This is a genomic window from Allochromatium humboldtianum (genome assembly GCF_013385175.1).
Lineage (GTDB): Bacteria > Pseudomonadota > Gammaproteobacteria > Chromatiales > Chromatiaceae > Thermochromatium > Thermochromatium humboldtianum.
In genome coordinates this window covers 1-43,973 of record NZ_JABZEO010000020.1, presented here as the reverse complement: position 1 = coordinate 43,973, position 43,973 = coordinate 1, and the positions used below count along the sequence as shown (strand labels likewise).

Below are 43,973 nucleotides of genomic sequence, written 5' to 3'. Positions count from 1 at the left end.
GCCATAGCGCGCCCAGACCGTGATCGGGGACAGCAGATGCACCACGTTCACCTGACCGGCCATGAAGGCCTCGACGAGCTGCGCCCAGGAGCGGAACAGACGCGGCGCCTCGGCGGTCAGCCCCTCGGCCTCGAACAGACCGCGCGCATGGGCGATCAGCAGCGGCGAGCTGTCGGTGATCGGCAGATAGCCGATGCGGACCGCGTCATCGGCGGGCGCGGCCCAGGCCGGCAGGGCGGTGGCAGCGGTGAGCAGGGCGGACAGGCGCAGGAACTCGCGCCGCAAGCGATCGAGGGTCGTGCTCATGGTGTCTCCGGTAAGGCGATGGGGTCGAACGAAAAACCGGACGCGGCGTGGCATGGCGATGCACTCGGATCGGAGGCGGCTGGAACCCGGTGCCGGGTCAGGGCATCAAGGATCTCGGCGCGCAGATCCAGGATGCCGCGAAGATGGCGTTCGCGCGGCGCCGGTCCGAGCGTCTCCAGCAACTCCCATTCGCCGACGAGGCCGGCGGATCGTCCGCCCATCAGCAGCACCCGATCCGACACCCGCAGCGCCTCGTCGAGATCATGGGTGACCAGCAGGGCCGCGCTCGCGTGCCGGTGGACCAGCTCGGTCAGCAGGGTCTGCATCGCCTCGCGGGTGATGGCGTCCAGGGCCGAAAAGGGTTCGTCGAGCAGGATCAGGGCCGGCCGGCGTCCCAGCGCGCGCGCCAGCGCCACACGCTGGGCCATGCCGCCGGACAGTTGATGGGGATAGCGTCGTGCATGTTCCGCGAGTCCGACATCCGCGAGGGCTTCCGCCACACGGGCGCGCCTTTCGACATGCGGGAGCCCCAGACTCCGAAATCCGAGACCGAAACCGGCATTGCCCTCGACCGACAGCCAGGGCAGCAGACAGGGATCCTGGAACACCACCGCGATCTCGCCCGGCGTGCGTCGGACCGGCGTGTCGCGAAAGCGTATCTCGCCGCACGAGGGCGCATTCAGTCCGGCCAGCAGACCGAGCAGCGAGGACTTGCCGCAGCCCGACTCGCCGACCAGGGCGACGATCTCGCGCGGACGCACGGCGAGATCCACGTCGGTGAAGACGGGCGGCGCGCCACGGCGGTAGCTCAGAGCGAGTCCTTGCGCGGCGAGGAGCGGTGTGGGCATGGTTTGAATCCAGGTGGCCATGATGAGGCGCCAGTCTGCGTACAAGCCACCGCAGGCCAAACCAATTTTTCCTGCTGAGCATTTCGCGAAAAACGCTGGTCACAAGACCGTCCGTTCAATCCCCATCGACAGGAGCCCCCATGCACCCCGACACACTCACCCGCTTTCGCCCGATCCGGTTCGCCGTTCTGATGTACGCCGCCCTGAGTTTCGGCGCCGCACAGGCCGCCGAGGAGGACGTCGTCATGTACAAGGATCCCAACTGCGGCTGCTGCGGCCAGTGGGCTGAGCATCTGCGCACCAACGGCTTCAGCGTGCAGGAGGTCGCAACCCGCGACATGGCGGCGATCAAGCGCGAGGCCGGGCTGCCGCCCGAGCTGGCCTCCTGCCACACCGCGAGGGTCGGCGGCTATGTCGTCGAGGGCCATGTCCCGGCCGCCGACATCCGGCGTCTGCTCGCCGAGCGTCCGTCGGTGGCTGGACTCTCGGCCCCCGGTATGCCGCTCGGCTCGCCGGGCATGGAAGGCCCCTATCCCGCCGAGTCCTATCGCGTGCTGAGTTTCGAGTCCGATGGACGCACAGCGGTGTTCGCCGAGCATTGAGATCCGAAAGACACAGCGTCAGACCACCGCCGCCTTGGGAAAGACCGCCTCCCTGATCCTGTCCGCGGTCAGTTCCGGTGCGCACTCGCGGATGAAGCTCAGGGCATAGTCGCGCAGATAGTGCCCGCGTCTCTGACCCAGCCGGGCGGTATTGGTCTCGAAACCGAACCCGCTTCAGCTGGATCCGATCTGAAGTCGCCGGACTCCAGCCAAGCACGCCGGGGACAACGGCCCGCTCCAGTCGAGACTGAAACGGGCCGTCCTCGGTGGAGAGACCGCTCAGGCAGCCTGTGAGAGTCCCCGCGCGGCCAACCAGGCATCGGCTCACTGGCGACCTATCAGGCCGGCGGGACGGGCAAACGGTCACGCTCGATCGCGGGACGGCGTACCCGCAGGCGCGGTCGGCGCGGGTCTATCAGCTGTAATTGGCGTTAGTGCCAAATCATCCGCAAAATCGAGTAACGCGCCCTTGTGCCAAATGGACTGCAAAGCAATGCCAAAGCGTTTGCCAAGCTACAGCGGCGCGGATCGAGTCGCGCGATCCGTCCGCACATTCTACGGCACACCTCAGAGTGATCGGCGGCGGGAAACGAGCCTAAACCATTGATTTTATGGAGCTGGCGGACGGATTCGAACCGACGACCTGCTGATTACAAATCAGCGAAAACCATCAAACCCGCCCTATCTGCCCGTCACCGCTCAGCTTAGAGCATCCGCACGTAAGCCCTTATCCTGCTTGTATTCTGCCCAGCATGTTATAGACTGTTACCAACAAAGGGTAACGGCTCATAACCCAAGATCCCGTTACCCTGACCGTTACCCGCCATGCTCAAGGGTAACGGCCAAGGACCACACCACACGGGTAACGGGCTATGCCATCGATCCAACTCACCGATGCCGCCGTCAAGCGGCTCAAGACACCTGCCGAGGGGCGCGTCGAGTATTGGGACACTCGGACACCCGGTTTCGGACTTCGGATCTCGTCTACCGGCGTTCGGTCATGGGTGATGATTCTGCGCATCCTCAAGGATGGCCGTTGGGTGCAACAGCGGTTGACCTTCGGTAAGTATCCGGGCGTAACGCTTGCTGAGGCACGCGCCAAGGCGATCGAGGCCAAAGGGCAGGCCGAGCGTGGCGAAGATCCGGGAGCCGAATCCCGCGCCGAGAAGCGCGCCATGATCGAGCGCACCCGTCACACCTTCGCCGCTGTGCGGGGCGAGTTTCTGACCAAGTACCGAGGCCGGGGTAATCGCCGACCCGCTAAGCGGACGCTCGCCGAAATCAAGCGCGTTCTGGAGTCGGATCTGTTCACCGACTGGAGCGACACGCCGCTATCCAAGATCACCCGCCGTGACGTGCTCGACGTGCTCGACGTGCTGCTGGCGCGCGGCTCTGAAGTCATGGCCAATCGGACGCTGGCCTATCTGTCGATGCTGTTCGGCTGGGCGCTGCATCGCGAGATCATCGAGTCCGATCCAACCGAGAGCATCAAGAAACCGGGCGTCGAGCAGTCGCGAGAGCGCGTGCTAACGCTCGACGAAATGCGCGCCATTTGGCAGGCCACCGAGCCGACCGAGACCCGTAAGGGCGATCTGTTCGACAGCATCGTCAAGGTGCTGATGCTGACCGGGCAACGTCGCGAAGAAGTCGGCGCGATGCGCTGGAGCGAAGTCGATCTAGCGTCGGCGATGTGGACGCTGCCCGCCGAGCGCACCAAGAATCACCGCGAGCACTTGATACCGCTTTCGACACCCGTGGTCGAGATCCTGAAGGCACGGCAGGCCGAGCAAGCCGCGATGGGTATGGCCACGGAGTTCGTCTTTACGTCCTTTGGCCCGCGTCCCTTCGCTGGTTGGAGCAAGAGCAAGCGTGCTCTGGATGCCCGCGCCGACATTGCCTCCTGGACGCTCCATGACCTTCGCCGCACGTTGGCGACCCGCATGGCCGAGGATCTGCGCACCCTGCCGCATGTCATCGAGGCGACCATCAATCATGTCTCCGGCGTTCGCTCCGGCGTGGCTGGCATCTACAACCGCGCCCTGTACCTGGATGAGCGACGCGCCGCCCTGGATGCTTGGGCCGGGTATGTGCTGCAAGTCGTCGGCGTGGTCGAGACGGATAACGTGGTGAGGTTGGCGCGATGAGCGAAACCAATCAACGACTGCCGCCGATGTCATGGTGGAAGTGGACGCACGACACGCCCGAAACGAATCCGATATTTGTCCGCGCGATCATTGTTGGAGTCAACGGCGGGCGTGGTAGCCGAGAAGAAATCCGCGCCCTGGTCGATCAGGATTCATTGTCTGCCCGCCAGTTCTATGGGGAGATTGCTTTTAGAATCGGCAGTTTGAATGGATTAACCGTGGGGATGCGTGATTTTTTAGCCGAGTGCTTTGAAAGAATATCTCACGGCGAAGATTGCAGAGACGTTCTAGGACTACGCCGCTGCAAAGGCGATAAGCGGACTCCGCAAGAGCAAATATGGGCTTGTCACTGCGTTGTTGAAACGCTCTGTTTTGGCTATGGATTGTCTGAGAACCAAGCCTTTTGCCTGCTTGGAAGCTACTTCAATAAGAGCGAATCGACTTACAGGAAGTTAAAGGATCATCAATACGCATCCGTGGCAAGAACAATGCTTCAACAAGGCGATGTTATTGCCACAGGTCCGGGGCTAGAGGATCTTGTGAATTTGATTCCATATCTTTTTCCTAACCACGAGGGATAACGGGTCATACCATGCACAGCACCATCAATAACCGAAGGTGCTCAAGATGCAAGGCCACCTATACCAAGCCGCGACCGCGCCAAGCCCTGACGCTAGCGTGCCTGAGTCATTCACCAATGATGCGCTGGTGACTCAACCGCAGTTGAAGCGCATCACCGGCAACGTGTCGGACATGACGATTTGGCGCTGGCGTCGTGCCGGTCTACTGCCGGAGCCGACCAACATCCGGGGCCGTAACTACTGGCGAGCGCGTGATGTTCATGCCGTATTGAATCGGCTGATGGCTCAGGGAGCGATGGCCGCATGAACCGGACGCCGATCAACCGTCGCACTGTACGAAACGAGAAAGCAAAGAGAGGTATCGCCCAAAAGAGTAAACCCCACGGGCTAGCGTGGGGTTCGGACAAGCAGAAAATCACTCTACAGCGGCCCGAGCGGTGGCAACGCATACGGGCCTGAATCCGAGATCGACCAAAACCCTTGGAAACCGATCGGCGGACGCCTCAATGATACAGCCTCTCACGGTTGTCGTCACGGATGCGCTCGTCCTGCCGGTCGGTTCCTCAACCCCATCGAGGAATCGAAGCATGTTCGCCACTTTCCACGTTGACACCCATCCCGAGCTGAACCCTTACATTGGGTCCACCCTGCAAGAGACCACGCTCAACTGTGCGAGCGCCCTACGCTGGGTCTGCGCCATCGATGTCGAGCGCCTGTCTGACAAGGCCGCTGACGAACTCATCACCGGGTTCGATCATGTCTTTGTCGGTCGCGATGGCGAGAGCAAGGAGGGCGAGCAATGAGCACTTATCCCGAGTCCTTCCGCTGGTCTTATGCGCTTTCCAAGCAACTGGCATCCGCCCACACGCTCGCGTCGAGCTATGGCGATCTCGAATTGGATGACGAACTCCGCTTGGCTGTCGAGCGTGCTGTTCGTCCGATCCTCGAACGCCGGTTGAAGCAGGTCGAAAAGCAGGAGGCTGCACGATGAGCGAACGCCACAAGGACGTGGCGGCACTCGCCGCCACACAGACCCGCCGCGCCAAGCGTACCAAGGGCACCATCAACACCCGAACGGCCAAGGCCGCGTTCATCCGTTGGGCGCGTCGATCCGATACGCCCGCCTGGACTCACAAGGGCGCGGTCTGCTGGATCGGCGATGCGCTGCCGTCAGCACTGACCGGAGCAGCATCGTCCTATCACTTCTCATGGGCACCGATCCGTGATGACGGCGGATTCGTTCAGGATGCCCACGACACCGGCCCGGTAGACCGTCACATCCCGCCGTTTCGCCGCGCGCAGTTCTGGCGGTATCTGCCTCGTCACTGCATGGAGGCTAGAGCATGAACGCCGTGAACACTTGGCACAGCCTGCGCGACACCACGCCGCCCGCCGATGCGCTGGTCATGGTTGCTGCATCTTCGCCGGATGGATGGGCTTTCAACCTCGTGCGCTACGACAGCGAAACCAGCTGCTGGCTCGACCATTCAGCGGGCACTGAGGATGAAATCGACGGCATCGACGGCTATGAGTTTTGGCAGACCGTCGCGCCGCCTGTCGCCCGTCCGCGCTTGAGCCTCTTGCAGGGAGGGCACGCACGATGAACACCGCCATCAATGAAGCCATCCGCGCCAGCATCCAGTTTCAGGCACCGCCCGATTCTCAAGCCAATCACTGCCCGACCGACGCGGATATGGTTCGCGATCTGATGGCCCAAGGCATCATTCAAGGCGTCATCGCTGATGAAATTGGCCTTCATTCAGCACAAGTCGGACGCCTTCTCAAAAGCACCCGTCGCTCGAACTTCAAGGACAGCCAGAAGAGCGAGCGACTGCGCGCGTTCTATCAGGAGCGTTGCAGCAACGCGCCCACGCTGTTTGCGGTTGCTGTCGAGACCGAAGCCGAGCCGGTCACGGAGCCACTGGAGCCGGTTGAAGATCCGACGCCCACGTCGATTCAGTATGGACATGGCGAAGAGCAGCCGGAGCCGACCGAAGATCCGCCGATCGAGGTGCAGGGTGAGGGCGAGCCTGTCGTGGGCGAGCCTGTCGCCGAGCAGCCGGAGCCGGTAGCCGAACCTGCACCCGTGGCCATCGAGCAGAAGGCCGCGCCTGTGGTCGAGCAGCCGGAGCAGACTGAAGAGCCGACGATCGATGCTCAGGTTGAGGTTGATCCGGACGCCGAGGACGTTGCAGACATCGCGGACGTTGGCGAGCAGGAGGGCGAGACCCTGGACGAACCGGAGCCTGACATCTTCGCCAAGGCCGTCGATCCTGTCGCCGAGGATCTGAGGTGCGCGGTTGAGACCATCAACAAGGCCATTGAGCAACAGCCGTCTGACGCTGGAGCCGTCTTTGAGGACGAGGTTAAAGCCGCGTGGAACACCGTCTATGACGCCAACCATGCCGAGTACATGCGGTTAAAGGATGCCGCTAAGAAGGCCGGAGCCAGCAAGGTCGAGATCGAAAAGATTTGCGGCATCCGTAATAAACGTGTTTCGGGGAAGAAGAAAACCGAAAAAATATTTTCATCCAGCACTTCCAGCACTTCCAGCACTGACAAGGGTTCTAGCGACACTCAAAGCTACACTGAACTCTTTGAATCCAGCACTTCCAGCACTGAGCCGCTACCGCCCAAGCCGAAAGCCTTGGTGCGAGAGTCTGAGAAAGGCCCCCGCCTGGAGATTGCATCCGATGCGGCGCTGATCGTCTCTGGCGTGCTCAAAGGCCGCTTTGCCTACTGCACCACAGCGGAAACATGGCACGGCTTCACCGGCACCCATTGGGAACCGCTGCCGAGTCCGGCACCGCTGTACGAAGCACTCACCCGCTGGATGTTTCCAGCGACTCAAGATGTCGGCTTCACGCCGCGCTATCAGGATTCGATCCTGACCGTCATCCAGCGCGCCGGTATGCGCTCATTGCCCAAGGCACCGAACGCCATCCCGTTCGCCAATGGCTTGCTCGACATCGAGACCGGCACCTTGTCACCCATCACGCCGACGAACGCCGCGACTTGGGCGCTTCCCTACGAATATCAGCCTGGAGCCGACTGTCCGCGCGTCAAGGCGTGGCTGCTGCAAGCTGTTGGTGAAGATCGCGATGTGGTGGAACTGCTGCGCGCGTTCCTGGCGGCGCTGATTCGTGGCGGCGCTTACTTGCAGCGGTTCCTGCACCTGATCGGACCTGGAGGCACCGGCAAGAGCACGTTCCTACGGCTGATCGAGGCGCTGATCGGCACCCGAAACGCCGTCACGACAGACCTGAAGGAGTTGGAGCAAAACCGCTTCGAGTCGGCGGCGCTCTACGGCAAGCGCGCGGCACTCATCACGGACTCGGATCGCTACGGCGGGAGCGTGAACAAGCTCAAGGCCATCACCGGCCAAGATCCCGTGCGCCTGGAGCGTAAGCACGTCCAACAGTCCGGTTCCTTCATCTTCGAGGGCATGGTCTTTCTGGCTTCCAATGAGCCGTTGGCGACCACCGACTATACATCCGGCATCGAACGCCGCCGCGTCACCATCCATTTCGAGCGTCGCGTCTCGGAGCAGGAAAAGGCCGCTTGGAATGCAGCCGGAGGCGAAAAGGCCGTACTGCACGCCGAACTACCCGGCGTGGTGAACTGGCTGCTGAGTATGCCGGTTGTTGAAATGGAGCGGCGCATCCGTCACCCGCCCGAGCACACCATCAAGGCGAACATCGAGGCGATGTGCTCAGGCAACCCGTGCGCCGATTGGCTGACCGAATGCTGTGTGCCGGACTCGGACGCCTGGACTCAGGTCGGTGAGTGCGAAGAACGCCGTAGCCCGGACGATGGCGAGGTGTACTACCTGCACGCGGACACGCGGCTGTTCCCGTCCTACCTGATGTGGTGCAAGAAGAGCGGTCGAGTCCCGCTGTCACTGCGTCGCTTTCGTTCTGTGGTTCTGGATGCCATCAAGACCTTGGGCTTTGATGCGATGGACATTCGACGCGCGGAAGGACGCGGCATCAAGGGCGTTCGCTTGCGTCATTCAGGAGAAGAGCCGTTTTCCTGGCATTCCAGCACCCAATCCGACACTTCCGGCACTAAACCGACACCGACCAACACCGCGCCAAGCCGCGCCAATGTTGGAGGTGCAGGAAGTGATGCATCTTCAGACCATATTCCACCGGCACCTTCGCGCGCGAACATTCACGACGATTGCGCCGATTCGGAGTATTTCTGATGAACGCTTCAGACCTGCTGCACTCACTTTCGGCGGATGGCTTTTCCCTGCATATCGTGGATGGCGGTCGCCTGTCCGTCACACCTGCCGCGCGCCTGACCGATCAACTGCGGTTCCTGATTCGTCAGCACCGTGACGCCCTGCTGGATCTGCTGTCATCGCGCACACCGCCGCCGCTGACCGCCGTCGATCAGCACGCCATCACTGAGGCCGTCAGCGAGCGCGCCGCGATCATGGAGTTCGATGGCCAACTGCCGCGCGTCATCGCTGAGTCCGAAGCCTCAAGCCGGATGCGCGTCTATCAAGCTCTGATCGCGATGCCGGACGGTTCGGCTCCGAAGTGGCTGGTGTATCTGGCTCCAGGTTCAACGCTGGCCGAAGCCCGTCACGACTTGGCGTTGAAGTTCGGCACCGAGCGCGTGCTTGAGGTACTGGAGCATCAAGCCGACAGCGAACAGCGGGAGGTGGCGTAAATGGAAACCTGGAGAGCGATTGACCGCTTCGCCGAGGCCATCCGTGCGGCTGGACTCGGGGAGCCGGACATCATTGGCGATGGTCGCATCCATCGTTACTACGCCGACGGTCGCCGAGGCCAAGGGCCGGAGTGGTACAAGCTGCACCTGAACGGCCTACCGGCTGGCGCTTTTGGATCGTGGCGTCTCGGGATGACTGAAAGCTGGTGCGCCAAGAGCCGCGACGAAATGAACGTCATCGAGCGCGCGGACTTCTCCGCGATGCTCGCCAAGGCCCGCGCCGAACGCGACGCCGAGCAAGCCCGTCAGCATCAGGAATCGGCCAATCGCGCCGCCGCGATCTGGAATCAGGCGACACCGGCCCCGGACGCTCATCCGTACCTGCTGAAAAAGGGAGTCCGCGCACATGGAACGCGCGTGGATCGGTTCGGCAATCTCATCATTCCGGCGAGCGACGGCCAACGCCTGACCACCTTGCAGTTCATCGCGCCGGACGGCGGCAAGAAGTTTCTGTCTGGCGGTCGGATATCAGGGTCTTGGTTCGCCATTGGTGTCGAAGCGGCTGGCGCGATCCTCATCGCCGAGGGTTTCGCGACGGCGGCAACGCTGCATCAAGAGACCGGCAAGCCGTGCGTGGTCGCGTTCAATGCCAACAACCTATTGCCCGTGGCGCGTGCCGTTCGTCGGCTCAATCCGCGCGCGGATCTCATCGTCTGTGGTGACGAGGATCAATGGACACCCGGCAATCCTGGCCGAACGAAAGCGCGTGCGGCTGCACTGGATGTCGGCGCTAAGGTCTTGATGCCGGATTTCAGCGGGTTCGATCTGAGCAGCAAGCCTACGGACTGGAACGACTGGTATCGACTGCGCCCCGAGATCAAGGCGAGCAAGGAGGCCACGCGATGACCTGGACCACCACCGCACCCGATGCCGTGCGCTGCGCCGATTGTCGGCACTGGCGCGGCGGGCATGGCTGGTGTCGAGCAGCGGGCAAGGTCTCCAACAGCGCCCGCGCCGCACGTCGCTGTAAGCACTTCGCCCGCACTCCAACGGCCCTGGACTTCGCGCTTGAGGCCATCGAGCAGGCCGGACTGATTGATGCCGTCGAACTGATCGAGGTCGATCGGCACCGAGTCGCCGCCAGACTGCGGCCCGGACTCTCAGCCGAAATCGAGGCCCAGGTTCTCGACTTGATTGATTCGGCCATGAGCCGCGCGGCTCGGGAGGTGCGGGGATGAGCAGAAAGGCGAACCCCGTCATGGATTTCGATGAGACCGATACGCGCTTCATCACCGACGCGAATGTCATCGCGGCTGCTGTTGCGTTCGATGATGTCGGTCTGGCCATTCTGCTTGGCGATATGCCCGACATGATGACCTTCATCGGCACGCCCTGGCGGTTGTATGTGGTCGCGCGCGGCTCAGTCGCTATGCTCGATTGCCGCCGAGCGTTCATGTGGGTCGATTGGGTGCCGCACCTGACCGCCATCACCGGCAGTCCGTGGCGCGTGTGCTTTGATCGGCGTGTCTATCTGAGCGGATTCTTTACTGTGCAGCCACACGGAGCAGCCAAATGATTGAGACCATGACCACCGAACAGCGCCAAGCCGTTCAAGACCTGGCGATGTCGCCGACCATGAGCCGACTCGGTGCAATGGCTCAGTCCATGCCGCTCGACTGCACGAACCTGGATGACATCAAGGCCGGACTGAGCACGGCAAGCCTGGAGATCGTCCGCGCCCTGGATGCGGAGCGCGTCCACTTCGACCGACCCGAGGACGCCGCGATGCTCTATGGGCTGCTGGCCGTCTGCTTCGAGGTGGTCCTTGATGGGCAGTTCGGGGCCAATGCGCAGATGGTTCTGCGGGCGAACTGACAGATGCCAGACCGCCCGGACTCTCGCCGCATTGCAATGCTCGACTGCCGAGGGCCGCTTGCAGTGGCCCTGGAGCGACGCGCGCGGATTCGGGCGGCACTCACCCAGGCTAAGGCGCGCGGATTCGATACGCGCCGTCTGAAGGTCGATCTCGCCGCCATCAATGCCGAGATCCGACAGCTACAGGCCGACACCCTTTCTCCATCCGGCTCGGTATCTCCGAGCCATCCAACCCACTGAGGTAAATCCTGATGACCACCACTACCACCAAGCCGAAAGCCAAGACCACGGCACCCAAGACACCAACCGCCGCTGAGCGGCTGGAGCAGGCCACGCAGCACGCACGCGAGGCGAAGGCCGCGCTTGAAGCGGCATGGATCGCCGACAAGCCGACTGCCGATCTGCGCACAGCGCATCAAGCCGCACTCGACGCTATGGGTGAAGCCAAGGCCGCACTCGAAGCCGAACGCCGTGCCGAAGCTGAAGCGGCACGGCAAGCCGAACAACAGCGTATCGCGCCGATGGTCGAGCAGATGGTCGGCGAGGTTCTGGAGCCGCTGAAGGTCCGCATCGAGCAGGGATTCAGCATCGACGCGCCCGGACTGCCCGAGGTCTATACCGAGTGGGCGGTCAAGTCGATCCATGCCCGCGAACGGCTCGAAGTCATCGAGCAGGCGATGCAGGAGTCCAGCACCCGCGTGGCTGAACTGGACTCGCGCATCGAGAAGCTGAAAGCAGATCGCGTAGCCCTGATTGCTCGACGCGCCCAGGGCGATACCCGCGAGGATGACGCCGCTCAACTGGCGCTGATCGATGCCGACACTGAGGCGCTGGTGAGTCTGGCGCGAGAGGCACGCACTGAGGCCGAGCAGGTCGCGCGCGAACTGGAGAGCGCACGAAAAGCGGCTGAAACGGCATCCGCTGGATGGGAGAACGAACGCCGCCGCGCGATGGCTGAGTTCTTCGAACAGGCCGCGAGGCGGGTCGAGTCGCTACTCGGTGACTGTTTCACTGAGCAGCAAAAGGGGCGGCGCGGATCGCTGCACGCGCCGATGTTCTGGGATGATCGCGTCCGCGCTGTGGCGCGCATGAAGCCGCTTGATATGGGAGAGGCCGCATGAAGCGCACCACGCAGACAACCACACGCGCCGCTCAGGGTCTCAAAGCCGAGCGACAGGTCACGACACCGACACCAGAAGAGGCAAAGATCATGCTGGCGTCCGGTCTCGACCCGTCATCCGGTAGAGCGGTACGCGAGTTTCGGCGGCACTTTCGGCAGATGGCCCGCGAGGGCGGGACTTCGGGACTCTGATTTTTGCAGGAGGTATGCAGGCAATGGCGAAGTTCACACCCGGCACAAGTGGCAATCCGGCAGGCAAGAAACCGGGGACTGTCAGCAAGGCCACGCGTTTACGGCAGTCCATCGAGCAGCATGTGCCCGAGATTTTGGAGTCGCTGGTCACGTCCGCGAAATCAGGCGACACCGCCGCCGCCAAGTTGTTGCTGGATCGCGCCTTGCCTGCGCTGCGCCCGACCGATCAACCCGTCAGCTTGCCGATTGGCGGCGCTGATCTGGCACAGGACGGGCGTGTCGTCCTTGCTGCTGCTGGCGCTGGTGAACTGACACCCGAGACGGCGGCAAAGCTGCTGCAAGGTCTTGGGTCGCTGGCGCGCGTGGTCGAGACGGCGGAACTGGTAGAACGGCTCGAACGCCTGGAGGCGAAATATGCTGAATCGAATTGAGGCCCGCTTAGAGCGCCTGGAGAACAACGTCGGATCGCCGCGCGTGGTTGTCGTGATCGGCGATGACGCACCGCCTGCGCCTGATCCTGGTGTAACCATCGTCCGCGTTCGGTTCGTCAGTTCGAGGGATCGCGATGATTCGACAGCGCATTGAACGGCTCGAACAGCGCACCCAGGCCGCACCCGACGTGCTGATCCTGGTCGGCGAGCCGGACATCGAGCAGCGCGCCATGCTCGCCGAGGGCAAGGTTCGCGTCCTGATCCACTTGCCGCCGAATGGCCGAGGTCACAGTGACGATAAAAAGACGCATCACTGAACTGGAGCAGCGCGCCTCACCCGCGTTTCGGCTGCCGTCGCTGGCTGAATCGCTGCTGGCCGCGCGCAGTCGGCCAAGGGCACAGTCTACTGAGGCCGTGAGTCCGATCATTGCAGCGGCGCGCGCCCGCGTGGAGAGGTATCGCCATGAGCGCACGGCTTGAGCAGCGTCTAGCGGCCCTGGAGCGTCACCACCAACCAACCACCACATCACACGATGACTGGCTCAGAACGCTGAGTGTCGAGGATCTGCGTTTCCTGCGTGACATCGCGCACCGGCAGGGTGAGCAGCCGAAAGGCTCGGGACTGGTGGCAATGGATCAGGCCGAGCGCGCCCGCTGGCTGGCGCTTGAGCAGGACCACGCGCAGTTCGTGGCACGGCAGGAGGGCAGGGTATGAGCGTTCTACAGAAGCGCATCGAGGCGCTTGAACAGCGCACTGGCCACGCCGCCGACAGATTCGTCGAGCACCTGGACGCGGATGATCGCGCGTTCTATCTCGACTTCATGCGCCGTCTCGGGCGCTCGGGACTGCCGTTCGATGCGTTCATTCGCCAAGTGGAGCAGCCGGAGCTTGAACGGCTGCTGGCGCTGCATTTGGATGCGCTCGGGATGACGCGGGAGCAGGTAGAGAGTCTGCCGGACGGCGGATGACGTAATACGCGAATCTTGAGACGGTTTTGCTTGAGGGTCGGGATCGGATACCGGCCCTTTTTCGTTACTGTGACGGTGCAATCGTCGTTGCACTGCTGGCGCGGATGGGATGGTCATCAAGGCCATGCCCTGCAACCATGCGGCTCGCCTTGCCCGTCGCGAGTCGGGCACTGCTACTTGAAGAGCACTGCCCGTACATCCTCAGATTGAGGGTCTACCGCTCCCTGGCCGTTTCGATCATCGAAACACCGCCAACGGTGACTATTGACACGCTCGATTGCTTTGGCCGATTGGATAGCGATGGGCAATGGTGGCTATCGAGCCGAGAGACCGACCCGCCGACTGTGGCGGGTTTTTCATGCCTGTCGGCGAGGACCATCACAACCCGAAACAAGGCCAAACGCTGCCAAATTGTTACCCTGAGCGTTACCCTGAGAGCGACCGGGCAAAGAAAAAGGGCTTAGCCCGTGAGCTAAACCCTTGTCTTTATTGGAGCTGGCGGACGGATTCGAACCCCCGACCTGCTGATTACAAATCAGCTGCTCTACCAACTGAGCTACGCCAGCAAACGGCATTTCCAGCGCCTAACTATAGCGCGAAAATGCGGTTCTTCTCAACGTCCATTGCAATCCCCGGTGCAACCAGAAGCGATGTGCATGGACCGACCTTCAGGCGGCGTGCTGGGATGAATGCCTCATCTTACACTTTGCTGCAAGCATCGGCATGTGCAGGTCTCGATGAGACTGATTCAGCCCGGCTGGATCGGAAACCCGGTCAGTGGCCCGATACCGAGCCGGTCGCGGCTGAACAGCGGCGGCCCCTGCATATAGACCGCGACCAGACGGGCGAGCGATTCGAGCGCATCGAGATGGATGCGCTCGTAGCCATGCGAGGCGTCCACGCCGAAGGTGATGAGCGCGGTCCGCACGTCGTTGCCCGCCTCCAGCGCCGCCGCACTGTCGGAGCGGTAGTACTTGAAGACATCGCGCTGATGCGGGATGGCGAACTCCTGACAGAGCTGGATCAGACGATGGGTCAGGTGATAATCGAAGGGGCCGCTCTGGTCGGCCATGGCGATGGTCACGCCGAACTCGCTGGAGTTCTGACCGGGCGCCGAAGTGCCGTTGTCGATGGTGAGCATTTCGGCGACGTCCTGATGCAGCGCCGCCGAGGCCCCCGAGCCGACCTCCTCCGAGATGGTGAACAGCGGATGACAGTCGACCGGCAGTTCCAGCCCCTCGCGCCGCACCGCCTCGATCGCGGCCAGCAATACCGCCGCGCCGGCCTTGTCGTCGAGATGGCGTGAGTTGATGAACCCGGTGTCGGTGATCTCGGGCGTGGTGTCGATGGCCAGGAAATCGCCGACATGGACGCCGAGCCGCAGCAGATCTTCGAGCTTATGGACGCGGGCGTCGATGCGGAACTCGACATAGTCCCAGCCGCCCGGCTGGTTGTCGATCTCGGGCGCGAAGGTGTGCCCGGACGCCTTGAGCGGCAGGATGGTGCCGCGCCACTGTCCGGTGTCGGTGAAGAGCGTCGCCCGCGCGCCCTCGGCGAAGCGCGCGTTCCAGTGCCCGACCGGCACCAGTTGCAGCCGCCCGTTGTCCTTGAGTCCCTTGACCATGGCCCCGAGGGTGTCGATATGGGCGACGACGGCCCGATCCGGCTGCGAGACCTTGCCTTCGAGCGTGGCGCGGATGGCCCCGCGCCGGGTCAGCTCGAAGGGCACGCCGAGCTGCTCCAGACGCTGGCAGACCAGATGCACGACCCGGTCGGTATAGCCGGATGGGCTGGGCGTGAACAGCAGTTTGAGCAGGGTCTCGACCAGATACCCGGTATCGATGGTTGGCAGTTTCATACCAGTCCCTCCCGCATGGCCGTGCGTGGAAACAGCAGATCGACGAAGCGTTCCGCGGTCGGTTGCGGCTCGTGATTGGCCAGACCTGGACGCTCGTTGGCCTCGATGATGACATAGTCGCTCCCGCGCACGTCGGGCACCAGGAAATCCAGCCCCGTCACCGGAATGTCGAGCGCCCGCGCCGCCGCACAGGCGGCCTCGGCGAGCACCGGATTAAGATCGGCGGTGACGTCGTGGATGGTGCCGCCGGTGTGCAGGTTGGCGGTCTTGCGCACCTGGAGCACCTCGCCCTCGGGCAGGATGTCCTTCATCCCATAACCGGCCTGACGTACACAACGCTCGGTCTCGGCATCGAGCGGGATCGAACTCTCGCCGCCGGTCGCCGCGCGTCGGCGCCGACTGCGCGCCTGGATCAGATCACGGATGCAGTGATGTCCTGTACCGGCCACCTGGGCCGGACGGCGGATGGCAGCGGCCACGACCCTGAAGTCGATGACGACGATACGCAGATCCTCGCCCTCGACGAATTCTTCCAGGATCACCACCTCGCAGACCTTGCGCGCCGCCGCGATCGCCGTCTCCAGCGTCTCGGGGTCGCGCACGTCGACACTGATCCCCGCTCCCTGCTCGCCGCGCGCCGGCTTGACCACCACCCGCCCGAAACGCGACAGAAAGGCCTCGGCCTGATCGAGCGCCTGATAGCGGATCTGCTCCGGCACCCGCAGACCGGCGCGCTTGAGCACGCGCTGGGTGATGGCCTTGTCGTCACAGCGGCTCATGGCGATGGCGCTGGTCAGTTCGCTCAGACTCTCGCGGCAGAGGATGCGCCGCCCGCCGAGCGTGAGCGCGAAATAGCCTGCCTCGGCATCGATGACCTCGACCCCGATCCCGCGCCGGCGCGCCTCGTCGACGATGATGGTGGCATAGGGGTTGAGATCAGCCTCGGGCTGGCGGCCGATGAACAGCGGTTCGTTGAAGGCGTTCTTGTTCTTGAGCGCGAAGGCCGGGATGCGCTCGAAGCCGAGCTTGCGATAGAGCCGGATGGCGTTGCTGTTGTCGTGCATCACCGACAGGTCCAGAAAGGCCCGACCGCGCGCCTGATGGTATTCGACGACCTGACGCACCAGCGCCTCGCCGATGCCCGGATAGGGCGCCTGCGGATCGACGGCCAGCGCCCAGAGACTGGCGCCGTTCTCCGGGTCTTGGAAAGCGGCGGCGTGATCGACCCCATTGACCACCCCCAGCAGACTGCCGTCCTGGCTGTCCTCCGCAACCCAGTAGCTCAGCACCTTGGAGGTGCGCTGGTTCCAGACGAACGCCGCGCCCGGCGGCACCATGTGATGGGCGATATAGAGTTTCTGGATCGCTTCGGCGTCAGCGAGGCTGTTGAGCAGCCGGACATGGAAGCCCTTGGGCCGACGCGCGCAGGACTGATAGCGCTCGAACCAGAGCCGAAAGGTATGCGAGGGATCGAGAAACAGATCCTGCGGCGCGTAGGAGAGCACCACATGCGGATCGTTGAGATAGAGCGCCACGTCCCGCTTGCCCGGATGCTCTTCCTGTAAGGCCCGCGCCAGCGACTCGGGATCGGTGAAGGTCTGGCCGAACAGCAGCCGGCCCCAGCCACAGTCGACGGCCACGCCCGAGGGCGCGACCGAGAGATCGGCACGCGGACGCCGGTCCCAGTTCTTGAGCGACGGGGCACGACTGCGTTCGAGCCGATGGTTGAAGCGGTCTTTGAGACTCATTGAGGCACCCTATCCTGTCGGTGTCCGAGGGATCGGTGGACGGCTCGATCACAGGCCCTGCTGCTGCAACCAGAGTTCCAGAAGCGTGACCTGCCAGAGTTTGGAGCCGCGCAGGGGGGTGATGTGCGCTTCGGGTGCGGCGAGCAGGGTCTCGACATAGTCGGACTGGAACAGACCGCGGGCGCGCGCCGGAGCGGAATGCAGCAGATCGCGCATCATCTCCAGCACCGGACCGCGCGGATACTTGAGTGCCGGCACGGGGAAATAGCCCTTGGGTCGGTCGATGACCTCGCTCGGGATGATCCGCCGCCCGATCGCCTTGAGCACGCCCTTGCCGTCGTCGCACAGCTTGTGCGCGTCTGGCATCCGTGCGGCCAGCTCGACCAGCTCGTGATCGAGGAAGGGCACGCGCGCCTCCAGCCCCCAGGCCATGGTCATGTTGTCGACACGCTTGACCGGATCGTCGACCAGCATGATCTGCTGATCCAGACGCAGCGCCTTGTCGACCGGAGCCTCGGCGCCGGGCCGGGCGAAGTGCGCGGCGATGAAGGCGCGGCTGTGGTCCTCGCCGTGGAAACGCGGATCGACCGCGCGCCGGTATTCGTCCTGATCGCGGTCGCAGAAGGCGCGCGCATAGTCGGCGGCCGGATCCCGACTGCCGACCAGCGGCGGATACCAGTGATAGCCGGCGAACACCTCATCGGCGCCCTGCCCGCTCTGCACCACCTTGACGTGCTTGGAGACCTCGTGCGAGAGCAGATAGAAGCCGATGGCGTCATGGCTGACCATGGGTTCGGACATGGCGCGCACGCAGTTGGGCAGCTCGGGCAGCAGACGCGCCGCCGAGTCGACCTGGATCTTGTGGTGCGTGGTGCCATAGTGGCGAGCGATGATGTCCGAGTACTGGAACTCGTCGCCGACCTCGTCGCCGACCGTCTCGAACCCGACCGAGAAGGTGTTGAGCCCCTGTTGGCCCTGTTCGGCGAGCAGCCCCACGATCAGACTCGAATCCAGCCCGCCCGAGAGCAGCACCCCGACATCGACGTCGGCGACCAGACGGCGGGCGACCGCTGTGCGCAGACTCGCCAGAATCCGTTCCTGCCAGTCCTCGAAGCTCAGGCCGCGTTCTTCTGGGCGCGGCTCGAACACCGGCTCCCAATAGATCCGGTCGCGGTGGCGTCCGTCGGGTTCGATGACGCGGAGGGTCGCGGGCGGGAGCTTGCGCACCCCGGCGAGGATGGTATGGGGCGCCGGCACCACGGCATGGAAGTGCATATAGTGATGCAGGGCCACCGGGTCGATGTCGGTGTTGACGCCGCCGCCGGCGAGCAGGGCCGGCAGCGTCGAGGCAAAGCGCAGACCGCCGGCGACCTCGACGTAATAGAGCGGTTTGATGCCGAGCCGATCACGCGCCAGCGTCAGCCGGCCCGAATCGCGCTCGACGATGGCGAAGGCGAACATGCCCTGGAAGCGCTCGACACAGTCCGCGCCCCAGGCATGGAACGCCTTGAGCACCACCTCGGTGTCGCCGTGCGAGAAGAAGCGATAGCCCTTGGCGCTCAGTTCTTCGCGCAGGGCCTGATAGTTGTAGATGCAACCGTTGAAGGCGATCGACAGACCAAGTTCGCTGTCGACCATGGGTTGGGCGGCATGGGTGCTCAGATCGATGATGGACAGACGCCGGTGCGCCAGCGCCGCCCGTCCCTGCTGCCAGACGCCGTGCCCATCGGGGCCGCGCGGCTGCATCGAAGCGCTCATGGCGCTCAGGGCGTCGAGATCGACGGGGACATCATCGAAGCGGATTTCTCCGCAAAAACCACACATGGCACTCTCCTGAGTCTGTCGCGAAGACATCCACGGCCGCCGACGACCCGAGCAAGTGCAGTCTCGATTCACTCTGGACGCGGTGAGTACGGATCGGTCGCCGATGACCGATCCGTTCGTCCGCGGAGATGACCTTCGCGCTAATAAATCAGCGAATTGGTCAACATCCTACAGGAAAGCGCTCTTGGTTTCCAGGAAGGGGGGCACAGGAAGCGAACACAATTGGCTATCGAACCGCCACCCATGGCGATCTCAGGGCTCGTAGCCCAGCACAGGCGCCAGCCAGCGTTCGGCCTCGGCGAGCGTCATGCTTTTGCGCTGTGCATAGTCCTCGACCTGATCGCGCTGGATGCGCCCGACGCCGAAATAACGCGCCTCGGGATGGGCGAAATACCAGCCCGAGACGGCCGCCGTGGGCCACATGGCATAGTTCTCGGTGAGCGTGAGACCGATGCGCTGATCGGGCTCCAGCAGCGACCAGAGTGTTCCCTTTTCGGTGTGATCCGGGCAGGCGGCATAGCCGGGCGCCGGGCGGATGCCCTGATATTTCTCGGCGATGAGTTCATCGTTGCTCAACGTCTCGCCCGCCGCATAACCCCAGTAACGGGTGCGCACCAGTTGATGCAGCCGCTCGGCGAAAGACTCGGCGAGCCGGTCGGCGAGCGCCTTGAGCATGATGGCGCTGTAGTCGTCGTGATCGGCCTCGAAGCGCGCCAGATGTTCCTCGATCCCCACCCCGGCGGTGACGGCAAAGGCCCCGATCCAGTCGGGGCGCCCGCTCTCGGCCGGGGCGATGAAGTCGGAGAGACAGAAGTTGGCCTGATTGCGTCCGCCATCGCGTGGCATCTGCTGGCGCAGGTTGTGCAGGGTCGCCAGCGGCTGGGTGCGCGCCTCGTCGGTATAGAGCGCGATGTCATCGGCTCCAACCCCATTGGCCGGGAAGAAGCCCAGCACCGCACGCGCCTGGAGCCAGCGTTCGCTCACCAGCCGCTCCAGAAACGCCTGAGCATCGGCATAGAGCTTACGCGCCTCCTCGCCGATGACTTCATCGTCGAGAATGCCGGGGAAGTGCTTATGCGCCAGCTCCCAGGCGCGGAAGAAGGGCAGCCAGTCGATGGTTCGGACCAGATCGTCGAGCGGAAAATCATCGATCGTGGCAATCACCGTCTCGCCCGTACGTTCCAGTCTGAGCGACCAGGACGCCGTGTCGCTGAAACCTGCATCGAGCAGCGCCGGCTTCGGCGGCTCATAGCCCGCCCAGTCGAGCGCCAGCCGATTGGCGCGCGCCTCGGTGATCGATACCGACTTACGGGTCGCCGAGCGCCCCTCGCGCTCGACACGCAACCGCTCGTACTCCTCGGCGATGGCCGCCACATAGCCCGGACGCTGGGTCTCGCTCAGCAGACTGGAGACCACGCCCACGGCCCGCGAGGCATCCGGCACATAGATGACCGGCGCCTCACGCTGCGGAGCGATCTTGAGCGCGGTATGCAGCTTCGAGGTCGTGGCCCCGCCGATCAGCAGCGGAACCTCCAACCCCTGGCGCTGCATCTCCTTGGCCACATGCACCATTTCGTCCAGCGAAGGCGTGATCAGCCCTGAGAGTCCGATCACATCCGCGCCGACCTCGCGCGCGCGCTGGAGGATGGTTTCGGTCGGCACCATGACCCCAAGGTCGATGACTTCATAGCTGTTGCACTGTAAGACCACGGCGACGATGTTCTTGCCGATGTCGTGCACGTCGCCCTTGACCGTGGCGATGAGGAATTTGCCGTTATTGCTCGCCTCGGCGCCGCTCTCGGCCTTCTCGGCTTCGAGGAAAGGCTGGAGATAGGCCACCGCCTTCTTCATCACGCGCGCCGATTTCACCACCTGCGGCAGGAACATCTTGCCCTCGCCAAACAGGTCGCCGACGATGTTCATGCCGCGCATCAGCGGGCCTTCGATCACCTCCAGCGGACGCCCGAGTGCCTGACGCGCCGCCTCGGTGTCCTCGTCGATGAAGTCGGTGATGCCCTTGATCAGCGCATGTTCGATGCGCTTCTCGACCGGCCAGCCGCGCCATTCCAGATCGGCCTTGCTCTCGGTTGCGCCGCCGTCGCCCTTGTACTTCGGGGCCAGATCGAGCAGACGCTCGGTGCCGTCCGGACGCCGGTTGAGGATCACGTCCTCGACCGCCTTGCGCAACTCTTCCGGCAGATCGGCATAGATGGCGAGCTGGCCGGCGTTGACGATGCCCATGTCCATGCCGGCCTTGACCGCATGGTAGAGAAAGACCGCGTGGATGGCCTCGCGCACCGGGTCGTTGCCGCGGAAGGAGAAGGAGACGTTGGACACACCGCCCGAGACCTTGGCGTGCGGCAGGGTGCGCTTGATCTCGCGCGTGGCCTCGATGAAATCGACCGCGTAGTTGTCGTGTTCCTCGATGCCGGTGGCGACCGCGAAGATGTTGGGGTCGAAGATGATGTCCTCGGGCGGAAAGCCGACCTGCTCGGTCAGCAGCCGGTAGGCCCGGGTGCAGATCTCGATCTTGCGCGCCTGGGTGTCGGCCTGCCCGACCTCGTCGAAGGCCATGACGATGACCGCCGCGCCATAGCGTCGGCACAGTCGCGCCTGGGCGAGAAACTTCTCCTCGCCCTCCTTGATCGAGATCGAGTTGACGATCGGCTTGCCCTGGACGCATTTCAGCCCGGTCTCGATCACCTCCCACTTGGAGGAGTCGATCATCACCGGCACCCGGGCGATCTCGGGCTCGGCGGCGACCAGATTGAGGAAGCGCTTCATGGCCGCGACCGCATCCAGCAGCCCCTCGTCCATGTTGACGTCGATGACCTGCGCGCCGTTCTCGACCTGCTCCTGAGCGACGCTGAGCGCGGTGTCGTAGTCGCCCTCCTTGATCAGCCGTCGGAAGCGCGCCGAGCCTGTGACATTGGTGCGCTCGCCGACATTGACGAAAAGGGACTCGGCGCCGATGTTGCAGGGTTCCAGCCCCGCGAGCCGGCAGGCCGGGGCGATCTCGGGGCGGACGCGCGGCGCGATACCGGCGACGGCCTGGGCGATGGCGCGGATATGATCGGGCGTGGTGCCGCAGCAGCCGCCGACGATGTTGAGGAACCCTGAGCGCGCCCACTCGGCGATCTCTTCGGCCATCTCGTCGGGACCGAGATCATAGCCGCCGAGTTCGTTCGGCAGGCCGGCGTTGGGATGGGCCGAGACATGGGTCTCGCTGATGCGCGCCAGCTCCTCGACATACTGGCGCAGTTCGAAAGGACCGAGCGCGCAGTTCAGGCCGATGCTGATCGGCTCGGCATGACGCAGCGCGTTGTAGAACGCCTCGGTGGTCTGGCCGGTCAGCGTCCGGCCCGATTGATCGGTGATGGTGCCCGAGATCATGATGGGACGCTCGACGCCATCTTCGTCGAACACCTGCTTGACCGCAAAGATGGCGGCCTTGGCATTCAGGGTGTCGAAGATGGTCTCGATCAGGATCAGATCCGCGCCGCCTTCGATCAGACCGCGCGTGGACTCGGCATAGGCCGCGACCAGGGTATCGAAGTCGACGTTGCGCGCGCCCGGATCATTGACGTCGGGCGAAATGGAGGCGGTGCGGTTGGTCGGCCCGAGCACGCCGGCGACGAAACGCGGCTTCTCGGGCGTCGAGTATTCGTCGGCCGCCGCACGCGCCAGCCGGGCGGCGGCGACGTTGATCTCGTAGGCGAGGTCTTCCATGCCGTAATCGGCCATGGCGATGCGCGTGGCGTTGAAGCTGTTGGTCTCGACGATGTCGGCGCCGGCCTCCAGATAGGCGCGATGGATGCCGCCGATCACGTCCGGGCGCGTGAGCGCCAGCAGATCGTTGTTGCCCTTGAGGTCGCTCGGCCAGTCGGCGAAGCGCGCGCCGCGATAATCGGCCTCGGTCAGACCGTGGCGCTGGATCATGGTGCCCATGGCGCCGTCGAGAATGAGGATGGAACGCGCGAGGCGCTCGCGGATCAGAGCATTGGAATCAGTCATTGGAACTCACGGCTGGAAGAAGTCGAGCTCGAGGACGGCGCGGCGGCGAGCGGCGTGGATCCCAAGCAGCGTGGATCCCTGGCCAGGCGCTGAGAGAATTCGCGCCACGGGCGCATCTGAAAGCAGGAACGATACCATGAGCGCCAGTCTTTGTTCATGGCTTCGCGCCCGAAAGCAGCTCGTACACCAATCCGCCGGCGTTCAAGGCGTGCCCTCGCAACCGGGTCGCGCTATGCTAACGCCATCTTACAATCAAAAATGACGGTGCCCATCGAGGCTCGGGAAATCACAGCACCATGACCACCACCTCCAAGATCCTCGCCTTCACGTCGGTCTCGTTCAAGACCGGCGTCACCTCACTCGTCGTGCTCGGGTTGGTGGGGTGCGATGGACTCGCACGCTTCAACACCAAGAAGGACGCGCCGCCGACCGATCCCGTCGTTGCCGAGGAGTCGGCAGGAGCCGCCGCGTCTCCGGCGTCCGATCCGTTGGCCGCGACCGAGACGCCGCCGGAAAAAGACAAAAAGATGTCGAACCCGCTCTATGAGTGGAAGGGCGATGGACGCAAGGTCACGCGCATCGTCGTCAATACCAACGAACAGAAGGCGCGCTTCTATTCGGGCGACGAAGAGATCGGCTGGAGCACGGTCGCGACCGGACTTCCGAAGTATCCGACCCCGACCGGCCGTTTCCAGGTGACGGAGAAGGTCGAGAACAAGCGCTCGAATCTCTACGGCAAGGTCTATGGCAAGGGCGGTCGTGTCCTGCGCTCCAGCGTCAAGGTCGGACGCGATCCGATCCCGGATGGCGGACGCTTCGAGGGCGCGAAAATGCCCTTCTTCATGCGTCTGACCGACGACGGCGTGGGTCTGCACGCCGGACCGATCCCGAACCCCGGTCAGCCGGCCTCGCATGGCTGTATCCGGATGCCGAGCAAGATCGCGCCCGTGCTGTTCCGTCATGTGTCGAACGGCACACCCGTGACCATCGAGGGCAAGGGGCCGAATTACGGCGATTATGTCGCCAAACAGCGTGCCGAGGCGGCCCGTCGTGCCGAGGCGCGACGGATCGCCGAGGAGAAGCGCGCCGCCGAGGCCAAAAAAGCGCAGCAGGTCGCTCAGGCTACGTCAGAGCCCGAAGCCGCCGACGAGCCGAAGACCGAGTCAAACGCCAACGCCGAGAAGCCTGAGTCCCATGCCGTGGCGAAGGACGAGGCGGCGGCAGCGGCTCAGACACTCGACGCCACGAATGCGCGCGAGACGCGGATGCGCGAACCGACTCAATCCGATACACCCGCCCGTGATGCCGACACATCAGCGGCGTCCCCGGAGACCGCACCTGCGAAGCCGACCGAGCAGACGAGCACTCCTGCAACCGAAACGGCCAAGCCGGCGGCGCCGGACGCAACCGAGCAGCGGCCGTCGATCATCGAAGAGGCGGCACCGACCGCACCCGCGGCGTCTGATCCGGTACCCGCCAAGCCGGCGCCCGAGATCCAGGAGGCGCCTGCACCGGCTCCGAAGCCCGCCGAGCGCACGGCAGAGGCGAGTGCTTCCGCACCTCAGCCGGCGCCGGCTCCAGCGCCCAAGCCGGCTGAACCGACGCCGAGTCCAGCGCCGGCCGCCAGCCCTCCGCCTTCGGCGACACCAGCGGCCGCGCCAGCCGATAGCGCCGCCGAATGAACGACGAGTTCCCACTCGACCCCGGCCTCTGTCATCTGAACCACGCGGCTGTCGGCCCCTGGCCACAGCGCGCGGTGGCGGCGGTGACGCGCTTCGCCGAGGAGAACGCGCGTCTGGGATCGCTCGGCTATCCCGTCTGGCTCGCCGTCGAGCAGCGTCTGCGCGAGCGTCTGGCCTGGCTGATCGGCGCCGATCAGGCCGCCGACATCGCCCTGGCCAAGAACACGTCGGAAGCGCTGTCGGTCATCGCGCACGGCCTGCCCTGGACGCCGGGGGACAGCATCGTCGGCATCGCGCAGGAGTTCCCCTCCAACCGCGTGGTCTGGGAGTCGCTGGCCGATCAGGGCGTGACCTGGCGCGCATTGGATCTGGCCGGCTCCAGCGATCCCGAAGCCGATCTGATCGCGCTGTGCGACGACTCGACACGGATGATCGCCGTGAGCTGGGTGCAGTATGCCTCGGGTCTGCGGCTTGATCTGGAACGGCTTGGGGCCTGGTGCCGGGCCAATGACGTCCTGTTGTGCGTGGATGCCATCCAGGGTCTCGGCGCCCTGCCCTTCGATCTCGAGCGCTTTCAGGCCGATTTCGTCGTCGCCGATGGGCACAAGTGGATGCTCGGTCCCGAAGGGCTGGCGCTGTTCTATGTCCGGCCCGAGTTGCGCGAGCGTCTACGGCTCCGCCAGTTCGGCTGGCACATGGTCGAGCATTCGGGCGACTTCGACCGTACTGACTGGACACCGGCCAGGGACGCGCGCCGCTTCGAGTGCGGCAGTCCCAATCTGCTCGGGGCGCACGCGCTGGAGGCCAGTCTCTCGCTGCTGGCCGAGATCGGGATGGACGAGGTCTGGCGCCGGCTTCAGGCTCGCATTGAGCATCTCATCGCCCTGATCGATGCGCGCGGATTCGAGCTGCTCACGCCCCGCGATCCCGAACGACGCGCCGGAATCGTCACCTTCCGCGTGCCGGGCGAGTCGTCCGCGCAGCTCTATCAGGCACTCATGGCTCGGCGCGTGCTCTGCGCCCAGCGTGGCGGCGGCATTCGTTTCTCGCCTCACTTCCACACCGCATTTGAAACCCTGGATCGCGCCATGGCGATCCTCGATGAGATCCGGCGCGAGTCGACTAACGCGCCTTGAGCTGGCTCAGATCCTCATACAGTTCGAGCGGCTCGACCACGATGCCGGTGCCGTCCGGAGCCGGAAAGACCGACGCCAGACGCTCATCGCGCGCCATGCCCTTGAGCCAGCGCTCCATGAAGACCTCCAGCGCCAGCGGCTCGGGTCGACAGTCGGCCCAGTCTTCGTTGACCAGGGCCGCCGCCGACTCGGCGCTGGGCCAGAACGGAAAGCAGTCACGTCCATCCTCATCGCGAAACGCCACGAATCCGCCCGGCCCTTGGAGCGCCCAGACTCCATTGCGCGCGACTGCCTCGCGGGTGAAATAGGCATAACGCTCGTCGGCAGACAGCGCGAAAAGATCTAGACTGGTTGGGTTGGAAACCGGCGCATTCATGGATTGGCTCACTGGATCGCGGATTGCAGACGACTCGGGATGAATCTGGAGCGTTGACTCTAACAGCGCCGGCCCGTGCACAAAAGCCCTGGGCTCGACTCAGATCGCTCTGTGCACAGGCCCACGAGCGCTTGTCGACCGAACCGAAAGGGTCGCACAATAAGCGAGCTTCGGACGAGGCAAGAGAGGTTGGCGACATGAAATGGTATGGAATTCTCCTGGGCGCCATTCTCGGCACCCTGGTCGGAACCCTGATCGGCTATCTGATGGTTCCGGCGATGTTGAAATGAGCGAATTCGCTCGATTTTGGAGTGACCGCCGATGAGGCCACTGAGGTACCGTGTCCGACCAGGCAGTTGGGAGACGGCGGGAGCCACGGTCATGGAAGGCGGCGTCAATTTCTGTGTGCTGTCGCGCTATGCCGAGCGCATGCAGCTGTTGCTGTTCGAGTGCGAGGAGAGCCCGGACCCCTATGAGGTGATCCAGCTCGACCCGCGCGTCAACCGCACCTTCTTCTTCTGGCACATCTTCGTCGAGAATCTTCCCGAGGGCGCCTTCTACAACTGGCGTGCCGACGGACGGGCCGACCTGCGCCAGACCGGCAGCCGGCTCGACGTCGAAAAGGCGCTGCTCGACCCCTGGGCCACCACCATCAGCGACCGCCTCTGGGACCGCGCCGCCGCCTCGCGCCCCGGCGACAACGTCGAGACCGCCATCCGCGGCCAGGTATTGCGCGACGACTACGACTGGGAGGAGGACAAGCCGCTGTTCGTCCCGCTCAGCCAAGCCGTCATCTACGAGATGCACGTCGGCGGCTTCACCCGTCATCCCTCGTCCGGCGTGGCCCATCCAGGCACCTTCGCCGGCATCGTCGAGAAGATCCCCTATCTCAAGGAACTCGGCATCACCCATGTCGAGCTGATGCCGGTCATGGCCTTCGACGCCCAGGACGTGCCGCCCAAGACCGCCAGCCTCGGACTCGAAAACTACTGGGGCTACAGCACCCACAGCTTCTTCGCCCCGCATCCGGGCTTCGCCGTGAGCGCCAGCCATGCACGCGACGAGTTCCGCGACATGATCAAGGCGTTCCACAGGGCCGGGATCGGCGTGATCCTGGACGTGGTCTTCAACCACACCGCCGAGGGCGGCGCGGGCGGTCCGGTCATCAGCTTCAAGGCGTTCGGCAACGAGATCTTCTATCACCTCGACTTCGAGGACCGTAGCCTGTATCGCGACTACACCGGCTGCGGCAACACCATGAACTGCAATCACCCGCTGGTGACGCGGTTCCTGATCGACGCCCTGCTCTACTGGGTGCGCCGCATGCACGTCGACGGCTTCCGCTTCGATCTGGCCAGCGCGCTGGCGCGCGGCGAGGACGGCAACCCGCAGTACCATGCCCCGGTGCTGTGGGCGATCGAACTCGCGCCCTCGCTCAACCGCGCCCACATCATCGCTGAAGCCTGGGACGCGGCCGGACTCTATCAGGTCGGTGACTTCCCCGGTTATCGCTGGGCGGAATGGAACGGGCGTTATCGCGATGTCGTGCGCAGCTTCGTGCGCGGCGATCCGGGGCTGGTGTCCGAGGTCGCCACCCGGTTGGCCGGGTCGAGCGACATGTACGAGGGCCGCCACCGGCTGCCGATGAACTCGATCAACTTCGTCACCTGTCACGACGGCTTCACCCTGTGCGATCTGGTCAGCTACGACCACAAGCACAACGAGGCCAACGGCGAGGACAACCGCGACGGTCACGACCACAACCTGAGCTGGAACTGCGGCTGCGAGGGACCGACCGACGACGCCGAGATCCAACGTTTACGGCGCCGGCAGGCCCGCAACTTCATCAGTATCCTGATGCTGAGCCAGGGCGTGCCCATGCTGCTCTCGGGCGACGAGGTGTTTCGCACCAAACGCGGCAACAACAACACCTATTGTCAGAACAACGAGCTGTCCTGGTCCGACTGGAGGCTGGTCGACAGCAACCGCGACGTCCTGGAGTTCGTGTGTTCCATGATCGCACTGCGCCGACGTCATCCGGCGCTGATGCGCGACCGCTTTCTGACCGGCAAGCCCGAGCACGGTCAGACCCTGCCCGACATCACCTGGCACGGCACTCGGCTCGACAAACCCGACTGGGACGATCCGACGAGCCGCGTGCTGGCCTTCACCCTGGCCGGCAAGGTCGAAGACGAGCCGCCGCTGCATGTCATGTTCAACATGGACAGTGTCGCCCATGCCTTCGAGCTGCCGGTCATCGCCGGGCGCGGCTGGTGTCTCGCAGTCGACACTCAGCCCGAGGGCGGACTGGTGGTGCCGCCCGAGGCGCAGCACCCGCTGTCTCAGCCGGAACGGTTCACGGTCGGCGCGCATGGCGTGGTGGTGCTGGAGTCGCGCCCGGCATGAACCCGGCGACGACTGGGCGAACGACAACCAATGGAGGACACCCGAGATGCACATCGGCATGATCGGTCTGGGGCGCATGGGCGCCAACATGGTGCGACGCCTGCTACGCGCCGGACATCAATGCGTCGTCTACAATCGCAACCCGGCCAAGGCTCAGGCCCTGGTCGACGCGGGCGCGATCGCCATCAGCGATCTGGCTGAGTTCCGCGCCCGACTGGAGCCGCCGCGCCATGTCTGGCTGATGGTCCCGGCGGCGGCCGTGGGCGGCGTCATCGAGGATCTGATCCCGCACCTGGAACCGGGCGATGCCCTGATCGACGGCGGCAACTCGCACTATCGCGACGACCTGGTCCACGCCGAGCGGCTGCGCCCGCTGGGTCTGCATCTGGTCGACTGCGGCACCAGCGGCGGCGTCTGGGGACTCGAACGCGGCTACTGTCTGATGATCGGCGGCGAACCTGAAGTCGTCGAGCGCCTCGACCCGATCTTCGCCGCGCTCGCGCCCGGAGCCGGCGAGATCCCGCGCACCGCCGGGCGCTCAGGTCCGCCGAACCGCGCCGAACAGGGTTATCTGCACTGCGGACCCAATGGCGCCGGGCATTTCGTCAAGATGGTCCACAACGGCATCGAATATGCGCTCATGGGCGCCTATGCCGAGGGTTTCAACCTCCTGCGCCATGCCGGTATCGGACGCGAGGACCACGCCAGCGACGCCGAGACCGCCCCGCTCGCCCATCCCGAGCACTATCAGTACGATATCCCACTCGCCGATGTCGCCGAGGTCTGGCGACGCGGCAGCGTCATCGCCTCCTGGCTGCTCGACCTGACGGCCAATGCCCTGCACGAAGATCCCCGGCTCGATGCATTCGGCGGCCGGGTCTCGGACTCGGGCGAAGGCCGCTGGACGGCGCTGGCCGCGATCGAGACCGGCACCCCTGCCCCGCTGCTGACCACGGCGCTCTACGAACGCTTCGGCTCGCGCGGCGAGGGCGATTTCGCCAATCAACTCCTGTCGGCGATGCGCTATCAGTTCGGCGGGCACCACGAGAAACCCAAAGACTGAACGCACTGCAATGACCCCGATTTCGACGCCTGTCCCACTGATCCTCGCCTCGACCTCGCCTTACCGTCGCGCCCTGCTCGAACGGCTCGGTCTGCCCTTCTCCACCGCCGCGCCCGATGTCGACGAGCGCCCGCATCCCGGCGAGTCGCCCTCCGAACTGGTCCGACGGCTCGCCGAGGCCAAGGCGCGTGCCGTGGCCGAGAACCACCCGGACGCGCTCATCATCGGTTCGGATCAGGTCGCCTGTCTCGACGATGCCATCCTCGGCAAGCCCGGCGATCACCAAACAGCCATGGCGCAACTGGAGCGTGCCTCGGGCCGCTGTGCGCTGTTCCAGACCGGACTCTGCGTGCTCGATACGCGCAGCGGGCAGGCCCAGACCCTGGTCGAGCCGTTCCGGGTGCATTTCCGCGTGCTCAGCCGCGCGCGCATCCAGGGCTATCTCGAGCGCGAGCGTCCCTATGACTGCGCCGGCAGTTTCAAGTCCGAGGGGCTCGGGATCGCGCTCTTCGAACGCCTGGAAGGCGACGATCCCAACGCCCTCATCGGACTGCCCCTGATCCGGCTCATCCCGCTACTGGAAGCCGCCGGGCACTGCCCGCTCGGCTCCTGATCCCTTTTGATCGCGCGAACGAAAGGGTACCTTGCAAAACGCTTTTTCATGCGCAAGACTTAACGTCGAACTCGAAAGATCCCGCCTAGGGTCAAGAATTTTCAAGGGGAATTTTCAGCAATGCGACCACGCGCCCTGAACGCCAGGCTCGTTTGGGCCTTACCCATTTCCGCTGGCCTGCTGCTCATGGCCGGTTGCGCGAGCAACAATCTCGACTCTCAGCTCAGCGATACGGGGCGCCAGACGTCGCGCGACTATGGCGACGCGCGCACCTTTCCGGTGCCGGCGGAGATTCAGGACAACGTGGATTTCTGGCGCCATGTCTATGGCGTCTGGAGCCGGGGCGAGGTCGCTATCCATGACGACGAATATCTCGGCGTCATCTACGAGGTCACGCGGATTCCAGGACCGATTCAAGCCAGCTACAGCGCCTCCCAACGTGCCTGGTTGAAAGATCGCATGGATCACCACAGATCCCGGCTTGCCGGCCTGGAGCAGCGCGTGCGCGACAACCAGCCCCTGAGCGCCGACGACAAGGCGCTGCTGGATAAATTCAAGCGCGCCGGCGGCGTCGGGGCACTCTACGGCGCTTCGGAGCGCGTCCGCGCCCAGCGCGGCATCCGCGAGAAGTTCCGCCGCGGCGTGGAGATCAGCGGACGCTACGATCAGACCTTCCGCGAGATCATGCGTCAGTACGGCTTGCCCGAGGATCTCGCCTATCTGCCGCACGTCGAATCCTCCTTCCAATCCAACGCGCGCTCGAGCGCTGGCGCCAGCGGAATCTGGCAGTTCATGCCGGCGACCGGACGGCAATACATGACCGTCAATGGTCATATCGACGAACGGTACGATCCGATCATCGCGGCGGAAGGCGCCGCTCGCTATCTGTCCGAAGCCCATCGACGCCTGGGCAGTTGGCCGCTGGCGATCACCTCCTACAATCACGGACAGGGCGGCATCGCCAATGCCAAGTCGCAACACGGAGGCGACATCGGTCGTATCGTCAAGCACTACAAGGGATCGGCCTTCGGTTTCGCTTCGCGCAATTATTACGCCGAATTCATCGCCGCCCGCGAGGTCGCCAGCCACCCCGAGCGTTATTTCCCCGAAGGAATTCGTTACGAGGAGCCCTGGAAGTACGACAAGATCGTATTGCGCGACAGCATGCCCGCCGGCCATCTGGCACAGCACTACGGCACCTCCAAGCAGCAGCTCGCTGAAATGAACCTACATTGGCGTGACCCGGTGATCAAGGGCGATGGCCCTCTGCCGGCTGGAACCACGGTCTGGCTCCCAGCCGGGATGACACGCCGGATCGCCAGTCAGCCACCAGCCTACACTCGTCCGGCCGCCGTCGCGCGCGCCGAACCGGCCGTCCGGTCCGTCTCGTCGCCCGCCGCAACCCGTACCGCTGTGGCCAAGACGACCCCCAAGACCAAACCTGTGGCCGCATCCAAAGCCCCTGTCGTGGCCAAGTCTTCGACCAAGGCAAAACCGGCCAAGGCCCAGACCCGCTACCATGTCGTCAAGCCCCAGGAGACGCTCTATCGCGTCGCGGTCCAGAATGGAATCTCGGTCGAGGAATTGCGCAAACTCAACAAGATGCGCCCGGACGACAACAAGATCCTGCCCGGACAACGACTCATCGTCGGCATCTGAACGCCAAAGATCACCCGAGACGGCGCAACCGCATGGAGACGAAACCGACCTGCAGATCGGCCTGGATCTCGACGGGGATGCGATGGTCGTCGCTGAGCCAGAGGGTTGCGCTACGCATCTTGGTGTAGCTGGCCAACTCCAGGTCGTCCGAGACGCGGCGGATCTCGACCGCGAGCTTGATCGTCTTCCAGGTCTTCTCGAAGACCCGGCGTGACTCCTGGCCCGCCACGCGGAAGGACACCAGATACAGCCGATCCAGGGGTTGCACCAGGAGCGTGACGGTCCGGCGTTGGCTCAGATCGATCTGCTGAAGGAACAGGAGCGTGGACAGCACGTCGCGAATCTGTCCGAATTCATGGGTTCGCGTCTCGCGCTCGACGTCCCGCCCATCGCCTGACCTGAGCACGGACTCGACGCTCATCGAGCCGTTGCGATAGGTGGCCCGATAGGTCTGTCGCTCACCGCTCTCGGTCTTCACATGCTCGAAGCGGGATGGCTGGAGCGTCCGGCGTGAGATCTCGGCGCGCGTCGAACTCTCATAGGGCCAGAACACCCGCACCGGCCCCAGGCTACGCGCCCTGGCCCTGGCCTCGACCAGCCCCCCTTGCGCTCCAGGCTTCGGGTCGAAGGCGATCTGAAGGCTGCCGGCCCGCAGCCATTGGCTCCAACTGACCTCATAGCTCAGGTTCAGCGGTCGGATCTCGGCGTCCGGACGCCATACCAGTGGCGTGATGCGAGAAGACCAGTTCGCTGTGGCCGCCTCGGTCGTAGCGCCGTGGAACCACGCGAAAGCCGCCGAGATGCCGAGCACGACCAGGAGAGCAACGTATAATCGCGGTGTTTCGAGTGACATCTGGGGGGTCGGTGAATATGAATCGACGTGGAGTTGGGAGTATCGGCAAGGCTGTCGTCACCGCCTTCGATGTGATCGCACTCTCGATGGCGCTCTCATGGAATGCCGCCAATGCCCAAGACGCGGACATCTCGGACTCGGGTACTGTAGATCGCCCGGCTTCACGCTGGTATGACGATGGGCATGCCTATGTCACGGAGCGACTGCAACGGGCGGCCATCTGGTTCGACAGTTTCTTCGGCGATCCTCGCACCGAGATCCATAAAGATGCAAGCGCCAACCTGACGGTCGTGTTCGATGGCTTCTATTCCGGGGTCGAGGACGAGAGCGAAAACGGGGTCCGCTTTCGCGGCGGCGCGGATCTTCCCCGCTTCGACGAGCGGTTGCGTCTCACGCTCACCAGTGACGCCGATGCCGCCGTCACCGGACGCGAACTGGCGGGCACCGCTCGTGACGAGATCAAAAACACGGATCGAGCCGTTGGTCTCAACTATCTCTTTCGCGACCGACCCAACAGCCGGTTCTCGCTCGGCGGCGGTCTGGCCGGCGGCCTGTCACCCGAGATCCTGCTGGCCGCCCGTCATGTCTACACCCAGCCCTGGACGGCGAACACAGTGTCTCATGTCACCTCGACCCTCTATTGGAAGTCCGAAGATGGCGCGGGCGTGAGTACCCTGCTCGACTATGAATGGATGTCCGATCCGGACACCCTGTGGCGCTACAACCTGTTTGGAAACTACCGCGACGAGACCCGTGGGATCGAGTGGTCGAGCCAGGCCCAGTGGGCGCGCCGGCTGAACGACAAGACCGCGATCAGCGTGCGCGGCGGCGTGCGCGGCGAGACCGAGCCGAACGACCTCCTGATCGAAGGCTGGCTCAAGTTCGGCTACCGGCGCAATGTCTGGCGCTCGTGGCTGTTCTATGAGTTGGAACCTGGACTGTCCTGGCACGAGCGCGAGGAGTACGAGGTCGAGCCGACGGTCGCGCTACGGCTGGAGATCCAGTTCCGCCAACAGTGAACGATCGACCGACCACGAAAACGCTCTGTCGAACCTTGGGTTCGCGTCGCCCCCGGACACTCAGCGCGTCAGGCAATCGATCCGGTTCGCGATGGCGTCGAGCACTGGGCTGAGCTTGCGGCGCATGAGGGTGCCCTGGGTGGTCGGGTCTGACAGTAGCGGCCGGATCAGGGCATAGCCGACGCCGGACAGAAAGCGCATGGCCTGGAGTTCGACGCGACAGTCGGAACAGACGCGCATCAGTTCGAGTCCGCGTGGATCGGAGGACGGGAAGTCCTCGGCGTCTCGGCTCAGGTCTTCGAGTCCAAGATCGGGATCGCCCTCGGGACGGATGGGCGCGAGGGTCGCACGCAGACAGTCGAACACGGCGAGCAGGACGTCCTGATTGGGCGGCTTGTCGAGAATTCGTGCCACCGTCTTGAGATAGCCCTGACCGGCCGGTGTGTTGAGTCGTGTCAAGAGACAGGCGACCGGATCGGCGTCGGCGGCCAGTGACGTCAGCGATTCCGGGACCGGGCGTGCCGGCCCGACCTCCGGCCAGTCGTCGAACCCGGCACGCAGAAACCCTACCAACCACGCCGGCTTGCGCGCCGCGCGTATCCAGAGATCGGCTCGTCGCTCATCGTCGAGCAACCCAGTTTGCAGGATCAGCCGCACGCTTTCCATCATCGCCTCCGAGTCGGTCTCGAACGGGAGATACTGGAGCAGATACTCGGCCAGGACCGGCCCCATGCGCCCATCGCGCACGCGCGGATTGGCCAGCATCCGGCGCGCGTTGCCGGCGTCCTCCATCGCCCACCAGGCACGGTGCGCCAGTTCGTCGGTCAGTCCGGGCGAACCGACGGCGGCGACCACGGCTTCCGGTTCGCCGAGCAGCAGCAGTTGCGCCAGACTCTCGTCGCGCATCTGCCCCAGGCGCGTCCAGCGGCTGAGATAGACCGGATAGCCGCCGGGCGAACCCAGCACATGCCCGGAGATGAGTTCGCGCACCCGGCGCAGATAGCGCTCGGGAGCCGTGTCGGGATTGAGCTGGATGCTCGACTCGCCGCGCTCGGTCAGACCCTGGACTCGCATCCGGCCCTCGTCGATGCGGATGGCCAGCGGTCGACTGGCCAGCAGGACGTGGAGTCGCAGACTGTCCTCGTGACTGAGATCCATGATCCGGACGCCGACTCAGCCGTCGGTCGGCGGACGATAGGTCGGATCCTTGGGATTGAGGAAGATGAAGTGGAACTGCCCCGGCTCCAGCTCGACATAGTCCATGACCGTCTGATCGAGCAGCGGCACGTGTTCAGGCGCGATGACGACGTCCACGCCCTCGCTGGTCAGGCGGATGTCGTCCTCGGTGAGATCATCGAATCCCATCCGGTAGTCGATGCTGCCGTCGGGATTTTGGCCGGCGGCCAGACGCAGGCACATGCCCTCGGTACCGCCTTGCTTGGCCGCCTTGAGGACTTGCTCGGCGGCGGCGGGTGTCAGCTTGAACATCATCAGACCCCTCTCGAACCGCGTCCAGCGGACATGGCTCAAGGTTGAAATTGAACCGCAGGCCGCGCGCCGTCAGAGTCAGAGCGTGCGACGAATCTGAGCCAGAAACCGATCCGTCCAGCGGTTGCCGCCCACGGCGCGCAGATGGCTGTAACAGGCCAACAGATTACCCTGGACGATGCCGTCGTGCGAGCCGTCGATGCCGGCGCCCCGATGTACGGCATAGCCATAGCGCCAGTCGGGGTCCGGTTGCAGGATCGCCGAGTGATGGAACTCGTGGGCGGCGATCTCGGTCGGCTCCGATCCCAGACGCGGCCAGGGAAACGCCTCGGTTTCACTCAGACGCACATAACCGCGGCCCTGGGGCCGGTCGCGCATCTCGACATCGGCATCGAGGGCGCCGACCATGGAGCGCCGCTCGTCCTTCCAGCACAGCCGCGAACACAGATACATGAGGCCGCCGCACTCGGCATACAACGGGCGATCGTCGGCGACGAAATCGCGGATGGCCTGACGCATCAACCGATTGTCTTCCAGCTCAGCCATGCGGTATTCGGGAAAGCCGCCGCCGATGAAGAGCGCGTCGACGTCGGGCAGCGTGCTGTCGGAGATCGGGCTGAAAGGCACCAGTTCGGCTCCGCCGGCGGCGAGTGCGCGCAGGTCGTCGGGATAATAGAAGCCGAAGGCGGCGTCGCGGGCGATGCCGATGCGCACCAGATCGCCATCGCGTGCAGGTTGGATGACCCCGACTGGCTCAGGCTCTGGAGTCGGTGCGTGCTCGGCGATCTCCAACAGCCGATCCAGATCGACCTGATCGGCGATCCGGGCGCGGATGCGCTCGATCCAGACCTCGGCGTCTTCGGCCTCGTTGCTCGGCATCAGACCCAGATGACGCTCGTCGATGCCGATCTCGTCGGTGCGGCGCAGCAGGCCCAGGACCGGCAGATCGGTGTAGTGCTCGACGACCCGCACCAGATTCTCGCCATGCCGCCCGCCGCCGACCTTGTTCAGGATCACGCCCGCGATGTCGAGTTCCTGATCGAAGGCCTGATAGCCCTGGAGCAGCGGCGCAATCCCGCGCGCCAGACCATGACAGTTGACCACCAGCACCACGGGCGCGCCGATCAGCTTGGCCAGCTCGGCGTTGCTGTGCGCACCGTCGAGCCGCGTACTGTCGAACAGCCCGACATTGCCCTCGATCAGTCCCAGATCCGCCGTGCCCAGCTCGCGGGCGAAGGCCGAGCGGATCTCGGACTCGGGCGTGGTGTGGAAGTCGAGATTGAAGCAGGAACGCCCGGCCGCCTGACCGAGCCACAGCGGATCGATGTAGTCCGGCCCCTTCTTGAACGGCTGGACGGCCAGACCGCGCCGCGTGAACTCCCGACAGAGACCGATCGAGAGCGTGGTCTTGCCGGAGGACTTCTGCGGCGCGGCGATGTAGAGATGCGCCATCTCAGGCCGGTTTAGCGAAGGGCGCGGCGTCCAGGGTCTCCTCGTCCGGCGCGACCACGTCGTCGGCCAGCGACTCGGGCATGAATTGCAGCACCCGCACGCCGACCGCCGTGATCAGCAGCGCCACGGCCACGCCGCCGACGCCGAGCAGGATCTCGGGGATGGTCGGCCAATAGGGCGCGGCGGCGCCGTTGACGCCATCGGCGAAACCGGATTCCAGGATGGTGTGTCCGGGGAACAGCGCCATCGGGAACGCCTGGCTGCCGATGATGATGACATACATGGCCGAGAAGCCGCCGACGATGACCAGCGCACAGGCGCCAATGATCCACTCGCGCTTCTGACTCAGCACCGGATGATAGAGAATCCACATCGGCGCCAGACTGCCGACCAGGATCCAGCCGACCCAGAACAGGAAGGTGTAGATCCCGCCGCTGAGCAGCAGCCAATGCTCCAGGCTGTCGTTCTTGGCCATGTAGAGATTGGTCAGGTGATAGATCAGCGTGAAATAGAGCGCGATGCCGATGAAGAGCGCCAGCAGATTGCGCAACCGGCGCATCATGCGCGGGCCGATCGGGCGTCCCTCCTCTTCGAAGCCGAACATGAGCACCAGCATGAATACTGCCAGCCCATAGGCGAAGGACAGCGCCACGAACATCGGACCGAGGATGGCGGCATCATAGGCCTGACGCGCGACCAGAAAGCCAAAGATCGACCCGGTACCCGTGGTCAGCGCCAGACGCCAGACCAGTGCCAGGATGCCGATCGGATAGTTGAACGGCCCGCCCTGACGGTCGGCCATCGACCACAGATAGGCGATGACGATGGCCATGAAGCCGGTATAGAGGAAGATGTTCCAGGCGAAGATCGAGCTGAAGTTGTAGTTGGTCATGGCCACGATCAGACGCTCCGGGCGCCCGAGATCCATCACAAGCACCAGCAGACCGCCCATCAGCATCGCCACCGCCAGTAGCCCCGAGAGCCGTCCGAGCGGTTTGTAGATCGGTTTCTTGAACACGGTGCCGATCGAGGCGATGTTGAGCGCCCCCGAGGCCGCGATGATGAGGAAGACCGCGAACACATGCGGCATCCCCCAGACCACCGAGTTGTTCATCCCGCTGACCCAGTGACCCTCGTGTTCCATGTAGCCGAATGAGAGCGCCGCGATCCCGATCAGGGCCGCCAGGAAGCCCAGCAGACTCCAGTAACGCTCGGGCGGGATCCGCCATTCGCGATAGACGACTCGTTTCATTTCGATAAACCCCTGGCCTCGCCTCGGTACGCGAAGGCTGAAAAGTGGACTCAGACGCCGGCGTAACGCACGCCCGTGTTCAACACCAGATCCTCGCGGATCTGACGACTCGGGATCTCGCGCAGACGTTGGCTGATGGCGCTGTCGGGATCCTTGAGATCCCCGAAGACGATGGCTCCGTGCCCTTCCTGCGCACAGGCATCGACGCAGGCGGTCGATTCTTCGCCATGGTCGCGCCGGTGCACGCACAGATTGCAGCTCTCGACACAGCCCTTGCCGCGCGGCACGGCGGTCAACTGGCCGGTCGTCGGCTGATGGATGAAGCTGCGCGCCTTGTAGGGGCAAGCCATCATGCAGTAACGGCAACCGATGCACAGATGGCGGTCGACCATGACGATGCCGTCGGCGCGTTTGAAGGACGCTCCGGTCGGGCAGACGTCGACACAGGGCGGATGCTCGCAGTGCTGACACATCAGCGGGAGCTGGGTGATGCGTCCGGTCTGGTTGTCCTGGAGCTTGATCTTGCGGATCCAGACCGCTTTCTGGTGCTCCCACTTGGACTCGGAGCCATGCGGTTCCTGGAGATCCAGGCCGTTTTCACGGTCGCAGGCGTCGACACAGGCCGAGCAGCCGTCGGCGCACTTGGCGGTGTCGATCAACAGGCCCCAGCGCACCGAATCCGTGACCGGTTCGCTGCGCGGAGCGGCCGCGACGCTGTGCAGAAAGACGCCCGGAGCCACCAGCGCGGCGGCGCTCAGTCCGGCCGCCGTGCCGATGAAGCCGCGACGCCCGGCGTCGACAGTCGAAGCCGGGGTCTCGTCGGACGTAGAGGCGATGCGGGTTGCGTTCTCGTTCATCGTTCACCGGCCTCCCTGTGGAGGCGTGCTCGCGACCCGTCCCACGACACCGGCCGCACGATGCGCGGCCTCGGCATCGGCGCCGGGCCGGTTGGGCACGGAGGCGTGACAGTCGAAGCAGTTCAGATCCACGGCGGCATAGTTGTGACAGGCCCCGCAGAATTGATCGGGCTGGTCGATCGGGCGGGGATTGCGGTTCTCGTCGTAACTGATGTGACAGTCGACACAGCCGGTGAGGCTGTACTTGGTGCCCCGGATGCCCTCGTGGACCGTGGAGATGCGCTGATGCTTGATGAATTCCATGTGCATGCGGCGCATCGTCTCGGTCGGTTCGACGCAGGACTCCCGCTCGGCGGCGGGCGAACCCTCGACCACATAGCGCTTGACCTCATCGGCCAGGGCGGTGTCGGCGGCGAGCGCCACCCACACCAGACCCAGCGTCAGCAGGCCGGCTCTGACTACGGCTTTGACCATCGACGCCTCCAGGGGCCTCACTCGCCCAGACCCATCTTGATGTAGCCGGTCGGACAGACGTCGGCACAGATGTGACAGCCGATGCACTTGGCGTAGTCGGTGGCGACATAGCGGCCGGTGGTGCGCTCGGACTTGTCGACGCGATAGACGGCATCCTGCGGACAGAAGATGACGCAGTTGTCGCACTCGAAGCACAGACCGCAGCTCATGCAGCGCTTGGCCTCGTCGATCGCCTCGGCTTCGGTCAGACCGATGACGCGCTCGTGGAAGTGTCCCAGCACCTCGTCGGCGCTCGGCACCTCTTCCTTGCGCAGGTTGCGCGCCACATAGTTGAAGTGTCCGAGGAAGAGTTCTTCGTGCGGGATGACCTCGGCGCCGGAGCGATCCTCGTAGTTATGAATCGCCCAGTTGCCGTCGGAGGTGCCACGCAGATCACCGAGCTTGGCGACCTCGAAGGTCTCGGGCGCCAGATTGGTCTCGTTGAGCTTGTCGAGCAGGTTGAAGTGGTGCACGTCGACCTTGGGACGACGCTTGTGCTCGGCCTGCATCACATAGGCGTCGATCGAGTCGGCGGCGATCCAGGCCTGACCGATGGCGGTGGTCAGCAGGTGCGGACGGATGATGTCGCCGGCGACGAAGTGACCCGCCTTGCCCGGCACCTGATAGAACTTGTCTGAGTCCATCAGGCCGCGTCCGTTGTCGAGCTGCTCCAGGCCCGAGAGATCGCCGCCCTGCCCGATCGCCGAGACGATCAGGTCGGCTTCGAGCACGCGCTCTGTGCCCTCGACCGGAGTCGGACGACCGTCGGTCATGGTGCAGTCGGCGACTTTCAGACCGATGGCGCGGCCGTTGGCATCCTTGATGACTTCGACCGGCATCACGCCGTCGAGGATGGTCACGCCCTCGCGGGTCGCGTCGTCGACCTCGTGCTCGGAGGCGGTCATCTTGTCGCGGGTGAAGAGCGAGGTCAGCGTGACCTCGGCGCCCTGAGCGGCGGCGGCACTGGCGGCATCGTGGGCGACATAGCCGTCGCGGATCACGGTCTCGGGCAGCTCGTTCGGGTTGCTCTTGTTGACATGGCCGAGACGACGCGCGACCGAGACCACGTCGATCGAGGTGTCGCCGCCGCCGACGCAGACGACCTTGCCGGCCGTGACCTTCATGCGACCTTCGTTGAATGCCTTGAGGAAGGCGACACCCGTGACGCAGTTCGGCGTGCCCTCCCAGCCCGGAACCGGCAGACCGCGACCGCTCTGACAGCCGATGGCCCAGAGGATGGCGTCATAGTCTTTTTCGAGCTGCTCGACCGTGACATCGCTACCGATGCGGGTCTTGAGCTTGACCTCGACACGGCCCATGTCGAGGATGCGCTGGATCTCGGCGTCGAGCTTGTCGCGCGGCACGCGATAGCCGGGGATGCCGAAGCGGAACATGCCGCCCAGACCGTCGTTGGCCTCGAAGATGGTGCAGCTATGCCCCTTGCGGCGCAGTTGATAGGCCGCCGCGAGTCCAGCGGGACCGCCGCCGACGATGGCGATGCGCTTTCCGGTGTCGAGTTCGGGCGCTTCAAACGTGTAATTGTTGGCGATGGCGGTGTCGCCGATGAACTGCTCGACCGAGTTGATGCCGACGAAGTCTTCCAGCTCGTTGCGGTTACAGCCGTCCTGACAGGGCGCCGGACAGACGCGGCCCATCATCGCCGGGAAGGGATTGGCATCGGTGGAACGACGGAAGGCATACTCTTTCCAGTCCATGCCCTGCGGCGGCTTCTCCATGCCGCGCACGATCTGCAGCCAACCGCGGATGTCCTCGCCCGAGGGGCAGCTCCCCTGACAGGGCGGCGTCTTGTGGACATAGGTCGGACACTTGTGGGAGCGGTCCTGATTGAAGATCTTATCGGTCAGGTTGTCCCAGACGTGGTCGCCGTCCTCGAATCGACGCCAGGTCGGCTTCATCTTCATCTCGTCGCTGGAAGTCGCCATCTCAATCGTTCTCCGTACCAGTTGAACCCTGACGCGGGGATCAGGGGATTCGTATCAGGTCGCGCAGCCGGCTCCAGTGGATTGGTCCGGAGACGCCGCGCTTCGATGGCCCCGGTCAGGCCGCCTCGTCTGTTTCTTCTTCTTCGTTCGGATCGTCCAGATCCGGCTCATCGTCGTCTTCGTCCTCGTCGTCATCCGGCCCAGGCGTGAGCACGATGGCGTTGGAAACGAGTTGATGGACGCTGACGATCTGATCCATTTCCAGGCCGTAATAGGGCAAGACCTTGGTGAACTGGCTCTTGCAGATGGCGCAGATGGCGGCCATGTGCGTCACGCCCTTTTCCTGGATCACGTTGTTGAGCGCATCGAGCCGCGGCTTGGCACCCTTGACGCGCAGCTCCATGAGATCGTCGGTCAGCAAGCCGCCGCCGCCGCCGCAACAGAAGGTGCGGTCGCGGATGGTGTCCTCATCCATGTCGTAGAAGTTGTTGCAGGTCGCGCGGATGATGGCGCGCGGGATCTCGAACTGACCGCCCGGCGTGTTGCCCATGCGCGAGGCGCGCGCGACGTTGCAGGAGTCGTGATAGGTCAGCACCTTGTCGTCGTTCTCGCTCTTGTCGAGCGTGAGCTTGCCCTGCTGGATCAACTCATAGGTGAACTCGCAGATGTGCTGCGGCACCGGATAGCGCGGGTCGAGGAAGTCCCAGGGACCGGCCAGCGTATTCAGGAACGAATAGGCCACGCGCCAGGCATGTCCGCACTCGCCGAAGACGATGCGCTTGACCTTGAGCTTGATCGCCGCCTCGCGGATGCGCTGGGCCACGCGGCGCATGTTGTCGTAGGAGCCGATGAACATGCCGAAGTTGGCCGCCTCGGAGGCATACGAACTCAGGGTCCAGGACACGCCGGCCTCGTGGAACACCTTGCCGTAGCCGATCAGACCGTCGACGTGCGGCTCGGCGAAGAAGTCGGCCGAAGGCGTCACGAGCAGGATCTCGGCGCCCTCCTCGTCGATCGGGTAGCGCACCTTGACGCCGGTGTCGTCGTAGACGTCCTCTTCCAGCCCTTCGAGCGTGTCGACCAGCGCCGGGCCGGGCAGACCCAGGTTGTTGCCGATCTTGTAGACCTTGCCGATGATCTCGTTGCAGTACTTCTGACCGACGCCGATCGAGTCCATGATCTCGCGCGCGGCCATGGAGATCTCAGCCGTGTCGATGCCGTAGGGACAGAACACCGAGCAGCGCCGGCACTGCGAGCACTGATGGAAGTAGCTGTACCAGTCGTTGAGCACTTCCTCGGTGAAGTCCTCGGCCCCGACCAGCTTGGGAAACAGCTTGCCGCCCAGCGTGAAATAACGCCGGTAGACCTTGCGCATCAGATCCTGACGACCGACCGGCATGTTCTTGGGATCGCCGGTGCCGAGGAAGTAATGACACTTGTCGGTACAGGAACCGCACTTGACACAGGCGTCCATGTAGACGCGCAGCGAGCGGTACTTGCCCAGCAGCTCGCCCATCTTGTCGATGGCCTTGGTCTGCCAGTCCTCGACCAGCTCGCCGGGGAAACCGAGCGGGGTCTGGAAATCTTCCTTGGACTTGAAGGGCGCGCTGTGCGCCATGGCTCCGGGCGTAACGGACGGAACCTCGGTGTATTGGGTCAGTTCTGGGACTTCGAACGTTGCCTTGGCCATGGATCAACCTCTGTAAGCGGACGACTGGGGCGCTCGAATCAGGCGGCTCATGACTGTTCGAACTTTCTGGCCCAGGGCGCGATGTGACGCTGCTCGCGCGGGTTGTCGACCTGGTTGCGCGTCGGACTGAAAAAGAGTCCGGGCATGTGCAGCAGCTTGCTGTAGGGGAAGATGATCATGAGCAGGGCCACCAGGAGCAGATGCAGCAGCAGCAGCGGATCGGCCGGCAGCGGCTCGAGCTCATAGCTGTAGAGTCCCAGGAAGAAGTGCTTGATCTCGACCACGTCGACATGGAAGACGAACTTCATCAGCAGTCCGGTGCAGCCGATGGCGACCAGCAGCCCCAGGATCAGATGGTCCGAGGTCGAGGTGATGTACTTGACGCGGTCGACCAGGAAGCGCCGCGCCCAGAGTCCGGCCAGCCCCACGACCATGGCGATACCGCCATAGATGCCGAACGGCTGGACGAGTTGAATCGGGAACCACACGGGTTCGATGAAGTAGCGCAGATGGCGCAGCGTGACCAGGAACAGGCCGAAGTGGAACATCCAGCCGAAGATCCAGGTCCACTTGTTGCCGCGAAACAGGCTCTCGAACAGGACGACCTCACGCATCATCCTGAGAACCACACCGCGTCCGGTCGTCGGCGCCGGGGTGGTCGGGATCTTCAGCGGCGCAGGCGTGAGCGCGTACTGAATGATCTTGCGAGCCAGGCCGGCCACGAGCACGAAGGCGGCGAAATAGAACAGGAAGGCATAGAAGTTCGTCAGAAACGCCAT

The 43,973-nt window shown here is 64.2% G+C and carries 44 protein-coding genes and 1 tRNA gene; 27 read left to right on the top strand and 18 right to left on the bottom strand.

Features of this window, described 5'->3' with window-relative positions; translation table 11 throughout:
- The coding region (locus HW932_RS19205; RefSeq protein WP_176978080.1) for an ABC transporter substrate-binding protein at positions 1-306 on the bottom strand (306 nt) is incomplete at its 3' end.
- A complete protein-coding gene (locus HW932_RS19200) occupies positions 303-1,154 on the bottom strand; it encodes an ABC transporter ATP-binding protein (protein WP_222932459.1) in 852 nt (283 codons plus the stop codon). The genes HW932_RS19200 and HW932_RS19205, both read right to left, overlap by 4 nt.
- Positions 1,155-1,294: 140 nt before the next feature.
- Between HW932_RS19200 and HW932_RS19195 the strand changes: the two genes are divergently transcribed.
- From HW932_RS19195 to HW932_RS19100, 20 genes are all read left to right on the top strand, one after another.
- Positions 1,295-1,756, top strand: a complete 462-nt coding sequence (locus tag HW932_RS19195) for a DUF411 domain-containing protein (RefSeq protein ID WP_176978078.1) — start codon at positions 1,295-1,297, stop codon at positions 1,754-1,756.
- Between the two features lie 872 nt (positions 1,757-2,628).
- Positions 2,629-3,900, top strand: coding sequence for a tyrosine-type recombinase/integrase (locus tag HW932_RS19190; RefSeq protein WP_176978077.1), 1,272 nt, complete (start codon positions 2,629-2,631; stop codon positions 3,898-3,900).
- Positions 3,897-4,481 (top strand): hypothetical protein, encoded by a 585-nt coding sequence (locus HW932_RS19185; RefSeq protein ID WP_176978076.1) that lies wholly within the window; start codon positions 3,897-3,899, stop codon positions 4,479-4,481. The genes HW932_RS19190 and HW932_RS19185 overlap by 4 nt, the downstream gene beginning before the upstream one ends.
- 97 nt (positions 4,482-4,578) lie before the next feature.
- Entirely contained in the window at positions 4,579-4,788 is a 210-nt protein-coding gene (locus tag HW932_RS19180; RefSeq protein ID WP_176978075.1) for a helix-turn-helix transcriptional regulator, read from the top strand.
- A 280-nt stretch (positions 4,789-5,068) separates the two neighbouring features.
- A complete protein-coding gene (locus tag HW932_RS19175) occupies positions 5,069-5,284 on the top strand; it encodes a hypothetical protein (protein WP_176978074.1) in 216 nt (71 codons plus the stop codon).
- Positions 5,281-5,472 carry a hypothetical protein gene (locus HW932_RS19170; protein ID WP_176978073.1) on the top strand — a complete coding sequence of 64 codons (192 nt, stop codon included), beginning with the start codon at positions 5,281-5,283 and terminating at the stop codon, positions 5,470-5,472. The genes HW932_RS19175 and HW932_RS19170 overlap by 4 nt, the downstream gene beginning before the upstream one ends.
- A complete protein-coding gene (locus HW932_RS19165) occupies positions 5,469-5,828 on the top strand; it encodes a hypothetical protein (protein ID WP_176978072.1) in 360 nt (119 codons plus the stop codon). Before HW932_RS19170 ends, HW932_RS19165 begins: the two co-directional genes overlap by 4 nt.
- Entirely contained in the window at positions 5,825-6,085 is a 261-nt protein-coding gene (locus HW932_RS19160) for a hypothetical protein (RefSeq protein WP_176978071.1), read from the top strand. The genes HW932_RS19165 and HW932_RS19160 overlap by 4 nt, the downstream gene beginning before the upstream one ends.
- Positions 6,082-8,688, top strand: a complete 2,607-nt coding sequence (locus tag HW932_RS19155) for a DNA primase family protein (protein ID WP_176978070.1) — start codon at positions 6,082-6,084, stop codon at positions 8,686-8,688. Before HW932_RS19160 ends, HW932_RS19155 begins: the two co-directional genes overlap by 4 nt.
- Entirely contained in the window at positions 8,688-9,161 is a 474-nt protein-coding gene (locus HW932_RS19150; protein WP_176978069.1) for a hypothetical protein, read from the top strand. The genes HW932_RS19155 and HW932_RS19150 overlap by 1 nt, the downstream gene beginning before the upstream one ends.
- Positions 9,162-10,067: a toprim domain-containing protein gene (locus HW932_RS19145; RefSeq protein WP_176978068.1), complete on the top strand. Its 906-nt coding sequence runs from the start codon at positions 9,162-9,164 to the stop codon at positions 10,065-10,067.
- Positions 10,064-10,399, top strand: a complete 336-nt coding sequence (locus HW932_RS19140; protein WP_176978067.1) for a hypothetical protein — start codon at positions 10,064-10,066, stop codon at positions 10,397-10,399. The genes HW932_RS19145 and HW932_RS19140 overlap by 4 nt, the downstream gene beginning before the upstream one ends.
- Positions 10,396-10,737: a hypothetical protein gene (locus HW932_RS19135; protein ID WP_176978066.1), complete on the top strand. Its 342-nt coding sequence runs from the start codon at positions 10,396-10,398 to the stop codon at positions 10,735-10,737. The genes HW932_RS19140 and HW932_RS19135 overlap by 4 nt, the downstream gene beginning before the upstream one ends.
- Complete coding sequence (locus tag HW932_RS19130) at positions 10,734-11,036, top strand: hypothetical protein (protein ID WP_176978065.1); 303 nt, start codon at positions 10,734-10,736, stop codon at positions 11,034-11,036. Before HW932_RS19135 ends, HW932_RS19130 begins: the two co-directional genes overlap by 4 nt.
- 36 nt (positions 11,037-11,072) lie before the next feature.
- Positions 11,073-11,276, top strand: a complete 204-nt coding sequence (locus tag HW932_RS19125) for a hypothetical protein (protein WP_222932458.1) — start codon at positions 11,073-11,075, stop codon at positions 11,274-11,276.
- 11 nt (positions 11,277-11,287) lie between these two features.
- Positions 11,288-12,157 carry a hypothetical protein gene (locus tag HW932_RS19120; RefSeq protein WP_176978063.1) on the top strand — a complete coding sequence of 290 codons (870 nt, stop codon included), beginning with the start codon at positions 11,288-11,290 and terminating at the stop codon, positions 12,155-12,157.
- Between the two features lie 214 nt (positions 12,158-12,371).
- Positions 12,372-12,779, top strand: coding sequence for a DUF5681 domain-containing protein (locus HW932_RS19115; protein ID WP_176978062.1), 408 nt, complete (start codon positions 12,372-12,374; stop codon positions 12,777-12,779).
- A gap of 134 nt (positions 12,780-12,913) precedes the next feature.
- The gene (locus tag HW932_RS19110; RefSeq protein ID WP_176978061.1) at positions 12,914-13,096 is read left to right on the top strand and encodes a hypothetical protein; all 183 of its coding nucleotides are present in this window, start codon (positions 12,914-12,916) and stop codon (positions 13,094-13,096) included.
- Positions 13,097-13,242: 146 nt separating this feature from the next.
- On the top strand, positions 13,243-13,494 hold the full coding sequence (locus tag HW932_RS19105; RefSeq protein ID WP_176978060.1) for a hypothetical protein: 252 nt from the start codon (positions 13,243-13,245) through the stop codon (positions 13,492-13,494).
- A complete protein-coding gene (locus HW932_RS19100; RefSeq protein ID WP_176978059.1) occupies positions 13,491-13,748 on the top strand; it encodes a hypothetical protein in 258 nt (85 codons plus the stop codon). Before HW932_RS19105 ends, HW932_RS19100 begins: the two co-directional genes overlap by 4 nt.
- A gap of 490 nt (positions 13,749-14,238) precedes the next feature.
- On the opposite strand, the gene HW932_RS19095 is transcribed toward HW932_RS19100, so the two are convergent.
- The 5 genes from HW932_RS19095 to metH all read right to left on the bottom strand — a co-directional run bounded on the left by HW932_RS19095 (position 14,239) and on the right by metH (position 23,192).
- A tRNA-Thr gene (locus HW932_RS19095) sits at positions 14,239-14,314 on the bottom strand.
- Between the two features lie 182 nt (positions 14,315-14,496).
- The gene (locus HW932_RS19090) at positions 14,497-15,606 is read right to left on the bottom strand and encodes an osmoprotectant NAGGN system M42 family peptidase (protein ID WP_176978058.1); all 1,110 of its coding nucleotides are present in this window, start codon (positions 15,604-15,606) and stop codon (positions 14,497-14,499) included.
- A complete protein-coding gene (gene ngg / locus HW932_RS19085) occupies positions 15,603-17,354 on the bottom strand; it encodes an N-acetylglutaminylglutamine synthetase (RefSeq protein WP_176978057.1) in 1,752 nt (583 codons plus the stop codon). The genes HW932_RS19090 and ngg overlap by 4 nt, the downstream gene beginning before the upstream one ends.
- A gap of 48 nt (positions 17,355-17,402) precedes the next feature.
- The gene (locus HW932_RS19080) at positions 17,403-19,178 is read right to left on the bottom strand and encodes an N-acetylglutaminylglutamine amidotransferase (protein WP_176978056.1); all 1,776 of its coding nucleotides are present in this window, start codon (positions 19,176-19,178) and stop codon (positions 17,403-17,405) included.
- 252 nt (positions 19,179-19,430) lie between these two features.
- Complete coding sequence (gene metH, locus HW932_RS19075) at positions 19,431-23,192, bottom strand: methionine synthase (protein ID WP_176978055.1); 3,762 nt, start codon at positions 23,190-23,192, stop codon at positions 19,431-19,433.
- Positions 23,193-23,488: 296 nt separating this feature from the next.
- On the opposite strand from metH, the gene HW932_RS19070 reads away from it, so the two are divergent.
- Both HW932_RS19070 and HW932_RS19065 read left to right on the top strand, forming a co-directional pair.
- On the top strand, positions 23,489-24,874 hold the full coding sequence (locus tag HW932_RS19070; protein ID WP_176978054.1) for a L,D-transpeptidase: 1,386 nt from the start codon (positions 23,489-23,491) through the stop codon (positions 24,872-24,874).
- Entirely contained in the window at positions 24,871-26,010 is a 1,140-nt protein-coding gene (locus HW932_RS19065) for an aminotransferase class V-fold PLP-dependent enzyme (protein ID WP_176978053.1), read from the top strand. The genes HW932_RS19070 and HW932_RS19065 overlap by 4 nt, the downstream gene beginning before the upstream one ends.
- Here the strand turns inward: HW932_RS19065 and HW932_RS19060 are convergent.
- Positions 25,997-26,386, bottom strand: a complete 390-nt coding sequence (locus HW932_RS19060) for a DUF2750 domain-containing protein (RefSeq protein ID WP_176978052.1) — start codon at positions 26,384-26,386, stop codon at positions 25,997-25,999. The two genes, HW932_RS19065 and HW932_RS19060, sit on opposite strands and share 14 nt — an antisense overlap.
- Before the next feature lie 321 nt (positions 26,387-26,707).
- Between HW932_RS19060 and glgX the strand changes: the two genes are divergently transcribed.
- The 4 genes from glgX (at position 26,708) to HW932_RS19040 (ending at position 32,127) form a co-directional block, all read left to right on the top strand.
- On the top strand, positions 26,708-28,792 hold the full coding sequence (gene glgX / locus HW932_RS19055; protein WP_176978051.1) for a glycogen debranching protein GlgX: 2,085 nt from the start codon (positions 26,708-26,710) through the stop codon (positions 28,790-28,792).
- Between the two features lie 46 nt (positions 28,793-28,838).
- Complete coding sequence (gene gnd / locus HW932_RS19050) at positions 28,839-29,855, top strand: phosphogluconate dehydrogenase (NAD(+)-dependent, decarboxylating) (RefSeq protein WP_176978050.1); 1,017 nt, start codon at positions 28,839-28,841, stop codon at positions 29,853-29,855.
- Between the two features lie 10 nt (positions 29,856-29,865).
- Positions 29,866-30,468, top strand: a complete 603-nt coding sequence (locus tag HW932_RS19045; protein WP_176978049.1) for a Maf family protein — start codon at positions 29,866-29,868, stop codon at positions 30,466-30,468.
- Positions 30,469-30,588: 120 nt separating this feature from the next.
- On the top strand, positions 30,589-32,127 hold the full coding sequence (locus tag HW932_RS19040) for a lytic transglycosylase domain-containing protein (RefSeq protein WP_176978048.1): 1,539 nt from the start codon (positions 30,589-30,591) through the stop codon (positions 32,125-32,127).
- Positions 32,128-32,137: 10 nt separating this feature from the next.
- Here the strand turns inward: HW932_RS19040 and HW932_RS19035 are convergent, their stop codons facing one another.
- Entirely contained in the window at positions 32,138-32,980 is an 843-nt protein-coding gene (locus HW932_RS19035; protein ID WP_176978047.1) for a DUF3108 domain-containing protein, read from the bottom strand.
- Between the two features lie 17 nt (positions 32,981-32,997).
- Between HW932_RS19035 and HW932_RS19030 the strand changes: the two genes are divergently transcribed.
- Positions 32,998-33,999, top strand: a complete 1,002-nt coding sequence (locus HW932_RS19030) for a hypothetical protein (RefSeq protein ID WP_176978046.1) — start codon at positions 32,998-33,000, stop codon at positions 33,997-33,999.
- 60 nt (positions 34,000-34,059) lie between these two features.
- On the opposite strand, the gene HW932_RS19025 is transcribed toward HW932_RS19030, so the two are convergent.
- The 9 genes from HW932_RS19025 to HW932_RS18985 all read right to left on the bottom strand — a co-directional run.
- Positions 34,060-35,157, bottom strand: coding sequence for a sulfur reduction protein DsrS (locus HW932_RS19025; protein ID WP_176978045.1), 1,098 nt, complete (start codon positions 35,155-35,157; stop codon positions 34,060-34,062).
- Positions 35,158-35,172: 15 nt separating this feature from the next.
- Positions 35,173-35,487: a HesB/IscA family protein gene (locus HW932_RS19020; RefSeq protein WP_176978081.1), complete on the bottom strand. Its 315-nt coding sequence runs from the start codon at positions 35,485-35,487 to the stop codon at positions 35,173-35,175.
- 78 nt (positions 35,488-35,565) lie between these two features.
- The gene (locus HW932_RS19015) at positions 35,566-36,939 is read right to left on the bottom strand and encodes a cobyrinic acid a,c-diamide synthase CobB (protein WP_176978044.1); all 1,374 of its coding nucleotides are present in this window, start codon (positions 36,937-36,939) and stop codon (positions 35,566-35,568) included.
- Position 36,940: 1 nt separating this feature from the next.
- A complete protein-coding gene (nrfD, locus tag HW932_RS19010) occupies positions 36,941-38,191 on the bottom strand; it encodes an NrfD/PsrC family molybdoenzyme membrane anchor subunit (RefSeq protein ID WP_176978043.1) in 1,251 nt (416 codons plus the stop codon).
- 50 nt (positions 38,192-38,241) lie between these two features.
- On the bottom strand, positions 38,242-39,048 hold the full coding sequence (gene dsrO / locus HW932_RS19005) for a sulfate reduction electron transfer complex DsrMKJOP subunit DsrO (protein WP_176978042.1): 807 nt from the start codon (positions 39,046-39,048) through the stop codon (positions 38,242-38,244).
- A gap of 3 nt (positions 39,049-39,051) precedes the next feature.
- On the bottom strand, positions 39,052-39,522 hold the full coding sequence (locus HW932_RS19000) for a sulfur reduction protein DsrJ (protein WP_176978041.1): 471 nt from the start codon (positions 39,520-39,522) through the stop codon (positions 39,052-39,054).
- Between the two features lie 17 nt (positions 39,523-39,539).
- Positions 39,540-41,504, bottom strand: coding sequence for an NAD(P)-binding protein (locus tag HW932_RS18995; RefSeq protein ID WP_176978040.1), 1,965 nt, complete (start codon positions 41,502-41,504; stop codon positions 39,540-39,542).
- 115 nt (positions 41,505-41,619) lie between these two features.
- A complete protein-coding gene (gene dsrK, locus HW932_RS18990) occupies positions 41,620-43,194 on the bottom strand; it encodes a sulfate reduction electron transfer complex DsrMKJOP subunit DsrK (RefSeq protein WP_176978039.1) in 1,575 nt (524 codons plus the stop codon).
- 47 nt (positions 43,195-43,241) lie between these two features.
- The coding region (locus HW932_RS18985; protein WP_176978038.1) for a respiratory nitrate reductase subunit gamma at positions 43,242-43,973 on the bottom strand (732 nt) is incomplete at its 5' end.

Coding starts and splice junctions, on each gene's coding strand:
- HW932_RS19190 (WP_176978077.1), top strand. CDS start 2,629: ATGCCATCGATCCAACTCACCGATGCCGCCGTCAAGCGGCTCAAGACA.
- HW932_RS19175 (WP_176978074.1), top strand. CDS start 5,069: ATGTTCGCCACTTTCCACGTTGACACCCATCCCGAGCTGAACCCTTAC.
- HW932_RS19030 (WP_176978046.1), top strand. CDS start 32,998: ATGAATCGACGTGGAGTTGGGAGTATCGGCAAGGCTGTCGTCACCGCC.
- HW932_RS19040 (WP_176978048.1), top strand. CDS start 30,589: ATGCGACCACGCGCCCTGAACGCCAGGCTCGTTTGGGCCTTACCCATT.
- HW932_RS19100 (WP_176978059.1), top strand. CDS start 13,491: ATGAGCGTTCTACAGAAGCGCATCGAGGCGCTTGAACAGCGCACTGGC.
- HW932_RS19045 (WP_176978049.1), top strand. CDS start 29,866: ATGACCCCGATTTCGACGCCTGTCCCACTGATCCTCGCCTCGACCTCG.
- HW932_RS19110 (WP_176978061.1), top strand. CDS start 12,914: ATGATTCGACAGCGCATTGAACGGCTCGAACAGCGCACCCAGGCCGCA.
- HW932_RS18995 (WP_176978040.1), bottom strand. CDS start 41,504: ATGGCGACTTCCAGCGACGAGATGAAGATGAAGCCGACCTGGCGTCGA.
- HW932_RS19035 (WP_176978047.1), bottom strand. CDS start 32,980: ATGTCACTCGAAACACCGCGATTATACGTTGCTCTCCTGGTCGTGCTC.
- HW932_RS19065 (WP_176978053.1), top strand. CDS start 24,871: ATGAACGACGAGTTCCCACTCGACCCCGGCCTCTGTCATCTGAACCAC.
- dsrK (WP_176978039.1), bottom strand. CDS start 43,194: ATGGCCAAGGCAACGTTCGAAGTCCCAGAACTGACCCAATACACCGAG.
- HW932_RS19060 (WP_176978052.1), bottom strand. CDS start 26,386: ATGAATGCGCCGGTTTCCAACCCAACCAGTCTAGATCTTTTCGCGCTG.
- HW932_RS19125 (WP_222932458.1), top strand. CDS start 11,073: ATGCTCGACTGCCGAGGGCCGCTTGCAGTGGCCCTGGAGCGACGCGCG.
- HW932_RS19130 (WP_176978065.1), top strand. CDS start 10,734: ATGATTGAGACCATGACCACCGAACAGCGCCAAGCCGTTCAAGACCTG.
- gnd (WP_176978050.1), top strand. CDS start 28,839: ATGCACATCGGCATGATCGGTCTGGGGCGCATGGGCGCCAACATGGTG.
- glgX (WP_176978051.1), top strand. CDS start 26,708: ATGAGGCCACTGAGGTACCGTGTCCGACCAGGCAGTTGGGAGACGGCG.
- HW932_RS19025 (WP_176978045.1), bottom strand. CDS start 35,157: ATGGATCTCAGTCACGAGGACAGTCTGCGACTCCACGTCCTGCTGGCC.
- HW932_RS19135 (WP_176978066.1), top strand. CDS start 10,396: ATGAGCAGAAAGGCGAACCCCGTCATGGATTTCGATGAGACCGATACG.
- HW932_RS19160 (WP_176978071.1), top strand. CDS start 5,825: ATGAACGCCGTGAACACTTGGCACAGCCTGCGCGACACCACGCCGCCC.
- nrfD (WP_176978043.1), bottom strand. CDS start 38,191: ATGAAACGAGTCGTCTATCGCGAATGGCGGATCCCGCCCGAGCGTTAC.
- HW932_RS19090 (WP_176978058.1), bottom strand. CDS start 15,606: ATGAAACTGCCAACCATCGATACCGGGTATCTGGTCGAGACCCTGCTC.
- ngg (WP_176978057.1), bottom strand. CDS start 17,354: ATGAGTCTCAAAGACCGCTTCAACCATCGGCTCGAACGCAGTCGTGCC.
- HW932_RS19000 (WP_176978041.1), bottom strand. CDS start 39,522: ATGGTCAAAGCCGTAGTCAGAGCCGGCCTGCTGACGCTGGGTCTGGTG.
- HW932_RS19105 (WP_176978060.1), top strand. CDS start 13,243: ATGAGCGCACGGCTTGAGCAGCGTCTAGCGGCCCTGGAGCGTCACCAC.
- metH (WP_176978055.1), bottom strand. CDS start 23,192: ATGACTGATTCCAATGCTCTGATCCGCGAGCGCCTCGCGCGTTCCATC.
- HW932_RS19150 (WP_176978069.1), top strand. CDS start 8,688: ATGAACGCTTCAGACCTGCTGCACTCACTTTCGGCGGATGGCTTTTCC.
- HW932_RS19120 (WP_176978063.1), top strand. CDS start 11,288: ATGACCACCACTACCACCAAGCCGAAAGCCAAGACCACGGCACCCAAG.
- HW932_RS19015 (WP_176978044.1), bottom strand. CDS start 36,939: ATGGCGCATCTCTACATCGCCGCGCCGCAGAAGTCCTCCGGCAAGACC.
- HW932_RS19200 (WP_222932459.1), bottom strand. CDS start 1,154: ATGCCCACACCGCTCCTCGCCGCGCAAGGACTCGCTCTGAGCTACCGC.
- HW932_RS19170 (WP_176978073.1), top strand. CDS start 5,281: ATGAGCACTTATCCCGAGTCCTTCCGCTGGTCTTATGCGCTTTCCAAG.
- HW932_RS19145 (WP_176978068.1), top strand. CDS start 9,162: ATGGAAACCTGGAGAGCGATTGACCGCTTCGCCGAGGCCATCCGTGCG.
- HW932_RS19165 (WP_176978072.1), top strand. CDS start 5,469: ATGAGCGAACGCCACAAGGACGTGGCGGCACTCGCCGCCACACAGACC.
- HW932_RS19020 (WP_176978081.1), bottom strand. CDS start 35,487: ATGTTCAAGCTGACACCCGCCGCCGCCGAGCAAGTCCTCAAGGCGGCC.
- HW932_RS19115 (WP_176978062.1), top strand. CDS start 12,372: ATGGCGAAGTTCACACCCGGCACAAGTGGCAATCCGGCAGGCAAGAAA.
- HW932_RS19070 (WP_176978054.1), top strand. CDS start 23,489: ATGACCACCACCTCCAAGATCCTCGCCTTCACGTCGGTCTCGTTCAAG.
- dsrO (WP_176978042.1), bottom strand. CDS start 39,048: ATGAACGAGAACGCAACCCGCATCGCCTCTACGTCCGACGAGACCCCG.
- HW932_RS19185 (WP_176978076.1), top strand. CDS start 3,897: ATGAGCGAAACCAATCAACGACTGCCGCCGATGTCATGGTGGAAGTGG.
- HW932_RS19080 (WP_176978056.1), bottom strand. CDS start 19,178: ATGTGTGGTTTTTGCGGAGAAATCCGCTTCGATGATGTCCCCGTCGAT.
- HW932_RS19195 (WP_176978078.1), top strand. CDS start 1,295: ATGCACCCCGACACACTCACCCGCTTTCGCCCGATCCGGTTCGCCGTT.
- HW932_RS19155 (WP_176978070.1), top strand. CDS start 6,082: ATGAACACCGCCATCAATGAAGCCATCCGCGCCAGCATCCAGTTTCAG.
- HW932_RS19140 (WP_176978067.1), top strand. CDS start 10,064: ATGACCTGGACCACCACCGCACCCGATGCCGTGCGCTGCGCCGATTGT.